Annotated in this window: 46 protein-coding genes and 3 pseudogenes (1 of these 49 cut by a window edge); 21 read left to right on the top strand and 28 right to left on the bottom strand. The window is 71.5% G+C overall.

Translation table 11 applies throughout. The features are described 5' to 3' along the window. The 6 genes and pseudogenes from KUM39_RS19305 to KUM39_RS19280 all read right to left on the bottom strand — a co-directional run. Window positions 1-128 (bottom strand): annotated as a pseudogene (locus tag KUM39_RS19305) (hypothetical protein); its annotated part reaches 142 nt to the left of the window's first position; the annotation flags it as partial. Window positions 129-254: 126 nt separating this feature from the next. After that, window positions 255-761, bottom strand: a complete 507-nt coding sequence (locus tag KUM39_RS19300; RefSeq protein WP_246620397.1) for a hypothetical protein — start codon at window positions 759-761, stop codon at window positions 255-257. A gap of 113 nt (window positions 762-874) precedes the next feature. After that, on the bottom strand, window positions 875-2,359 hold the full coding sequence (locus tag KUM39_RS19295) for a GntP family permease (RefSeq protein WP_217786958.1): 1,485 nt from the start codon (window positions 2,357-2,359) through the stop codon (window positions 875-877). 152 nt (window positions 2,360-2,511) lie between these two features. After that, entirely contained in the window at window positions 2,512-2,922 is a 411-nt protein-coding gene (locus KUM39_RS19290) for a RidA family protein (protein ID WP_217786957.1), read from the bottom strand. Then, window positions 2,919-3,680 (bottom strand): IclR family transcriptional regulator, encoded by a 762-nt coding sequence (locus KUM39_RS19285; RefSeq protein WP_217786956.1) that lies wholly within the window; start codon window positions 3,678-3,680, stop codon window positions 2,919-2,921. The genes KUM39_RS19290 and KUM39_RS19285 overlap by 4 nt, the downstream gene beginning before the upstream one ends. Then, on the bottom strand, window positions 3,677-4,777 hold the full coding sequence (locus KUM39_RS19280) for a sugar kinase (protein WP_217786973.1): 1,101 nt from the start codon (window positions 4,775-4,777) through the stop codon (window positions 3,677-3,679). The genes KUM39_RS19285 and KUM39_RS19280 overlap by 4 nt, the downstream gene beginning before the upstream one ends. 211 nt (window positions 4,778-4,988) lie before the next feature. On the opposite strand from KUM39_RS19280, the gene KUM39_RS19275 reads away from it, so the two are divergent. Continuing rightward, window positions 4,989-6,278, top strand: a complete 1,290-nt coding sequence (locus tag KUM39_RS19275) for an amino acid deaminase (protein ID WP_217786955.1) — start codon at window positions 4,989-4,991, stop codon at window positions 6,276-6,278. Window positions 6,279-6,307: 29 nt separating this feature from the next. Further along, window positions 6,308-7,921, top strand: coding sequence for an N-acyl-D-amino-acid deacylase family protein (locus KUM39_RS19270; protein WP_217786954.1), 1,614 nt, complete (start codon window positions 6,308-6,310; stop codon window positions 7,919-7,921). 78 nt (window positions 7,922-7,999) lie between these two features. Here the strand turns inward: KUM39_RS19270 and KUM39_RS19265 are convergent, their stop codons facing one another. Next, on the bottom strand, window positions 8,000-8,881 hold the full coding sequence (locus KUM39_RS19265) for a trypsin-like serine peptidase (protein ID WP_217786953.1): 882 nt from the start codon (window positions 8,879-8,881) through the stop codon (window positions 8,000-8,002). Window positions 8,882-9,132: 251 nt separating this feature from the next. Between KUM39_RS19265 and KUM39_RS19260 the strand changes: the two genes are divergently transcribed. Both KUM39_RS19260 and KUM39_RS19255 read left to right on the top strand, forming a co-directional pair. Further along, complete coding sequence (locus KUM39_RS19260; RefSeq protein ID WP_217786952.1) at window positions 9,133-10,344, top strand: pyridoxal phosphate-dependent aminotransferase; 1,212 nt, start codon at window positions 9,133-9,135, stop codon at window positions 10,342-10,344. 62 nt (window positions 10,345-10,406) lie between these two features. Beyond that, window positions 10,407-10,823, top strand: a complete 417-nt coding sequence (locus KUM39_RS19255; protein WP_217786951.1) for an SCO4983 family protein — start codon at window positions 10,407-10,409, stop codon at window positions 10,821-10,823. Window positions 10,824-11,032: 209 nt separating this feature from the next. On the opposite strand, the gene KUM39_RS19250 is transcribed toward KUM39_RS19255, so the two are convergent. Next, window positions 11,033-12,865, bottom strand: a complete 1,833-nt coding sequence (locus KUM39_RS19250) for a phosphoenolpyruvate carboxykinase (GTP) (protein WP_217786950.1) — start codon at window positions 12,863-12,865, stop codon at window positions 11,033-11,035. A 325-nt stretch (window positions 12,866-13,190) separates the two neighbouring features. Between KUM39_RS19250 and trhA the strand changes: the two genes are divergently transcribed. Both trhA and KUM39_RS19240 read left to right on the top strand, forming a co-directional pair. Beyond that, a complete protein-coding gene (trhA, locus tag KUM39_RS19245) occupies window positions 13,191-13,904 on the top strand; it encodes a PAQR family membrane homeostasis protein TrhA (RefSeq protein ID WP_217786949.1) in 714 nt (237 codons plus the stop codon). Window positions 13,905-13,935: 31 nt separating this feature from the next. Beyond that, window positions 13,936-14,565, top strand: a complete 630-nt coding sequence (locus KUM39_RS19240; protein WP_217786948.1) for a TetR/AcrR family transcriptional regulator — start codon at window positions 13,936-13,938, stop codon at window positions 14,563-14,565. 61 nt (window positions 14,566-14,626) lie between these two features. Here KUM39_RS19240 and KUM39_RS19235 read toward each other — a convergent pair whose 3' ends face one another. The 6 genes from KUM39_RS19235 to cas3 form a co-directional block, all read right to left on the bottom strand. After that, a complete protein-coding gene (locus KUM39_RS19235) occupies window positions 14,627-17,029 on the bottom strand; it encodes a galactose oxidase family protein (protein WP_217786947.1) in 2,403 nt (800 codons plus the stop codon). After that, complete coding sequence (locus KUM39_RS19230; protein ID WP_217786946.1) at window positions 17,026-18,207, bottom strand: glycosyltransferase; 1,182 nt, start codon at window positions 18,205-18,207, stop codon at window positions 17,026-17,028. The genes KUM39_RS19235 and KUM39_RS19230 overlap by 4 nt, the downstream gene beginning before the upstream one ends. Continuing rightward, a complete protein-coding gene (locus KUM39_RS19225; RefSeq protein WP_217786945.1) occupies window positions 18,204-19,892 on the bottom strand; it encodes an ArnT family glycosyltransferase in 1,689 nt (562 codons plus the stop codon). Before KUM39_RS19225 ends, KUM39_RS19230 begins: the two co-directional genes overlap by 4 nt. Beyond that, window positions 19,889-21,151, bottom strand: coding sequence for a glycosyltransferase (locus KUM39_RS19220; RefSeq protein WP_217786944.1), 1,263 nt, complete (start codon window positions 21,149-21,151; stop codon window positions 19,889-19,891). The genes KUM39_RS19225 and KUM39_RS19220 overlap by 4 nt, the downstream gene beginning before the upstream one ends. Window positions 21,152-21,363: 212 nt before the next feature. Further along, window positions 21,364-23,409: a thioredoxin domain-containing protein gene (locus tag KUM39_RS19215; RefSeq protein ID WP_217786943.1), complete on the bottom strand. Its 2,046-nt coding sequence runs from the start codon at window positions 23,407-23,409 to the stop codon at window positions 21,364-21,366. Window positions 23,410-23,869: 460 nt separating this feature from the next. Further along, window positions 23,870-26,890, bottom strand: coding sequence for a CRISPR-associated helicase Cas3' (cas3, locus tag KUM39_RS19210; protein ID WP_217786942.1), 3,021 nt, complete (start codon window positions 26,888-26,890; stop codon window positions 23,870-23,872). 56 nt (window positions 26,891-26,946) lie between these two features. On the opposite strand from cas3, the gene KUM39_RS19205 reads away from it, so the two are divergent. The 6 genes and pseudogenes from KUM39_RS19205 to KUM39_RS28815 all read left to right on the top strand — a co-directional run. Further along, a complete protein-coding gene (locus KUM39_RS19205; RefSeq protein WP_308288177.1) occupies window positions 26,947-28,575 on the top strand; it encodes a type I-E CRISPR-associated protein Cse1/CasA in 1,629 nt (542 codons plus the stop codon). Further along, entirely contained in the window at window positions 28,520-29,119 is a 600-nt protein-coding gene (gene casB, locus KUM39_RS19200) for a type I-E CRISPR-associated protein Cse2/CasB (protein WP_217786939.1), read from the top strand. The genes KUM39_RS19205 and casB overlap by 56 nt, the downstream gene beginning before the upstream one ends. Before the next feature lie 4 nt (window positions 29,120-29,123). Continuing rightward, entirely contained in the window at window positions 29,124-30,479 is a 1,356-nt protein-coding gene (locus KUM39_RS19195) for a type I-E CRISPR-associated protein Cas7/Cse4/CasC (RefSeq protein ID WP_217786938.1), read from the top strand. Continuing rightward, complete coding sequence (gene cas5e / locus KUM39_RS19190; RefSeq protein ID WP_217786937.1) at window positions 30,476-31,318, top strand: type I-E CRISPR-associated protein Cas5/CasD; 843 nt, start codon at window positions 30,476-30,478, stop codon at window positions 31,316-31,318. Before KUM39_RS19195 ends, cas5e begins: the two co-directional genes overlap by 4 nt. Continuing rightward, complete coding sequence (cas6e, locus tag KUM39_RS19185) at window positions 31,315-32,046, top strand: type I-E CRISPR-associated protein Cas6/Cse3/CasE (RefSeq protein ID WP_217786935.1); 732 nt, start codon at window positions 31,315-31,317, stop codon at window positions 32,044-32,046. Before cas5e ends, cas6e begins: the two co-directional genes overlap by 4 nt. A 98-nt stretch (window positions 32,047-32,144) precedes the next feature. Next, window positions 32,145-32,275, top strand: a pseudogene (locus KUM39_RS28815) (DNA-binding protein); the annotation flags it as partial. Between the two features lie 33 nt (window positions 32,276-32,308). Here KUM39_RS28815 and KUM39_RS19180 read toward each other — a convergent pair. The 3 genes and pseudogenes from KUM39_RS19180 to KUM39_RS19170 form a co-directional block, all read right to left on the bottom strand. Further along, window positions 32,309-32,464 (bottom strand): annotated as a pseudogene (locus KUM39_RS19180) (DUF255 domain-containing protein); the annotation flags it as partial. A 237-nt stretch (window positions 32,465-32,701) separates the two neighbouring features. Continuing rightward, complete coding sequence (locus tag KUM39_RS19175) at window positions 32,702-33,019, bottom strand: helix-turn-helix domain-containing protein (RefSeq protein ID WP_217786934.1); 318 nt, start codon at window positions 33,017-33,019, stop codon at window positions 32,702-32,704. Beyond that, on the bottom strand, window positions 33,016-33,378 hold the full coding sequence (locus tag KUM39_RS19170; RefSeq protein ID WP_217786933.1) for a type II toxin-antitoxin system RelE/ParE family toxin: 363 nt from the start codon (window positions 33,376-33,378) through the stop codon (window positions 33,016-33,018). Before KUM39_RS19170 ends, KUM39_RS19175 begins: the two co-directional genes overlap by 4 nt. A gap of 774 nt (window positions 33,379-34,152) precedes the next feature. Between KUM39_RS19170 and KUM39_RS19165 the strand changes: the two genes are divergently transcribed. Then, window positions 34,153-37,359: a tetratricopeptide repeat protein gene (locus KUM39_RS19165; protein WP_217786932.1), complete on the top strand. Its 3,207-nt coding sequence runs from the start codon at window positions 34,153-34,155 to the stop codon at window positions 37,357-37,359. Window positions 37,360-37,447: 88 nt separating this feature from the next. Here the strand turns inward: KUM39_RS19165 and KUM39_RS19160 are convergent, their stop codons facing one another. Then, the gene (locus KUM39_RS19160) at window positions 37,448-37,681 is read right to left on the bottom strand and encodes a hypothetical protein (RefSeq protein WP_217786931.1); all 234 of its coding nucleotides are present in this window, start codon (window positions 37,679-37,681) and stop codon (window positions 37,448-37,450) included. A gap of 1 nt (window position 37,682) precedes the next feature. Further along, window positions 37,683-38,564, bottom strand: a complete 882-nt coding sequence (gene mca / locus KUM39_RS19155; protein WP_217786930.1) for a mycothiol conjugate amidase Mca — start codon at window positions 38,562-38,564, stop codon at window positions 37,683-37,685. A 157-nt stretch (window positions 38,565-38,721) separates the two neighbouring features. Here mca and KUM39_RS19150 point away from each other — a divergent pair, with 157 nt between their 5' ends. Continuing rightward, window positions 38,722-39,120, top strand: a complete 399-nt coding sequence (locus KUM39_RS19150; RefSeq protein ID WP_217786929.1) for a DUF4307 domain-containing protein — start codon at window positions 38,722-38,724, stop codon at window positions 39,118-39,120. Window positions 39,121-39,312: 192 nt separating this feature from the next. Then, complete coding sequence (gene greA, locus KUM39_RS19145) at window positions 39,313-39,813, top strand: transcription elongation factor GreA (RefSeq protein ID WP_217786928.1); 501 nt, start codon at window positions 39,313-39,315, stop codon at window positions 39,811-39,813. 120 nt (window positions 39,814-39,933) lie between these two features. On the opposite strand, the gene KUM39_RS19140 is transcribed toward greA, so the two are convergent. The 3 genes from KUM39_RS19140 to ilvA all read right to left on the bottom strand — a co-directional run bounded on the left by KUM39_RS19140 (window position 39,934) and on the right by ilvA (window position 43,402). After that, window positions 39,934-40,788, bottom strand: a complete 855-nt coding sequence (locus tag KUM39_RS19140) for an ABC transporter permease (RefSeq protein WP_217786927.1) — start codon at window positions 40,786-40,788, stop codon at window positions 39,934-39,936. Next, window positions 40,785-41,783 carry an ATP-binding cassette domain-containing protein gene (locus tag KUM39_RS19135; protein WP_217786926.1) on the bottom strand — a complete coding sequence of 333 codons (999 nt, stop codon included), beginning with the start codon at window positions 41,781-41,783 and terminating at the stop codon, window positions 40,785-40,787. Before KUM39_RS19135 ends, KUM39_RS19140 begins: the two co-directional genes overlap by 4 nt. Before the next feature lie 389 nt (window positions 41,784-42,172). Further along, window positions 42,173-43,402 carry a threonine ammonia-lyase gene (ilvA, locus tag KUM39_RS19130; protein ID WP_217786925.1) on the bottom strand — a complete coding sequence of 410 codons (1,230 nt, stop codon included), beginning with the start codon at window positions 43,400-43,402 and terminating at the stop codon, window positions 42,173-42,175. A gap of 160 nt (window positions 43,403-43,562) precedes the next feature. Between ilvA and KUM39_RS19125 the strand changes: the two genes are divergently transcribed. The 3 genes from KUM39_RS19125 to KUM39_RS19115 all read left to right on the top strand — a co-directional run bounded on the left by KUM39_RS19125 (window position 43,563) and on the right by KUM39_RS19115 (window position 44,914). Continuing rightward, a complete protein-coding gene (locus KUM39_RS19125) occupies window positions 43,563-44,069 on the top strand; it encodes a MarR family winged helix-turn-helix transcriptional regulator (RefSeq protein WP_217786972.1) in 507 nt (168 codons plus the stop codon). 105 nt (window positions 44,070-44,174) lie between these two features. Beyond that, window positions 44,175-44,678 (top strand): sigma factor-like helix-turn-helix DNA-binding protein, encoded by a 504-nt coding sequence (locus KUM39_RS19120; RefSeq protein WP_217786924.1) that lies wholly within the window; start codon window positions 44,175-44,177, stop codon window positions 44,676-44,678. Further along, window positions 44,675-44,914, top strand: a complete 240-nt coding sequence (locus KUM39_RS19115; protein WP_217786923.1) for a hypothetical protein — start codon at window positions 44,675-44,677, stop codon at window positions 44,912-44,914. The genes KUM39_RS19120 and KUM39_RS19115 overlap by 4 nt, the downstream gene beginning before the upstream one ends. Window positions 44,915-44,933: 19 nt before the next feature. Here KUM39_RS19115 and KUM39_RS19110 read toward each other — a convergent pair whose 3' ends face one another. Continuing rightward, window positions 44,934-46,088, bottom strand: coding sequence for a cystathionine gamma-synthase (locus tag KUM39_RS19110; protein ID WP_217786922.1), 1,155 nt, complete (start codon window positions 46,086-46,088; stop codon window positions 44,934-44,936). 122 nt (window positions 46,089-46,210) lie between these two features. On the opposite strand from KUM39_RS19110, the gene KUM39_RS19105 reads away from it, so the two are divergent. After that, window positions 46,211-47,329 (top strand): hypothetical protein, encoded by a 1,119-nt coding sequence (locus KUM39_RS19105; protein WP_217786921.1) that lies wholly within the window; start codon window positions 46,211-46,213, stop codon window positions 47,327-47,329. Window positions 47,330-47,524: 195 nt separating this feature from the next. Here the strand turns inward: KUM39_RS19105 and KUM39_RS19100 are convergent, their stop codons facing one another. Continuing rightward, a complete protein-coding gene (locus KUM39_RS19100; protein ID WP_217786920.1) occupies window positions 47,525-48,568 on the bottom strand; it encodes an NAD(P)-dependent alcohol dehydrogenase in 1,044 nt (347 codons plus the stop codon). A 184-nt stretch (window positions 48,569-48,752) separates the two neighbouring features. Here KUM39_RS19100 and KUM39_RS19095 point away from each other — a divergent pair, with 184 nt between their 5' ends. Further along, window positions 48,753-49,700, top strand: a complete 948-nt coding sequence (locus KUM39_RS19095; RefSeq protein ID WP_217786919.1) for a helix-turn-helix domain-containing protein — start codon at window positions 48,753-48,755, stop codon at window positions 49,698-49,700. A gap of 135 nt (window positions 49,701-49,835) precedes the next feature. On the opposite strand, the gene KUM39_RS19090 is transcribed toward KUM39_RS19095, so the two are convergent. Then, window positions 49,836-51,086, bottom strand: a complete 1,251-nt coding sequence (locus tag KUM39_RS19090) for a L,D-transpeptidase (protein WP_246620395.1) — start codon at window positions 51,084-51,086, stop codon at window positions 49,836-49,838. A 546-nt stretch (window positions 51,087-51,632) separates the two neighbouring features. Here KUM39_RS19090 and KUM39_RS19085 point away from each other — a divergent pair. Further along, complete coding sequence (locus tag KUM39_RS19085; RefSeq protein WP_217786916.1) at window positions 51,633-51,965, top strand: hypothetical protein; 333 nt, start codon at window positions 51,633-51,635, stop codon at window positions 51,963-51,965. Window positions 51,966-52,050: 85 nt separating this feature from the next. On the opposite strand, the gene hutH is transcribed toward KUM39_RS19085, so the two are convergent. The 3 genes from hutH to KUM39_RS19070 all read right to left on the bottom strand — a co-directional run bounded on the left by hutH (window position 52,051) and on the right by KUM39_RS19070 (window position 56,146). Next, window positions 52,051-53,589 carry a histidine ammonia-lyase gene (hutH, locus tag KUM39_RS19080; RefSeq protein ID WP_217786971.1) on the bottom strand — a complete coding sequence of 513 codons (1,539 nt, stop codon included), beginning with the start codon at window positions 53,587-53,589 and terminating at the stop codon, window positions 52,051-52,053. A gap of 126 nt (window positions 53,590-53,715) precedes the next feature. After that, the gene (locus tag KUM39_RS19075) at window positions 53,716-54,867 is read right to left on the bottom strand and encodes a GGDEF domain-containing protein (RefSeq protein ID WP_217786915.1); all 1,152 of its coding nucleotides are present in this window, start codon (window positions 54,865-54,867) and stop codon (window positions 53,716-53,718) included. 484 nt (window positions 54,868-55,351) lie between these two features. Then, window positions 55,352-56,146: an enoyl-CoA hydratase/isomerase family protein gene (locus tag KUM39_RS19070; protein WP_217786914.1), complete on the bottom strand. Its 795-nt coding sequence runs from the start codon at window positions 56,144-56,146 to the stop codon at window positions 55,352-55,354. Window positions 56,147-57,013 lie beyond the last annotated feature (867 nt).

Below are 57,013 nucleotides of genomic sequence, written 5' to 3'. Positions count from 1 at the left end.
CGGAGGGTCATCTCCCGCCGATCCCCGATACGCCCCAGCTCCACACCCTGTTCCCGCCCCTCCGCGCGCACCTGTTCGGCGAGGGGGTGCCGCCAGAAGTACTGGATCGCCGTCATGAGGTCCCTCCACGTCCGTACGACCGCGTACGGAGTGATCAACGAGCCGGGAGCCGGAAAGTCGTGCGACGGACGAACGAGCTGCCGGGTCCGGGTGGGCGGACGCGGCAGCTCGCGGGGAGGGGGGATCCGCTGGGGCTAGGCCTCTTCGAAGTACGCGTCCAGGACCGCGTCCAGCTCGGATTCCCAGGTGGCGAAGTCCGAGCGGGACTTCGCCTCGATCTCGATGGGGTACCAGCGGCTGTCCGGGGTGTGGACGGTGATGGTGAAGCGTTTGCCGAAGCGGGCGGTCTCGGTCTCGACGGCGGCGATCTCGTGCCAGCGGAACTCGCAGTCCTCCTCGTCGAGGCGGAGACGGACGCCGCGGTGGTCGGCGGCGAAGCGGGCGCGGCGGTCGGACGCCTCGAAGGCCGGGCCGTCGGCGGGGCCGTCGGGGACGGTCTCCTCCGGGGCCTCGGCGGGCGCCGGTTCCGGGGCCGCGTCCGCGGGCTCCTCCTCGGCGGCCGGGGCGGCGGGCGCGGGCGCCTTGGCCGGGGCCGTGAGGCCGGGAATGAAGGCCGGGTCGAAGCCGGCGCCCGTCACGGGCTCGGCCTTCGACGCGTCGGTCTCCGACGGCTTGCTGCTCGATCCTATGCGCTGGTCCACGGCCGCAGTATGGACGACTTTCCTGTGCCGGAACCAGTCAGCCCGCCGAAGATTCGCCACCGTCCGCAGGCCAACGCGCTGACCTGCGACGACGATTCACCCTCACGCACGCCTTACACGAACACGCTCACGACCCCCGCCACCACGAACCCCGCCACCGACAGCACCGACTCCAGCACCGTCCACGTCTTCAGGGTGTCCCGCTCCGTGATGCCGAAGTACTTGGCGACCATCCAGAACCCCCCGTCGTTGACGTGCGAGGCGAAGATGGAACCGGCGGAGATCGCCATGATGACGAGCGCGGTGAACGCCTGCGAGGAGTGGTCGGCGGCGAGCAGTGGCGCGACGATGCCCGCCGTCGTCACGATGGCGACCGTGGCCGAGCCCTGGGCGACCCGCAGGACGAGGGAGATCAGGTACGAGAGGACGATCACCGGCAGGCCCACGCCGTGGAAGGTGTCGGAGAGGGCCTGCGCCACCCCGCTGGCCTTGAGGACGGCACCGAAGACGCCGCCCGCGCCGACGACCAGCAGGATGTTGCCGACCGGCTTCAGCGACGAAGTGGACACCGTCTCCAGGGACTTGCGGGACCAGCCGCGCCGGATGCCGAGCAGCCAGTAGGCGAGCACCAGGGCGAGGGTGAGGGCGACGAACGGGTTGCCGAGGAACTCCAGGACCGAGCGGGCCGGGGAGGGGTCCAGGGCGATGGAGGAGAAGGTCGCCGCGAGGATGAGGACCAGCGGGGTGCCGATGATGGTCAGCACGGTGGCGAGCGGTACGGGCGTCTCGCGCGGCTCGACCCCGGCCCGCCGCTGCTCCGCCACGACCGCCTGCCGCGCCTCGTCGGCCGCCTCCACCATGTCCTGCGGTACGGCGACGAAGATCCGGCGGCCGATCCAGGCGGCGTAGGCCCACGCGGCGAGCACGGCGGGGATGCCGCAGACCACGCCCATGAGGATGATCCAGCCGAGCTGCACGTGCAGCAGTCCGGCGGCGGCCACCGGGCCGGGGTGCGGGGGCAGGAACGCGTGGGTCATGGAGAGACCGGCGAGCAGCGGCAGGCAGTACAGCAGGATCGACTTGCCGGAGCGCTTGGCGGCGGCGTAGACGAGCGGCGCGAGGACGAAGATGCCGACGTCGAAGAAGACCGGGATGCCGAAGATCAGACCGGTCAGGCCCATCGCCAGCGGAGCGCGCCGCTCACCGAAGAGGTTCAGCAGCCGGGACGCCAACACCTCGGCTCCGCCGCTGACTTCGAGGATCGCGCCGAGCATCGTACCGAGGCCGATGATGATCGCCACGTGCCCGAGGATGCCGCCCATCCCGGACTCGATGGTGGAGACGGCGTCGGAACGCTGGACGGTGCCGAAGAGTTCGGTCACGGAGAGACCGGCGAGCAGGCCGACGGCTATGGACACGGCGAGCAGCGCCACGAACGGCTGGAGCCGCACCTTGATGATCAGGAAGAGCAGCAGCACGATGCCGAGCGCGGCGACCGTGAGCAGTCCGGGTGTGCCGCCGAGCAGCAGGAGCAGGCCGCCGGTGTGGGGCGGGGCGGCCGGTGCGGGGGCGGCGAACGCGGTGAGCGGGAGGGACATGGGGGGTCCTCTGCGTCGGTACGTCGGGAGGTGAGAACGGCGGTACGGCGTGCGTCCGGCCGTCGCGGGCGGCGCGGGGCAGCGCGGAGCGCGGCAGGGCACCCCGGGTGGGGGGGCGCCGCGCCGTGCGGTCGTACGGGGAAGGGGGCCGCTCAGCCGAGGACGGCGAGCGCGTCGATCTCGATGAGCAGGCCGGGCGGCAGACCGACGTAGACGGTGGTGCGGGCGGCCGGGGGCTGGGAGAGGCCCTGCTCCTCGAAGTAGGTGTTGTAGAGGGCGTTCATCTCCGCGAAGTGGTCCGTGTCGGTGAGGTAGACGCGGATCATCATCACGTCGTCCCAGGTCGCGCCGCCCTCTTCGAGGATCGACTTGACGTTGGCGAACGTCTGGAGGGTCTGCTCGCGCAGGGAGGGCCCGGCCGGGGTGGGGGCCCTGCCCTCCTCGGCGGGCAGGAAGCCGACCTGACCGGCGACCTGGAGGATGTTGCCCTTGCGCACCCCGTGGGAGAACTTCGCGGGCGGCACGGTGTGGGTCGTGGGGGTGAGCGCGGTCTTCTCGGTCATGCGGGGTCCCTTACTGGCGTTCTTCCGGAGTACTCGCCGCTGATGGCGTCCGCCGTGCGGCGCACCCGCGGGAGCAGCGTGAGGAGTTCCTCGGCGGTGACGACGACGTTCGGCGCGGACACCGACATCGCGGCGACCACCCGGCCGTCGGCGCCGCGGACGGGCGCCGCGACGCAGTTGATGGACTCCTCGTGGCCACCGAGGTCGGTGGCCCAGCCCTGTTCCCGCACCTGCTCCAACTCCCTTAGGAAAGCGGGGGCGTTGGGGGTGGAACGGGCCGTGTAGAGGGGGTATTCGAGCTTCTCCGCGAGGGCGCGGCGGGTGGGCTCGGGCAGGTCGGCGAGGAGGAGTTTGGCGACGGCGGCGACGGTGATGGCGACGGGTTTGCCGATCCGGGAGTACATGCGGACCGGGTAGCGGCTCTCGACCTTGTCGATGTACAGCACCTCGCCCTCCTCGTACACCGCGAGGTGCACGGTGTGGCCGCAGCTCTCGTTGAGGCGGGCCAGGTGGGGGTGGGCGATCTCGCGGATGTCGAGGTTCTCCATCGCCTCCTGGGCGAGGGCGAAGAGGCGGGCGCCGAGGCGGTAGCGCTGGTCGGACTGGCGGTAGACCAGGCCGTGTTCGTGCAGGGTGCGCAGCAGGCGCAGCGCGGTGGACTTGTGCACGCCGAGCCGGTCCGCGACCTGGCCGAGGTCGGCGGGGCCCTCCGCGAGCAGCGGCAGGATGCTCAGGGCGCGGTCTACGGTCTGGCTCATGGGGCGTTCGTCTCCTTCGCGGCGGCCTGTCCGGCTTGCGTCCAGCCGGGGCCGAGACGAAGTTTCTCCCATTCCGCGTCGTCCAGTGCGGCCAGCCGGTCGGCGTGGTCACGGGCGGGCGGTGCGGCGAGGTCGCCGGGGACGGTGAGCGCGGCGGCGGCGAAGAGGTGTCCGTGCCGGAGGCGGTCCCGCAGGGGGAGGCCGCGCAGGGTGGCGGCGAGGAACCCGGCGGCGAACGCGTCGCCCGCACCGGTGGCGGCCACGACGTCCACGCGCAGCGCCCGCGCCTCGGCGGCCGGAGCGAGGCGTACGGCGTGCGGTGCCAGGCGTACGGCGTCCGATGCGAGGCGTACGGCGGCCGGGTGCGGCGGTGCCGTCCCGGCGCCCGGGGTGGGGGCGGGGGCGGGCTCCGCCGTCGGGGCCGACGTGAACGCCACCGCGCCCGCCGCGCCCCGCTTGACCACCAGCACCCCCGGCTCGGGCAGCACCTCCCGGACCGCCGCCGCACCGCCCCGTACTCCCCAGGCCGCCTCCGCCTCGTCCTCCCCCACGAACACCACGTCCGCCCGGCGTGCCAGTTCCAGCAGGACCGCGCTCCCCCGGTCGTCCCACAGCGAGGGGCGGTGGTTGACGTCGAAGGAGATCAACGGGCGGCCGGGGTACGGGGACATGAGGTCGTACAGGAGGTCGCGGCACCCTGCCGAGAGTGCCGCCGTGATCCCGGAGAGGTGCAGTACCCGCGCCGACCGCAGCGCGGCCGGGTCCACGTCGGCCGGGCTCATCGCGGAGGCCGCCGACCCCGCCCGGTAGTAGGCGACCTCGTGGTCGCCGGTGCCCCGGTCCCCGGCGGTGCGGAAGTAGACGCCGGTGGGGCGGGCGGGGTCGCGGTGGACGGCGGAGACATCGACGCCGTGGGAGGCGATGTGTTCCAGGAGGTGGTCGCCGAAGCCGTCCGTGCCGACGCGGCTGACCCAGCGGGCGGTGTGTCCGGCGGCGGCGAGCATGCAGGCGACGTTGGACTCGGCGCCGCCGACGGTGCGCGCGAACGAGGGGACGTCGGCGAGGCGGCCGGGCCGGGTGGGCAGGAACGTGATCATGGACTCGCCGAGGGTGGCCACGTCGGCCGTCGCCGGGTTCTCCGGCGCGGAGCTGAGCTGTCCGTCGGCGGTCACGATGGCGGCGGTCCCTCCCTCGGCTGCCGGGTCGGCGGCTCCGTTGACCCGGTGCTGGCCGAGATGTTAGACAGCGGTACGCGACATACGCAATGGTCGTTGCAGAAATCGCAACGCACCTGATCAGGAGGTCGGAATGGGCCACGGCAACGGCACAAGCACCGCCCTGGACGCGCTCACGCACCTCGCCGGGGAACGCATCGACCACCGTTTCAAGGGCCTGCCGCCGGACGCGCTGGGCCTGACCGTGGCCGAGCTGGCCGGGCAGCGCCGCAACCTCTTCGACGGTGGTTTCACCACCCCCGTGCTCACGCTGTCCGCCGAGCGCCTGGCGCACAACCTCGCGCTGATGAAGACGTACACCGAACGGCACGGCCTGGCGTTCGCCCCGCACGGGAAGACCTCGATGGCCCCGCAGCTGTTCCGGCGGCAGATCGAGCACGGCGCCTGGGGCATCACGCTCGCGGTGCCCCATCAGGTGTGGGTGGCGCGGGCGTTCGGGATCGAGCGGATCTTCCTGGCCAACGAACTCGTGGACGCGCCCGCCCTGCGCCGGATCGCCGCCGACCTCGCGGCCGATCCGGACTTCCGTTTCCTCTGCTACGTCGATTCGGTGCGCGGGGTGGAGCTGATGGACGCGGCACTGCGCGGTTCCGCCCGCCCGGTGGACGTGGTCGTCGAACTGGCGGCGGGCGAGGGCGCCCGGACCGGGGTGCGCGGCGAGGCGGAGTGCCTGGCGGTCGCGGACGCGGTGGCCGCCGCACCGACCCTGCGCCTGGCCGGGGTCGCGGGCTACGAGGGCGAGGTGCCCGGCGCCGACCCGGCGCGCGTGGCCGCCTATCTGCGTCAACTCCTGGCGCTGGCGGTGAGGTTCGACGCCGAGGGCCGGTTCGCGGACGTGGACGGGATCGTGGTGAGCGCGGGCGGCAGCGCCTGGTTCGACACGGTGGCCGAGGTGTTCGCGGAGGTACCCGAACTGTCGCGCCCGGCATTGAAGTTGCTCCGCTCGGGGGCGTACGTCTCGCACGACGACGGCCACTACCGGAGGATCAGCCCCTTCACCCGCGTCCCCGAGGAGGGCGCGCTCCAAGCCGCGTTCCGGCTGTGGGCGCAGGTCGTCTCGCGCCCCTCGCCGGAGCAGGCGTTCGTCAACGCGGGCAAGCGGGACGCGGCCCACGACCTCGACCTCCCCGACGCCCAGGTGGTCCGCCGGGACGGCACCGAGCGCCCGGCGGACGGCGTGTCCGTCGCCAAGCTCTCCGACCAGCACGCCTGGCTCACCACCACCCCGGAGGCGGACCTGGAGGTGGGCGACTGGGTCGGCTTCGGCCTGTCCCACCCGTGCACGTCGTTCGACAAGTGGCAGCTCGTCCCGGTGACCGAGGCGGACGGCACGGTCGTGGATTACGTCCGCACGTTCTTCTAGACGCTCAGGGCGACGAACAGGAGCCTCCTATGGCGGAGTTGGTGGTCCGGGACGCGGAAGTGGCCGACGGCACCGGGCAGCCGTCGTACCGCGCGGACGTGGTGCTCGACGGCGGGCGGATCGTGGAGATCGTGCGGGAGGCGGCGGCAGCGGGCTGTCAACGGCCGACCGCGACACGCGAGTTGGACGCGGACGGGCTGGTCCTGGCCCCCGGCTTCATCGACATGCACGCCCACTCCGACCTCGCCCTGCTGCGCGATCCGGACCACGCCGCGAAGGCCGCGCAGGGCGTCACCCTCGAAGTCGTCGGCCAGGACGGGCTGTCGTACGCCCCGGTGGACGACCGGACTCTGGAGGAGGTGCGGCGGGCGATCACCGGGTGGAACGGGTACGGCGACGACCTGGACCTGGACTGGCGGACGGTCGGTGAGTACCTGGACCGGCTGGACCGGGGCGTCGCCGTCAACGCGGCCTATCTGATCCCGCAGGGCACGGTCCGCGCCCTCGCCGTCGGCTGGGACGACCGGCCCGCCACCCCAGCTGAGCTGGACCGGATGCGCGCCCTGGTCGCGGAGGGCATGGAACAGGGCGCCGTCGGCCTCTCCTCGGGTCTCACCTACACCCCCGGCATGTACGCCCCGGACACCGAGCTGACCGAACTGTGCCGCGTGGTCGCGGAGTTCGGCGGCTACTACTGCCCGCACCACCGCTCCTACGGCGCGGGCGCGCTGGAGGCGTACGCCGAGATGGTCGCGCTGACCCGGGAGGCGGGCTGCCCGCTGCACCTGGCGCACGCGACGATGAACTTCGGCGTGAACGAGGGCCGGGCCCCGGAACTGCTGGCCCTGCTGGACGCGGCGCTGGACGCGGGCGCCGACATCACCCTGGACACCTATCCCTACACCCCCGGCTGCACCACGCTGGCCGCGCTGCTGCCCAGCTGGGCGAGCGAGGGCGGCCCGGAGCGGATCATGGCCCGGCTCACCGACCCGGCGACGGCCGCGCGCATCCGGCACGACCTGGAGGTCACCGGCTCGGACGGCTGCCACGGGGTGCCGGTGGAGTGGGAGACCGTCGAGATCTCCGGCACCGCGGACCCGGCCCTCGCGGACCAGGTGGGCTTCACGGTGCGGGAGTTGGCGCGGGCGCGCGGCGAGAGCCCGTGGGAGACGGCGCACCGGCTGCTGGTCGGGGACCGGTTGGGCACCACGATCCTCCAGCACGTCGGGCACGAGGAGAACGTCCGCGCGATCATGCGGCACCGGGCGCACACCGGCGGTTCGGACGGCATCCTCACGGGCGCCAAACCGCACCCGCGCGCGTACGGCACGTTCCCGCGCTATCTCGGGCACTACGTACGGGAGTTGGGGGTGCTGTCGCTGGAGGAGTGCGTGGCGCACCTCACCGGGCGCCCGGCGGCCCGGCTGCGGCTGCCGGACCGGGGGCTGGTCCGTGAGGGGTACCGCGCCGACCTGGTCCTGTTCGACCCCGCGACGGTCGCGCCCGGCGCCACCTTCGCCGCGCCGCGCACCCTGCCGACGGGCATCCCGCACGTGCTGATCGACGGGCGGTTCGTCATCGAGGACGGGTGGCGCACGGACGCACTGGCGGGCCGCTCGGTCCGGCGGACGCCGGTGGGCTGAGCGCGCACCGCCGCACAGCCGGGCGGGCCGCGTCGGCAGTGCGCGGCCCGCCCGGCTGTCACCCCTCGGCGCCGGGCGTCACGGCTTGGGCAGGGTGCAGCCCGAGGCGGCGAGGTTCAGCTTGTTGCCGGTCGTGAAGCAGGCCGGTATCTGGTAGGTCTCCTCGGCGTAGTTGATGCCCTGGCGGACGGTGACGTTGCCGTTCTGGTCCACCTCGCAGGGGTTGTTGACGGTGCAGCGCTGCCCGTCCTCGTTGCCGGTGTTGTTGACGGCGACGACCTTCCCGGTGGCGGTGTCGATGACCGGGGAGCCGGAGGTGCCGCCGATGGTGTCGCAGGCGGCGGTGTAGCGCAGCGAGTCCTTCCAGGTCCAGTCGCCCTCCTTGAGGCGGTAGACGAACCCGTCCACGGCGCAGGAGTAGATCCGCTTCCAGTAGCCGGAGACGACCTTGATGGCGGTCCCGGCGGTGGGGTGGGTGTTCTGCACGGTGAGCGCGCTGATGCCGTACGTGCTCCTGATCGCGGAGTACGTGGTGTTGAGGCGGTAGATCGTGACGTCCGTGTCGGTCATCGTGGAGTAGACGACCTGGTTGGCGCGGAGCGTGCCGATCTGGGTGCCCGAGGAGTTCAGCAGGCCGAAGGTGCGGCTGGAGGACTGGCCGGTGATGACCTGGCCGGGCGACGGGAAGCCGCTCTCCAGGCAGTGGCCGTTGGTCAGCACCAGCGCCGGGTCGCTGTCCGCGGAGCCCGGGAAGCGGACGACCGAGCCGGAGCAGTTGCTGAGCGAGACCGTCCCGGCGAAGTTCACGGTCACCGCCTTGGCGGCCTCGGCGGGTGCCGCGCCGCGGGCCTCGGCGGCCTTGGCGGACGCGGGGTGGGCCTGGGGTGCGGCGAGCGCGGGGGTCGCGCCGAGCCCGGCGAGCGCCAGCGCGGAGAGCGCGGCCAGGAGAGGCTTGTTCATGTGGGGTCCCCTCTGCGGACGGGGACGGCCGCCCGCATTGTCATGAGCATTCTCACGACAGGGGCTGAGGGGGACAAGGAGGCGTAACAGGACACTCCTTCCCCATGCGCCGTCGGCTCACGCCGTGGGCACCGGCCGTGACCGCGCTGCGGCCACGCGGGCGCGGGAGGGGCGATACCGGGGCGAACCGGTATGTCTCACGTGCTGGAAAACACCACGCGCGAGCCGTTACCGACCCGTAAGCTCACGTCATGCAGGTGATCCAGTCAACCAAGCTCGCCAACGTCTGTTACGAGATCCGCGGTCCGGTGCTGGAGGAGGCGATGCGGCTGGAGGCGGCCGGTCACCGCATCCTGAAGCTCAACACCGGCAACCCCGCGGCCTTCGGCTTCGAGTGCCCGCCGGAGATCCTGGAGGACGTGCTGCGCAACGTCTCCACGGCCCACGGGTACGGCGACGCGAAGGGACTGCTCGCGGCGCGCCGCGCGGTGGTCATGCACAACCAGACCCTGGGCATCGAGACCGACGTCGAGCACGTCTTCATCGGCAACGGCGTCTCCGAGCTGATCGTCATGGCGATGCAGGGCCTGCTGGACGACGGCGACGAGGTGCTGGTCCCGGCCCCGGACTACCCGCTGTGGACGGCGGCCGTCTCACTGTCCGGCGGCACCGCCGTGCACTACCGGTGCGACGAACAGTCCGACTGGATGCCGGACCTGGCCGACGTGGAGCGCAAGGTCACCGACCGCACCAAGGCGATCGTGATCATCAACCCGAACAACCCCACCGGCGCGGTCTACGACGACGCCGTGCTCAAGGGCCTCACGGACATCGCCCGCCGCCACAACCTGCTGGTCTGCTCCGACGAGATCTACGACAAGATCCTCTACGACGGCGCCACCCACACCCCGACCGCGAAGATCGCCCCCGACCTGCTGACCCTCACCTTCAACGGCATGTCGAAGGCGTACCGGGTGGCCGGGTACCGGGTCGGCTGGATGGCGATCTCCGGCCCCCGCGCGCACGCCGACTCCTACATCGAGGGCCTGACGATCCTGGCCAACATGCGGCTGTGCGCCAACATGCCGGGCCAGCACGGGGTGGTCGCCGCCCTCTCCGGACGGCAGACGATCAACGATCTGGTACTGCCGGGCGGGCGGCTCAAGGAGCAGATGGACACCGCGTACGACCTGCTCACCCGGATCCCCGGCGTGAGCTGCGTCCGCCCGCGCGGCGCGCTGTATCTGTTCCCGCGCCTGGACCCGCAGGTGTTCAAGGTGAAGGACGACCGGCGGATGGTCCTGGACCTGCTCCGCCAGGAGAAGATCATGGTCGTCCACGGCACCGGCTTCAACTGGCCGGAACCCGATCACTTCCGGGTGGTGACCCTGCCCTCGGTCACCGATCTGCGGGACGCGGTGACCCGGATCGGCACCTTCCTGGACGGCTACGTACAGACCTGAGTCAACTTTAGACGAAATCCAAGGTAGGATGGCTTCCTGTTGAGCACAGGAGGCCATCCCCCATGTACGAGCCGATCCGCTCCAAGTCGGTCCACTCGATGGCCGACTCCCCCTCGGACCTTCCGCACCGTTCCCGCGAGGAGGAGCTGGACATCCAGCTCGCCGGACACCTCGCCGCGCTGCTCGCCGTCACCGACGAACTGCGCGCCCTCACCCCGTCCGCCGACCTCGACACCGCCGCCGACCGGCTCGCCGCCCAGGTGACCCGGCTGCGCGGCGGCGGCACGGCCCTGCGGGCGACGCCGTCCGCGACCGGCCGTCCCGAGCCGCTGCACCGCCGGGCGCACACCCTCGCGGGCCGCGCGCTGGTGGTGGCCGCGTCGAAGGCGGACACCGGGGCGGCCATCCTCGCCGCCGAGCGGATGGACGCGCACACCGCCGCCCTGGCGGGTCCGAAGGAGCTGAGCCCGGCCCGCTGACCCGTCCCACGGGTCCCCCGTACGGCCCCGGTCCGTGTGCACCTGCAGCGACACCCGGACCGGGTGCCCACCACCGCGCACCCCGGCGCACGCGCGAGGCCCCTCACCCCGGGAACACCGGGTGAGGGGCCTCGCGCCGTCGCACCGCGGCCGGTCGTGCGAGGGGTACTGGTCAGGGCATCCCGGACCGGCCGCGGAGTCGGGTGGGGTCAGCCCAGGCGGCGGACCAGTTCGCGGTACTGCTCCCACAGCTCCGGCGGGGTGTGGTCGCCGAAGGTGTTGAGGTGCTCGGGGACGAGGGCGGCCTCCTCGCGCCACACGTCCTTGTCCACGGTGAGCAGGAAGTCCAGGTCGGCGTCCGGGAGTTCGAGCCCGTCGGTGTCCAGCGCGGCGCGGGTCGGGAGCACGCCGATCGGGGTCTCCACACCCTCGGCGGTGCCGTCCAGGCGCTCCACGATCCACTTCAGGACGCGGCTGTTCTCACCGAAGCCGGGCCACACGAACTGGCCGTCCTCGTTCTTGCGGAACCAGTTGACGTAGTAGATCCGGGGCAGCTTCGCCGGGTCCTTGTCCTTGGCCACGTCGATCCAGTGGGCCATGTAGTCGCCCATGTTGTAGCCGCAGAACGGCAGCATGGCGAACGGGTCGCGGCGCAGCTCACCGACCCTGCCCTCGGCGGCGGCGGTCTTCTCGCTGGCCACGTTGGCGCCGAGGAAGACGCCGTGGTTCCAGTCGAAGGACTCCGTGACCAGCGGCACCGCGCTGGCCCGGCGGCCGCCGAAGAGGATCGCGGAGATCGGCACGCCCCGGGGGTCCTCCCACTCGGGCGCGACGATCGGGCACTGCGCGGCGGGCACGGTGAAGCGGGCGTTGGGGTGCGCGGCCGGGGTGGGGGACGCGGGCGTCCAGTCCTGGCCCTTCCAGTCGGTGAGGTGCGCGGGCGGCTCCTCGGTCATGCCCTCCCACCACACGTCGCCGTCGTCGGTGAGCGCCACGTTGGTGAAGACCGCGTTGCCCCACAGCGTCTTCATCGCGTTGGCGTTGGTGTGCTCGCCGGTGCCGGGGGCGACGCCGAAGAACCCGGCCTCGGGGTTGATGGCGTACAGGCGGCCGTCCTCGCCGAAGCGCATCCAGGCGATGTCGTCACCGACCGTCTCCACGCTCCAGCCGGAGACGGTCGGCTCCAGCATGGCCAGGTTGGTCTTGCCGCAGGCGCTCGGGAAGGCGGCGGCGACGTACTTCGGCTCGCCGTGCGGCGGGGTCAGCTTGAGGATCAGCATGTGCTCGGCCAGCCAGCCCTCGTCCCGCGCCATCACCGAGGCGATGCGCAGCGCGTAGCACTTCTTGCCGAGCAGCGCGTTGCCGCCGTAGCCGGAGCCGTACGACCAGATCTCGCGGGACTCCGGGAAGTGCGAGATGTACTTCACGGAGTTGCACGGCCACGGCACGTCCGCCTGGCCGGGCTCCAGCGGGGCGCCGAGGGTGTGCACGGCCTTCACGAAGAAGCCGTCCTCGCCCAGCTCGTCCAGGACGGCCTGGCCCATGCGGGTCATCGTGCGCATGGAGACCGCGACATAGGCGGAGTCGGTGAGCTCGACGCCGGGCGCGGAGAGCGGGGAGCCGAGCGGGCCCATGCAGAACGGGACGACGTACAGGGTCCGGCCGCGCATCGAGCCCCGGAACAGGCCGCCCTCGCCGCCGGTGCCCTCGAAGGTCTCCCGCATCTCGGCGGGCGCCTTCCAGTGGTTGGTGGGTCCGGCGTCCGCCTCGCGCTCGGAGCAGATGAACGTACGGTCCTCGACGCGCGCCACGTCCGTGGGGTCGGAGGCGGCGTAGTAGGAGTGCGGGCGCTTCACCGGGTCCAGCTTCGTGAAGGTGCCCTTCGTGACGAGCTCCCCGCACAGGCGCTCGTACTCGGCCTCGGAGCCGTCGCACCAGACCACGCTGTCCGGCTGGGTCAGTTCGGCGATCTCGTTGACCCACGAGATCAGTTCCTGGTGCTTGGTGGGGAGGACGGTGGGAGCCGCGAAGTCGCGCGCCACGATTGCTCCTAATGCAGAGAGTCTTCGAGGGTTTTCTTCTCTTGTCGCCCCGTGGGGGCCGCGGCCCGGACGCTTCGTAGCCGCTCATCCGGTGCCGACCGCACTCATTTGATCGTCCAAGCTCCGCGCCCATCTGTCCAGGGGGCCTCACAAGTGAGCGAAGTGAGCTATCCCACGATCTACGGGGTTCTTTGCGTCCGCATGGGCTCCGACAGGAGGATTCTTTGCCTCCGTGGTGCGTATGGGGCACATGTGCCACCGGTACGGAGCGCGCCTGAGCGTGCGCTCACATCTGACTTACGGAGGCGTAGGTACGATGCCGGGCATGACTGTGCCCGTCCCCGACGCGCCCTTGGACACGCCGGCCACCGGCCGCGGTCCACGCGCGCTCTCGCTGCCGCACCCCGTCAAGCCCCGGCTGCGCGGCTGGCTGCACCTCGGCATGTTCCCCGCCGTACTGATCTCCGGCCTCGTCCTCACCGCGCTCGCCGACTCCACCCGCGGCCGGGTCGCGTGCGGCATCTACGTCCTCACCGCGTGCCTGCTGTTCGGGGTGAGCGCGCTGTACCACCGGGGCGACTGGGGCCCCCGGATGGGCGGCCTGCTGCGCCGCCTCGACCACGCCAACATCTTCCTGATCATCGCGGGCACCTACACCCCGCTCACCCTGCTGCTCCTGCCCGACAGCACCGGCCGCTGGCTGCTGTGGAGCGTCTGGGCGGCAGCGGCGGCGGGCATCGTCTTCCGGGTGTTCTGGGTCGGCGCCCCGCGCTGGCTGTACACCCCCTGCTACATCGCGATGGGCTGGGCGGCCGTCTTCTTCCTGCCCGACTTCCTGCGCACCGGCGGCATCGCCGTCCTGGTCCTGGTCGTCGTCGGCGGCCTGCTCTACAGCGCCGGGGGCGTGGTCTACGGCATCAAGCGGCCCAACCCCTCACCGCGCTGGTTCGGCTTCCACGAGGTCTTCCACTCCTTCACGCTGGCCGCGTTCGTCGTGCACTACGTGGGCATCTCGCTGGTGGCCTACCAGCACGGGTGAGCGGCGTGCGGCCGTGCCCGACAATGAGCGCATGACGGCCGCACCCACCCCTCCCCCCACCGAACCGTCCCCGCCCGGCCTGCGCGAACGCAAGAAGCTCCGGACCCGTGCCTCGATCCGCGCCGCCACCCGCGCGCTGATCGAGGAGGACGGCTGGGACGCGGCCACCGTCGAGCGGATCGCCGGGCGCGCCGAGGTGTCCCCCTCCACCGTGCTGCGCTACTTCCCGGCCAGGGAGGACATCGTCCTGCCCGAGGAGGACGGCACCCTCGTCCTGGACGCGCTGCGCACCCGGCCCGCCGCCGAACCCTGGCCGCTGGCCCTGCGGCACGCCCTGCGCCAGGCCGTCGCCCGCTCCGAGGAGTGCGACCCCGAGGCGGTACGGCTGCGGGCCAGGCTCGCCGCCGAGGTCCCGGTGGTACGCGACCGTCTCACCCGGAGCGCCGCCGACACCGCACGGCCGCTGCGCACCGCCCTCGCCGAACGCACCGGCCTGGACCCCGGCTCCCTGGAGGCGCGGATACGCTCCACCGCCCTGGTCGGCGCCCTCCTTGAGGCGTCCCTGTACTGGGCGGACCACGGCTGCCGGGGCGAACTGCGCGATCTGCTGGACCGCGCGCTGGACGTGGTCGAACCGCTCGGGGCCGACGGGACCCCCTGAGCCGGGGCCCGTCCGCCGGACCGCGACGGCGTACCGTCCGCGGCCCGGCGCACGCCAGTGGCTAACGGCGCCTCACGTCCTCCTTGTCGCAGGCCACCCCGTTCCTGTTCGCGTCCAGGCCCAGCGGGTCGTCGGACCCGTTGAGCCGCAGGGGGCCGTAGTGGTTCTTCGCCAGCCAGGCGCAGCGGGCCGCCGGTGTCCGCCCGACCCGGGGCGGGAACACCGTGGGGACGCAGACGTTGGCGGAGCCGTAGTGGCGGTCGCAGCCGGAGAGGACCTGGCCGACGGGCTGGGAGGCGCGCCGCTTTCCGGGCCCGGTGACCTTGCCCCGGGGCTCGTCCGCGAAGGCGTGGACGTGGGCCGAGGGGGCACTCCCGGCGAGGGCGGCCGGGCCGGTCAGGTGGACCCACGTGGCCACCGAGGGAACCCCGTTGGCATCGACCGCGAACAGCATGTACCAGCCGGGCGGGGCCAGGTCGGGGTTGCTGGTGACGTTGAGATCGACGTTGTTTCCGCTGACGGAGAGCGGGAGGTCCACGAACCGCTGGTTGGGGTCGGAGGAGTGGGTGACGGCGGCCGGGCGGATCAGCTCGGCCTTGGCGATGGGCCGGTCCACGGTGATGCGCTGGGTGTCGCCGTACTTCCACTCCTGGTTGATCACCGAGGTGATGGCGGGCCGGGTGCCCTTGTAGAGGTAGGGCGGGGTGTAGACGGAGACGTTGTGGTTCCAGGTGCCGTTGCCCGGATTGTCACCGGTGGCCATGACGCGGCCGTCGGGCAGCAGGAACGCGGAGGAGTGGTAGCCCCGTGACTGCGGGTCGGCGGCGACGGGGTCGAAGGTGTTCCCGGCGGGGTCGTAGAGCGACGACTCGTACACCGGGTCGGCCCGGTTGTGCAGGGCGCCGCCGGTCTCCAGGACCTTGCCGTCGGGCAGCAGCACGGCGGAGACGTACATCTTGCCCTGGTCGCCGGTCTGGGCGGTCTTCCCGTTGGCGAGGTCCACGGTGCCCTGCGGGAGCGGCGGTCCGGCGACGTAGGACGGGTTGGCCTGCTTCAGGTCGATGACGTCGGTGAGCCGGTTGGCGTCCGGGTTGGAGTCGATGTTGCCGCCGCCGAGGGTGAGGACGCGCTGGTCCTGCGCCGGGGGCAGCAGCACGCTGGCCGACTGGTCGCGCTCGTCCTTCCTCTGGAGTCCCGGGACCTGGGTGATGGTGTTGGCGCCGTAGTCGTAGATCGCGGCGCCGGAGCCGGGGATGTTGTTGCCGAAGACATGGCTGCCCGTGTAGAAGAGGCGGCCGTCCTGCATCAGCACCATCGACGGGTACAGCCCCCAGTACGACCACGTCTGGTTGACCTGGCCGAGCCCGAGCCACTTCTTCTGCGCGTCCGACCAGTACTCGGTGGTCACCGAGCCGGTGGAGTCCTCGCGGAGCCCGCCGAAGGAGATGACGTCACCGTTGCCGAGTTCGGTCGCGGACGGGTACCAGTGCCCGTCGTTGAGGTCGTTGGTCCTGGCATAGGTCTCGGTCCTCGGGTCGAAGACGTACGAGTCCCTGAACCCCTCGTAGCCGTGCCCGCCCGCGACCGGGTACGCCTTGTTGCCGCTGATCACCAGCACGCGGCCGTCCTGGAGCTGGACGTGCCCGGCGCAGAACATGTCCTTCGGTGTGGGGACCACCTTGTAGGTGCCCCTGGCCGGGTCGTAGACGGCGCTGGTGAAGCTGCCCGCCGCGAAGTTCTCCTCGCTGTTGCCGGAGCCCGCGATGAGCAGCACCTTGCCGTTGTTCAGCACGACCGAGTGCATGGAGCGCACCGGGTTCCGCGTGGGCAGCACCGCCCAACTGCCGTCCGCGCATTGGGTGGTGGTGCCGGTGCACGGGGCGGGCGGGGTGACGGCGGGGACCTGGTCCATCGTGTAGTCGTCGGTGGTCGCGGACCCGGTGCCGTACACCGAGACACCCCAGGTGATCAGGTCGGTCCCGGCCGGGACCTCGGGGGTGCGGACGGTGGCCCTGGTCCACGCGGAGGCCATGTCGAGGGTCTTGAGGTCGGTCCAGTACTGCCAGCCGGCGGTCGTGTCGTGCCGGAACAGCGTGACACTGGTGTCCGGGGTGGTGCTCTTGTACCAGAGCGACAGGTCGTACTGCCGGCCCGCGCTCACCGGCGGCGCGCAGGCGGCGGACTCGGTGATCAGGGCCTTGCGGTCGCCGTCCACCCGGCGGGTGAGCGTGACCTTCATGGCCTTGCCGCCGCTGTGCGCGTCGGCGACGGTCTGGAACGTGAAGTCGTTGTCCCCCCAGCCGGACTTCTCCCAGCAGGACGGCATCCCGTCCGTCCCCGCCGTCTCGAAGCCCGGATTCTTGATCAGGTTGGCGGCCTCGGCCGCCGGTGGCGCGGTCAGGAGCAGACCGGCGGTCAGGGCCCCCACCCCGACCAGCGCGGTCCGTCTGCGGCGGATGTTCACACGGCTCTCCTCGCGGTCGTACGGTTCCCGCCCCGTCGCGGGAGATAGACCAGCGCTTCGGTCCCGACGAAGCGCAGGACGAACGTCACCACCAGCGCGAGCGCGGTGGCGGTGACGGCACTCATCCCGAACCGGCCGACGAGCAGCGCGATCAGCGGGATGCGCAGGACCAGATCGGCGTTGGCGAGCAGCGCGAACCGGCCGAGCCGGTCCCACCAGCGGCGGTGCGCGCGCCGGTCGCGGAACAGCAGATGCTCGATGAGCAGGAAGTTCCAGGCGACCCCGAACTGGTTGGCGATGATCTCGGCGGGCACATAGTGCGTCCCGAGCGCGGTGAGCGCCCAGAGCGCGCCGAGGTTGGGCACGAAGCCGCTCGCGCCGATCAGCCCGAACCCGATCACGCGGGCGGCCGGTGAGGCGGCGCGCAGCCCGGCCAGGTGGCGCAGGAAGCGCAGGCCCTCGGCGGCCGTGGACTTGGACTCCCCGGCGAACCGGTCCTGGAAGACGAACGGCACCTCGGCGACCTGCCGGGGCCGGGAGCGCACGGCGAGTTCCAGCAGGATCTTGTAGCCGAGGGGCTGGAGCACCTCGGCGGTGATCGCGCCGCGCCGGACGGCGAAGAAGCCGCTCATCGGGTCGCTGATGCCGCGCAACCGGCGCGGGAAGAGGGACTTGGTGAGCCAGGTCGCCGCCCGCGAGACGGCGACCCGGTAGTTCCCGGCGAGCCCGGCGCGGCTGCCGCCCTTGAGGTAGCGGGAGGCGACGACCAGCGCGGCGCCGGACCGCTCGCCGGTGGCGACGAGTTCGGGCACCAGCGAGGGCGGGTGCTGGCAGTCGCCGTCCATGACGACGACCCATTCCGAGGTGGCGGCCTTCAGCCCCTCGACGACCGCGCCGCCGAGCCCGCCGACCGGTTCCGCGCGGTGCAGCACGGTCACCGGGAACGGGCAGTCCCGCGCGGCCCGTCGGATCACCTCGGGGGTGTCGTCGGTGGAGTCGTCCACGAAGACGACCTCCAACGGCAGCCGGGACGGCACCGATTCGGTGATCCGGTGCAGCAACTGCCCCACGTTCGCTGACTCGTTGAAGGTGGGGACGACGATGGTGACGGCGCCCGGCTCGGGAACCTCGGCGGCCTCGACGCCGGGGACCGGGACGGTGTACTCGTGGCTGCTCATCGGGTCCCTCCCACAGGGGCCTGCCGGTCGGTGGCCGGTCGGACCCGGCGGATCTCCACGCGGTCCTCGCCGGTGCCGAACACGGCGACGGGCCGGGAGTGCCGGATGGCCGCGCGGACGTTCGGCAGGTCGCGGGCGTCACGCCGTACGGTGGGCGAGGCGACGACGTAGTCCACGTCCCGCCAGCCGCGCGGCATGGTCTTCGTGACGGCCGGGTCCAGGTCGGCCTTGTAGAACCAGATCGCGCCGAGCCCCGGCCGGTATCCGGCGTGCACGAGGTCGAGCCACAGCGCGTCGTCCACCAGCACCCGCTTCCTCTCCGGGTGTTCGACCTCGGTGCCGAGCCAGGCGGCGGCCTGCCGGTACGGCTTGTTGGCGTCCGTGGTGAGCGCGGTGCGGTCGCCGTCGTACCAGCGGGGTACGACGTACGCCCCGGCGGCGAGCGCGAGGACGGCGGCGAGGGCGAACCGGCCGCCGGTGAGCAGGCGTCGCTCCCCCGGCCGCCGTCCGCGCCGGAGCACGGCGTGGGTGACGGAGGCGGCGCCCCCGGCCAGCACCAGGGCGAGGAAGGGCAGCGCGCCGATGACGTACATGGCGGGCAGATAGCCGCCCGGGCGCAGCGCGACGGCGGTGAGGACGGCGACGACCAGGGCGGGACCGGTGAGCGCGCGGGCGGTGACCGACCGGCGCCGGGTGACCAGGAGCAGCAGCGCCCCGGCGAGCCCGCCGAGCGGGAGCACCCGGTCGTAGTAGAGCCAGGAGTGCAGGACGCCGTAGGAGCCGGAGGAGGGGGCCAGCAGGAACCCGGAGCCGGGGCGGGACATCTGGTAGGTGATGCCGTCCCACAGCGAGACATGGCCGCTGCCGGGCAGCAACTCGCCCTTGAGCAGGGCGAACAGCGGGTAGGAGAAGCCGATCAGCGCGCAGGCGGTGACGGCTCCGGTGAGGGCGAACTTGCGGGTGTCGTGGTGGCTGTGCCGCCACATGGTGACGAACAGGGCGGGCAGGACGACGAGCATCGTCTCCTTGGTGAGGACGCCCGCGGCGGCGGCGAGTCCGGCGCCGAAGTGGTGCCACAGGTGACGGCTGGGCGAGGCGGCGAGACAGAACGCCAGCAGCAGCCACATCACCGCGATGTTGTCGAGGAAGATCTCCCGCTGGAGCACCACGGCCAGCGGCGACAGCCCGAACAGGGCCATGCCCAGCCCGGCCGCCCAGCGGGGCAGCGACAGACGGCGCCCGAGGACGTACACGAGGACCGCGCCGGCCCCGCTGACCACGAGCATCGCGGAGCGCATGGCGCCGACGGTCATGGCGCCGGGGCTCAGCCAGGACGGCACCCGGGTGAGCAGCGCGATCTGAATCCAGCCGAGCGGCGGGTGGTCGTACCAGTACGTGTAGTGGGCCAGGCCCCGGCCCTCCTGGACGGCCCAGGCCTGGGCGAGGTAGGTGCCCTCGTCGTCGCTGAGGGCCGGGTAGGCGGCGATGTTCCAGCCCTGGACGACGAGGACCGCCAGCAGCAGCGCCCCGCAGAGCAGCAGGTCGGGGCGGGAGGAGCGGAGCCGGAGCCGGAGCCGGAGCGGTGGGACGGTACGGCGCGGGGCGGGCGGTGCGGGCGGTTCGGGCACAGCCCTGCCCGGCGCGACGACCTCGGTGGCGGTCGCCGCGGGAAGCGTGGAGGTCACGCGGGAAGGTCCTCTCGGATCGGCTCGGCGAGGTGCGCGCCGACGTGACGGGTCAGTTCCCAGTCGTTGCGGCCCCGCTGCTCGCGCCAGACGGCGCGGATCGCCGCGCCCGCGAGGAGGACCTGGTACAAGGGGCCGCCCACGATGAGCTTCGCGTAGTGCGCGAAGCTCACCCGCAGGCCGTACTGGCGGCCGAAGTCGTGCAGGCCGACCACCTCGAAGACGAAGGTGACGGCGGCGGTGACCAGCGGCAGGAAGGTCAGGAAGGCGACGCCGACGGGCACGTCGAGGAAGAGCGCGACGGCCGCGTTCAGCGGGATGACCACTCCGGAGAACGCCTGGAGGAACGGGGTCATCAGGGTGTAGCGGGCCAGCAACCGCTGCCGCAGGGACGGCAGTTGCTTCCAGTCCTTCTTCCGGTACACCTGGAGGAAGCCCTGGTTCCAGCGGGTGCGCTGCTTGAGCAGCGACATCAGCGTGCCGGGGGTCTCCTCGCGGGTGACCATGTCGGAGTCGTAGGCGACGACGACCTTCCTGCCCACGCTGGAGAGGCGGACGCCGAGGTCGCAGTCCTCGGCGAGGCAGTCCGGGTCCCAGCCACCGGCGTCCCGCAGCACGGCGGTCCGTACGAACACGGTGTTGCCGCCGAGCGGGATGAACCCCTTCTGCGCGTGCAGGTGCAGCCGGGAGCGGAACCAGAAGAAGTACTCCAGGCAGTTGCGCAGGCTGTACCAGCTGGAGTGGAAGTTGATGAGCTGCACACCGCCCTGCACCACGTCGGCGTCGGTGGTGCGGAACGCGTGGTCCACGTGGGCGAGCAGTTCGGGATGCACCTGGTCCTCGGCGTCGAAGACCCCGACGACGTCGCCCCGGCAGTGCGGCAGCGCCGTGTTCATGGCCTTCGGCTTGTTCTTCTTCTCGTGGGTGTCCACGACCACCCGCACCCGCGGGTCGCGGGCGGCGGCTCGCTCGGCCACGACCGTGGTGTCCGGGTCGTCGTGCCCGACGATGACGACGATCTCGAAGTCGGTGTGCGTGGACTCCAGCAGCCGCCGGACGGTGTGGTCGAGCACGGCCTGCTCGTGCCGCGCGGGCAGCAGCAGCGAGAACGACAGGTGCTCGCCCCCGTCGGGTCTGCCGAACCGGGTGGACGCGAGCACCTCCGGCGTGCGCCAGGCGTGCATCTGCCACCACAGGGTGAAAGCCGCCATCCAGAACAGGGCCAGCGAGACGGCGGCGATGAAGACGGACGTCAGCAAGAAGATCCCCCCAGATCCCATTACCCCCAGTGCACGCGACGGTGAGTCACCGGCGCGTGACGCTGTGCAGAGACTAGGAGGGAACTGTGAAGGGAGGGAGATGTTCCGATAAAAACCATGTTTCAGAACGACGTGCGGGTAGCGGGATCTAACCGAACACCTTCCCCTATCCGGACAGTTCGGTTGTCCCGCTCACCGCACGTCGGCGCCGGTCAGTGGTCGTTCAGGGCCGCCGCGAGCCGTTCCGTTTCCGTGGTGGGCGCCTCACAGACGAAATCACGGCAGACGTACGCGGCCGGGGCGCCGTCCACCAGCGGGCGGTGCGCGAGCAGCGGGAACTCGTCACCGTCCGCGACCCCGGCCGCCACGACCGCGCCGGGCGCGGTGCCCAGCAGCGCGGTCCGGTGCAGCGCGGCGGTCCGCTCCTCGGTCAGCGACGGCCCTACGACGGCCACCTCACGGGGTCCGTCGAGCAGCGCCTCGGCCGCCGCGAGGCCCCAGCCGGTGAACCTCGGCACGCGCGGCCCGAGCGCCTTGACCACGCCCAACGCCCGCTCGGCGGCGGTGCGGTGGGGTGCGGAGCCGGTGTGCGCCGCGTACCCGAGCAGGGCCGCCGCCGCCGCGCTCCAGCCGGACGGGGTGGCGTTGTCGGTGGGGTCCTGCGGGCGGCGGATGAGCTGTTCGGCGTCGGAGGCGGTGTCGTAGAGCGCGCCGGTCTCCGGGTCGGTGAAGCGGGCCAGGACATGGTCGAGGAGGAGTCCGGCGAACTCCAGCCAGACGCCCTCGCCGGTGACGGAGGCGAGCGCGAGGAAGCCCTCGGCCACGTCCGCGTAGTCCTCCAGCACACCGGAGTTGGCGCCCCGGCGGCCGTCCCGGCTGGTGCGGGCGAGGCGGGCGTGTTCGTCCAGGTGGACCCGGACCAGCAGGTCGGCGGCGGCGGTCGCGGCCTCGATCAGGTCGGGGCGACCGAAGTAGGCGCCGGTCTCCGCGAGCGCGGCGACGGCCAGGCCGTTCCAGGCGGCCACCACCTTGTCGTCCCGGCCGGGCGCGGGCCGCTCGGCGCGGGCGGCGAACATCCGCTCCTTCACGGAGGCGATCCGCTCCGCGTCGAACACACCCTCCTCCTGCGGGAGTTGGAGGACGGACTGGCCCTCCTCGAAGGTGCCCTCCTCGGTGACGCCGAAGAAGCGGGCGGCGAGATCGCCGTCCTCCTCACCGAGAAGCTCGTGGAGCTGGGCGGGCGTCCAGACGTAGTAGGCGCCTTCGACGTGCGGCGCGTCGTCCGGCGCGTCGTGGGGCCTGCTGTCGGCGTCGAGGGCGGACGCGAACCCGCCCTCGGCGGTGCGGAGTTCACGGACCAGGAAGTCGGCGGTCTCCAGGGCGACCCGGCGGGCGAGGCCGGAGCCGGTGGCCCGCCACAGGTGCGCGTACACCCGGCAGAGCAGGGCGTTGTCATACAGCATCTTCTCGAAGTGCGGGACGATCCAGTCGCGGTCCACGGAGTACCGGGCGAAGCCGCCGCCGAGCTGGTCGTAAATACCGCCGCGGGCCATCCGCTCACAGGTGTCCACGGCCATCTGCAACGCGCCCTCGGCGCCGGTGCGGGCGTGGTGGCGCAGCAGGAACTCCAGCACCATCGAGGGCGGGAACTTCGGCGCCCCGCCGAATCCGCCGCGCTGCGCGTCGTACTCCCGCGTCAGCCCGAGCAGCGCCTGCGCCAGCTCCGGCTCCCCCGGCAGCCCGTCCGCCCGCTGCTGGATCTCCCGCTGCGCGAGATCCCGCACGATCTTCCCGGCCACCTCCGCGACCTCGTCCCGCCGCTCCTCCCACGCGTGCCGCACCCCGCCCAGCACCTGCCGGAACGACGGCATCCCGTGCCGGGGCGCGGGTGGGAAGTACGTCCCGAAGTAGAACGGCTCGGCATCCGGCGTGAGGAACACGGTCATCGGCCACCCGCCCTGCCCGGTCGCCGCCTGCACCGCCTCCATGTACACCGCGTCCACATCCGGCCGCTCCTCCCGGTCCACCTTCACCGCGACGAAGTGGGCGTTGAGGTACTCGGCGGTATCGGGGTCCTCAAAGGATTCGTGCGCCATGACGTGGCACCAGTGGCAGGCGGAGTAGCCGACGGAGAGAAAGACGGGGACGTCCCGCCGCCGCGCCTCCTCGAACGCCTCCGGTGTCCAGGGCCACCAGTCGACCGGATTGTCGGCGTGCTGAAGCAGATACGGCGAGGTCACACCAGCCAACCGGTTCATGAAAGTCAGCCTCTCACACCACTGGCTCCCAGTCGGGAAGCCCTCACCTGCTCCCCTGCGCCGTCAGCGCACTCTCCGCTACCCAGGGAGAGCTGGGGCAGCCCACTGGCACGTCGCAGATCAGCCAGACGCCAACCGGTCAGCTCTACGAGGAGTTCCTCCTCGCCTTTCCGTACGGCCTCCTCGCGCCCTGTACCACTTGTTCCAACGGCCCCGCTTGTCTCCCTCGACCAGCCTGACCGCTATCGAAGCAGCGAGGAGGAGGAGCGATATGGCGCGCTCTCGGGGATAAAGCCTGGACGGGTCCGCGGAGCCACTGAGGCGTGGGGGGCGACCCGCACGGCCGCCGCTCAGTCGGCTCCGATCCGAAAGCCCCGCTGGCGCGGGGAAAAGAGCCGGGAATCTCGGTATGTCCGGCACATCCCTGCGGTTGAGTGGAACAGGGACGGGCAGCGTATCGCTAGCGCCGCACTAGGTGCAGGCCCCGTGTGGGGGTGTAGGCGATAGGCCCTCCCGGCCCGCTAAGACATCGACCTCGGGGATCGAGAACGATCACAGCCCTGTTCCGTAGAGGCGGCCTGTCGGAGAAGGGCGGCCACTCGGAGACCGGCGAGAGGTACGCGATCCAACTGATCGGAATTTCAATGGTGTTGAGAAGCAACTCGCGCTGCTGAGCCCGGTGAGCGTCAAGGGCCTCCTGGTCGTGCTGAGCACTGTGGTCGCCGAGATCGGCGGCCAGTTCACCAGCCGGGTCATAGCTGTAGAACGGTTCCCTGCCACCGGGGTTCTGGCGGAAAAGGACAACCACCGCCGTGCCGGGTTCCCTCATACGCGACCGTGCGGATAGTGAGCCGGTGCTGCGGTCGCCCTTGCCATGCGCCTCGCCGCTCTTCAGGGCTTCGACTCCCGTCGGCTCTCCGTCGAGGCCGTAGGGGTACAGGGCGCGGGCGTGGGCGGTGTTGTCATGGTCGCTGAGATCATCGAGCCACTGTTCCCAGGTTGCTCTGAGCAAGGATCCGATAGGCGTCCGAGGGAAGGGCGCCGGGCTGTAGGCCCTCTCGATCAGAGAGGCGCCGTCCCGCGTGGCGTCGAAGCAGGCGGCCCCCTGCTGTAGTTCCGGATTCCGCTCACCGGCACAGGACACGCAGGTGGACGGGGCGGTGACGAGGTCGTTGAGGAGGTACCAGGACATCGTCAGCGCATAGGGGGCGTACACGTGCGCATCCAAGTTGCCCGGGCTGTACTCGGTGGGAGGGCTTACAAGGGGAAGGCCATCCGGGGCGGGCAGGTGGAGGACGGTCATGCGCGCCTCGCGCAAGGGGGCCGGCCGACCAGCCTGGTTGGGAGCGTGGCGGTGCAGACGCCCCCGGCGTTGGATGAGCAGGTCGACGGGGGCCAGGTCGGTGTAAAGGCGGTCGAAGTCCAGGTCCAGGGACTGTTCCAATACCTGTGTGGCGATGACGAGGATGCGCTGCGGCCGGGCGGGGTTGCGCTGGGTACGGTCTTCCCCTGGCCCCAGGACCTCCCGCAGCCGCGTCTCCAGGGAGAGACGGTCGCGTGGCAGCAACTTCCCGTGCAAGAGGACCACTTCTTCGGGCCGCCAACCGCGTTTCCTGGCCTGCTCGTATACCTCGGAGTAGAGATCGTGGGCAGAGTCGACCCGATTGCGGATTACTGCGGTGCACCCTCCGTCGGCGGCCTCGCGGAGGATGAGGTCGGCCAGCGCTGCCGTGCCGGGGTCACAGACGAGGTCCAGGCGGGTGTGCTGCGGAGCGGGTGCCTCGTCCGGTCGTACGCCAGTGACCCGGCCCCCTCGGTCGATCAGGGTGACGGGACCCTCGGCCCGGAGTGGACGCGGCTGGATACGATGGCCGCGGCACCAGGCGTCTGCGACAGCCTGCCGGGTGTCGCTCGGAAGGGTGGCCGAGAGCACAACCACCGAGGCTCCGGCATCCGCGAGCCAGCTGACAACGGCTTCCAGCAGCCGTTCCTGGAACAGCTCGTATGCATGGGCCTCGTCGATGATCACCGTTTTGTTGGCGAGGCCGAAGAGCCGGAGGAACCAGTGTTGTGACGCCTGGGCTGCCAAGATGACCTGATCTGCGGTGCCGATGCCGAACGTGGAGATCACGCCAAGACACCTACGGAGGTACCACGGGTCGAGGACGGGCCGACCGGGCAGCTCCGGATCGCCTGCGGAGGCCAGGGTGTCCTCAATGAACGGCAGGCTATCGGCCGCACATTCATGGCCAGACCTCCGCTTCCCAGCATCGAGCAGCCGGTGGACGGCCGGGGAGGCTTCTGCCGTGCTGTGGACGATCGCCAAGTTGGCGTCCGTAGGGGTGCCGAAGGCTCGGGTGAGGAAGGAGATGTACTCGGCGGCGGCCTGGTCGGTCCCTGCTCGGGTGGGCATCGCCGCGTACAGCCCGTGGTAGCCGTTGACGCGAGCGAGATGGTGGGCGTACCAGAGGGCGAGGCTTGTCTTCCCCGCTCCGGTGGTGCCTTCGACGATGACCAGCGCGGGGCCGTCGATGGGCGCGGCCCTCATGGCAGCGGCCTGGAACGGGCGGGGGCGGGGTGCCTCAGGGAAGAGTTCTGCCCACTCCGAGGGCCCGGGCACCCAGGAATGCAGGCGCAGCTTGCGAAGAGCGGCTTCCGCCTGCCGTTGCGAAGCGTTCCACCACTGCTCGACGGTCTCGGCGGGAGGCCGGTAGTGGAAAATGGTCTCGTCGGAGGCGATCCAGTCGGCCATCACGACCAGCCCCGCGAACAGCGGGAGCGTCACAGGGCGTTCGAGGGTGGTGCGTTCGGGCAGGCGTTCCATTTCGACCCCGAACAGGTGGGCGAGGGTCTCGATCATGTGCCGGTAGTACGGGTCCCAGTCGTCCGGCCGGGCCGCACGGGCTGCCCGGTGAACGGTTTCGAGGTGGGGAATGTGGCCGTGGTGGCCACCCAATAGCAGCGCCATGCGGTGGAGACCGCGGCCGCGGCGCGCCTCACCCTTGCCTCCGCAGTGTCGGCAGGTACAGCCGAGCAGGCGCGGCAGGTGATGGGCTGTGACGTGCTCGTGCCTGGCCCAGGGAGCGAATCCCGATTCCTCCGGCAGAGGCAACCCTGCCGAACGCGCCTGTGCGCGCCACGTCCTTCCAGCCTGTCGCATCTGTGAGCGGACCCAGCGCCCTTTGCCGAACTGGTGAAGGAAGCCGCCGGACGCCTTGCCCAGGTCGTGCAAGGCGGCGTAGAACATGGCGTTCCTCCGCGCCACCACCTCATCTCCGGCGCCAAGAGCCTCGACGAGACGTTCCCGTACCGGCTGGGCAAGGTAGTTGTCCCACAACTCACCTGTGACAGCTCCCACATCGAGCATGTGGGCGAGCAGTGGACTCCAACTCCCCTCACCACGGCGGCCACTGACCCCGCGCTGGTCCGTCTTGCCCCAGATGAGTAAACACCCAAGACCGATTTTCCGGGAATAGCTCATCCGATCACCCCGCCACTGCTAGCGTTCAGCACATGCGAACCAGTCGACCTACAACGATATACCGAGTTTTAGGCAACGCCTCGAATCCGGCATGGCGGTGGGACCCACGCACGCAAGCGTGCCAGCCGGCACTGACAGTGGACGAAGTCTCCGGCAGGGCCGTCGTCCGACTGATGAGCCTGGTGGATCTCCTGCGCAACGCAGACCAGGTCCTCGCGCTCTCGGGCTCGACCGCGGGGGAAGATGTCGCCGTATTCGAGTACCTGATGGCGATCCTCTACTCGTCGGATCACGTCCCCACCTCGCACGAGGAGTGGCGCCGCTGGGTCGAGGGCCAGGAGTCGCTGAGCCCGGCAGCCGACTGGCTGGCTGGTGAGCCGGACGACCGATGGGACCTCTTCCACCCGGAGCAGCCGCTGGGACAGAACGCGGAGCTCGCACCCTTCCTCGACGGGCACGGGGTGGGGCATGCACAGGTCGTCATCGAACGCGCAGGCGACTACCACCAGTTCTTCGACAAGTCCCATCTGCACGACCCCGAACCGATGCGACCGGACGTCGCGCTCAGGGCGATGCTCGCCCAGCATGCCTACGGTCTCGGCGGCAGGGCGATGGCCAAAGCTGACTGGCTGGGGCCGCAGTTGACCTATCAGGCCGTCGGGCGGCTGGGGTCTCGTATTCGGGTGATCGCGATGGGGCCGACGCTCGGCGACACACTGCGGCTGAATCTCGTCCCCGGTAGGGACCGGCAGCCGACCTTCAACTACTCCTGGACGGACGGGCGGCGCCGTCGGCGCACCTTCCGTTCCGGGAAGGAGCCGCGCCTCCCCGACGGCCGGGCGGACTTGCACTCCTTCCTCGGACGGTCGATCCTGTTGCGCCCTGTACTCGTCGACGGACGGTTGATGGTCGACCGGGTACTGATGGCCGCCGGCGAGTTGCTCGCCCCGTTGCCCCCTGCATACCTGCAGGACGCCGTGCTGACGCGGTCCGGGAACTACGAAGGGCCGCTCCGCCCGAGTGCCGACCGGGCCGTCTGGCAAGAGGCTCACGCGCTGTACGCAGCGGCCGCGGACCGGTTCAAGGGCGCGGACCTGTACGACCGCCTCGCCGACCTGCCCGACAGGACGGTGAACCTGTGGGCAGTGGGACTCGTCGCCCGCAAGTCAGCTGCCGTCACGTGGGTGTCTGACTCATTCCCGTACACGTCGGGTTTGCAGGTCGACCTGAAGTGGGCGGCCGACGAAGGATCGGCGATGTGCGAGTACGCGGCGAAGGCACTGTGGTCGGCGGCGGCGACTGCCCGTGAGGCGGCGTACCCGAATGCCAAATCGGCGGACCGAAAGCCGCAGACTGCCCGGTTCAACGGATCGCGGGAGATGTGGGCCGGGGCCGCCGCCCCCTTCCACGCGCTGCTCGACTCGGTGAACGCGAACCAACGACCCGACGCCGGACCGTTGGAAGCGTTCGGACGGGAGATCCGGACGACCACGCGGAACGCCCTACGGTCCCGCCTGGCCTCGCTGCCGCCCGGCGAGCGCGGGCTGAGGGCCCGGTTCCAGGCCGAGACGCGGCTCAAACAGATGCTGAACGCCGAGAAGTGCCCCGCCTACCTCAAGGGGAGCCCCGATGACTGCTCCACAGCTGCCACCGGAACTGCAGGCCCTCATCGCGGAGGTTGGTGACGATCTGGCTATGGCGGCCAAAGACACGGCCACTCATGAGCGCCCCCGGTCCGAGCTGCTCAGCCGCTACCTGTGCCGCCTGGTGTGGACGCACAACACCGGTGCACTCGCCGACTTGAGGCGACCCGAAGCCCTTACCGAGCCGAGGCTGGTCGCCGCGAACTTCTCTCCGGAGGAGGAACACCGACTCGCCTACGAAAAGGTGGCGTTTCTCTTCGCTCGCTTCCACGCCGGCCGGAGCAGAGCGCTTCCCGGCTCAGGGTCGATGGGCCGTGCGCTCCGCCGTATCGGCGGTCCGGGCGGACGGGGCCCCAAGGACCCCGGGGCCGTCCGGCTCCTCGACCGGTTGGTGGCTTCGCACGAGCTCCCCCTACGGCACCTGCAGCACGCGATCGAGCGCGCACGCGCCTGCGACGTGACACCCCCGTCCTGGGCGCGGCTGGCAGACGACCTCACAAAGTGGCGGTCGCCCGGCGAATCGGTCGCCTACGACTGGGCCCGCGACTTCTACACCCCCGTTTTCCCTTCGAAGAGGAACGACTGACGCCATGACGATCATCCGCAGCAACTCCGTGTACGAACAGCTCGGTTGCCACCAGTTCCTCTCCCTCCACGCGCTCGAAAGCCTGGTGGCAGTGCTGCCGGTTCGCGACGAAAACGGAATGGCGAAGATCATCCCGTTCGGTGGCGAGACACGGAACCTGATCACGTCGCAGGCGCGACGACGAGCGGAACGGACGCTCGGCCGTGACCGTGCGAACGCGGGCGAGGGGGCGCTGGCCGGCTACACGATGGGGATGCGTACCCGCGAGTGGGCGCTTCTCGCCACCGACGCACTCTGCGCCCTGGGCTGGGAGCGGGCCGAGGCCCTCTCGACCGCCAAAGCCGTTCTGGAAGGCGTGGGGCTCAAATTCGGGGACAAGGAACGCACCCGCGACCTGACCAAGGTGCTGGTCTTCGCTCCCGAGGACGCCGGTGAGAGGCTGGCCGCTTCCATCGACGCCAAGCGCGATGTCGTGGCCGGGTGGATCAAGGAATTCGAAGCGGCACGTGCGGCGGCGAAGAGCAGCTCCCGGGGCAGCAAGCGGGCGGCTGCGGAACCCGAGGCGGCGGCCGATGGCGAGGGGGGCGCGACCGAGTCGCGCATCCCTCCCCTGCCGAGGGAGGTACGTGCCGGGGTACTCACGGCGCTCGCCCCCAGGGACGCCATCGACATCGCGTTGTACGGGCGCTTCCTCGCCGAGATCGCGGACTCACCCAATGTGGACGGCGCTGTGATGACCGGCCCCGCTTTCACCGTGCACAGGGCCAACCAGATCGACGACTTTTACAGCGCCGCAGACGATGCCAAGATCCGGCGCAAGGCGAACGCCCTGGACTTCCTGGACGCGGCGGACGACGCAGGCTCAGGGATGACCGGTTACCAGTCCCTGATCTCCGGGACGTTCTACCGACACGCGGCGCTGGACCGCGTGCAGCTGCGGAACAACCTGGTAGCCGGTGGAATGCCGCCCGAGGAAGTGGACAAGGCCGCCCGTGCGGCGGAGCGCCAGTTCGTCGAGGCATTTGTTGACGCCATGCCCCACGCAAAGAAGAACACCACCGCTTCCACGGGCTCCTTGCCCAAGCTGGTCCTGGCCTTCGAGGGGGCGCGTCCGTTCAACTACTCCGCAGCCTTCGAATCGCCGATCGACGAGCGGGTGGGGGGCGGAGTCGCTCTTGCGGCCGCCCGCAGGCTCCTCGCGCAGCATCGTCTGGTGACCTGTAAGCGCTCCGACATCGGCGGGGGACGCGTTCTCACTTACGACCTGGGCATCCAAGAGTTGCTGACCGAGCTTGCGGGCCAGGAAGGGGCGCTCGTCGCCACCGAGGCGGGTTCCGTCGAGGAAATGACCGCCCCGTGAGCCCGTACGTACTCCTGGCCCGATTGGCCGGCCCTCTCCAGTCCTGGGGGCTGAACTCGCGGTTCGACCAGCGGGACACACACCTCAGGCCCACCAAGTCAGGCTTCATCGGGCTGCTCGCCGCCGCCGCGGGGCTCAGCCGGGAGGAGCCGATCACGCCGCTCGACGAACTCCGGTTCGCAGTGCGTGCCGACCGGCCTGGTACCCCGGTGGAGGACTACCACACCGTCGGCGGTGGACGGTATCCCCTTCGCCCTCGTGACCTGATCACCGACCACCGGCTGAACCGGACGACGGCTCTCCTCTTCGACGACAACGTGCCCGGCCGGGCGTTCGGCGTCATGCCCAGCCCCTCCGTCGGCGGCTGGTACGGGGCACCCAAGGGCATCGCCCCCGATCCGAACAGTGGCCATCTCATCGCCCGGACGGGGCACCGCAACCCGATCATCACCAACCGCTCCTACCTCGCGGATGCCCAGTTCGTCGCGGCGGTCGAGCATGAGGACAAGCAGATGCTGGACGAGTTGGCCGTGGCTCTGGAACAGCCTCGGCGCTTCCTGTGGCTCGGACGGAAATCCTGCCCGCCTGCAGGAGAGATCTCCGGTGGGGTACACCCCGGATGCATCGAGGAGGTCCTCGCTGCCGCCCGTCTGCTCCCGCAGGCCACCTCCGAACAGCCGTGGACCTGGGTCGAGGTGGCGCCCGGTACCACTGGCGCCTCGAGGATCAACGACCAGCCGGTCAGTTTCCACCCCACCCACCGCAGTTACGCGCCCCGTTGGGAACGACGCATGTACATCGAACCGGGCCAGTCCATCGGATGGGAGCACCTGCTATGACCACGGCCTCCACTGCCATCGCACGCTTTGTGACCTGTCACAGCGTCCTCCATCTCGACGCCCGCCATGTTCTGGCGCAGAAGGCCGTTCTCGACCCGCACATCATGCATCGCCTGGTGATGTCGGGATTCAACGGGTGGATCACGCCGAATGAGCCGGACCCGCGGGCCCAGATGGGCATCCTGCACGTCTGGACACTGGACCTGAAAAACAACAGGCTGGTCCTGATCGTGCAGTCCCGCGTCCAGCCGGACTGGTCGTTCGTCCCCCGAGCGGCTCTGACCGACGGCATCACCACCCTGCCGGTCGACATGACCGTCCGCACCGGAGAGGCCTACGCCTTCCGGGTCGTGGTGAACCCCACGCGCCAGCGTGGCACGCGCGAGCACGACCGCGCACCCCGTAAACGGCTGTCCGATACGACCCCCGGTCATGTCCGGCAGTGGTTTGCCGATCGCCTCCAGGCCGAGGGCGAGGAACGTGTGGGTCCCCTCGGTGTTCGTCGCATCGGGGCGCACGGGGTGACAGAGTCCATGGCCGTGCGCATGCTGCCCAAGCTGAGCCTGACAGCCAAGCACCAGGGTGCCAGGATCGGCCGCGCGGAGCTGAAGGGGGAGCTGACCGTGACCGACCCCGAGGCATTCGTCGACGCACTTGCCAACGGCGTCGGCCGGGCCCGCTCCTACGGTGCGGGACTCCTTCTGGTTGCTTCCCCGGACAGTGTCTGATCGAGCAGGATCCGCCGGATCACCCGGGCCGCGACGCCCGGAACGGGGTTTCCGGGACCGACCATCGGGGCTTGTCTTGCTGTCTCACCTTGGCGGTCGGGCACCAGCTCGCCCTGGACGGGGTTGCCGCCTCGCGCTCCGCGTCGCGGCCCCGGTGGTCGTCCCGGAACCGGCACGCAACGACTGGTCGAAGCTCTGCGGGAACCGCGTGATCATCAGAGGGGCGTGAGCGCCGCCGGCTACTGGGTTGACGAGTTCACTGGCACCAGTGGCAGGCGGAGTACCCGAGAGAGAGAAGGACGGGGACGTTCCGCCGCCTGGCCTCTTGCATCGCCTCTTCTCCCCACGGCCACCAGTCAACGGGGTTGTCGGCGTGCTGGAGGAGGTAGGGCGACTGGGCATTGGCCAGGCGATTCATGCTCTCACTGTCCCACACGGTGCCGTCCGAGTCAGTGCGGCCCGCTGCCGCGTTCCCGGTGACGCCCGCCGGCACACGGGGCACGCGGCTCCTCCACACGACTCTCCGCCAGCACCCTCGAAAGGCGGCCGATCAGGCCTTCCACAGGGACACCGAAGCAGCGATGCAGCGATGCAGCGCGAGTCTGTCGCGCCCGCCACAAGGGGGTTCAGGATTCACCACGCGCCCGTTTCGGCTTCAGGCGATGGACGCGATGTCTCCGTCGTCGAAGTAGATGGCCTGATGCAGGCGCCCTCCCAGTGCGACCGCGAAGCGGGCGAGTACGTCCTGACCGGAGATGTGGCCCCGCTCGATCTGCGACACGCGCCCCTTGCTGACGCCCATGCGGTCAGCCACCTGCTGCTGTGTCAGACCTCGGGACTTTCGCAGGTCCGCCAGTCGGCGTCCAACGACTTCCGCGAGCAATTCCTCCTTGCCCTCCCGCACCGCTTCTTCACCGCCCGCACGGGCAACGTGCTCAGCGCGGATGTCCTGCCACCGCGTGTAGCCGCTCACGGTCGTCCTCCTTCTGCCTGAGCTCGTTGCTTCACGTACAGCTCGTAGCGTTGCTCGGCCAGCGGAATCGCCTCTCGGTACCACTCGTTCCACTGCCCCGATTTGTCTCCCGCCACCAGCAGGATGCTGGAGCGCCACGGATCGAAGGCGAACAGGATCCGCACCGTTCCGGGGCGTAACTCCTTCAGGTTCGCCATCGACGAGCCGTGAATAGTGTCCACCAGCGGACGCCCCAGCCCAGGGCCTCCCTCGGCCAGCGCGTCCAGCGCCTGTACGACCCGGACGTGCGCCTGGTCGTCGAGGCCGCCGATCCAGTCGCGCACCTCATCGACAAGGAAGATTTCCCACTCACCGCTCACACCAGAAGTATAGCGATAGCTATACCTGAGTCGAGGCGAACCGCGCGGCCCTGGACCGGCGGAGGGCTCCCGGCACTCGCGCCCGCGTGGGCGCACCAGGGGCGTGGCGCGAGTGCCAGGAGGCGGCGGAGTCAGGCCGTGGGGAGTTCGGGGGGAGCGGTGTTCGACGGGGCCGCGGTGGGCGCAGAGGTGCCGGAATGCCTCTGCGAGCGGGCCGAGGTCGATGACCGGGAAGCCGTTGCCAATGAGTGTTCGAGTTCTTCGGCGGGGATGGCGGGGTGCTGCTCGCTGCCGTCGGTCATGCCCATGAGTACGACGCTGCCCACGGCGAAGCCCGCCGGGCTGTCCCGGAGGTAGTGGGCGCCGAGGCGAACCGCAAGACGACGACGGCCAGGGCGGCGTGAATACCGGGGAACGAGCCCGGCCTGGCCTTCCGCGTCTTCTCCGACGCCCCGCGCATCGAGTACGCCTTCGTCTGGCGCACCGGCCACGAGACCGCCCGGCTGCGGGCCTTCGCCGATCTGACGCTCCGACATGTGGACGCGGCGGCCGGGCCGGTGTTCCGCCGTTCCAGGTCTCCTGATGGGCCGCCGGGACACCGGGACACCGGGACACCGGGACACCGGGAGCAGCCTGTCGGGGTTCGGATCTCCCTGCCTCAAACCGGCCTGAAAGCACGGGTGTTGTCCATGCTTTCCTGATCGCCCCCTCGCCATCGCGCGCTCCCCGAAGGACACTTCTGGGCAACGGTGCGACAGCGGAGGGGGCTTGGGAATGCGCGACGGCCATCGGGCGGAGGCCGAACGGCTGCTGGGGCGGGCCGTGGAGGAGGAGGTACGGCGCTCCGGCGGGCGGGCCGACAGGCAGGTGCTGCTCACGCGGGCGCGGGGCGCGCTGGACTCGATGGCGCTGACGGCGGCCGAGGAGTACACGGCGTACACCCGCGCGCTGGACGAGTCCGAGGCGGACCACCTCACCTTCGGGCAGCGCTACGCCCGTGAAGGCGCCGGAACTCCCCTGCTGGTGGCGGCCGTTGCCGGGGTCGCGGCGGTGGTCGCCGACCTGTCGCTGGGCACCGGGGGTGCCGCCGCCGTCGGCGCGGGCGTGACCGTGGGGGTGGTGGGCGCGGCGGCGACCGTGGTGAAGGTCGCCGGGTCGCATCTGCCCGCCGCCCACCACCGCAAGGGCGCGGCCGGACAGCCGGGCGGGCCGGAGCAGTTGCGGTTGCAGTGGCTGACGGCGCTGGAGGTACGCGGCATCCGGCCCTACCTCGACCAACAGCGGGTGCTCGGCGCCGCCACGGGGCCGAGGAAGACCGCGGGTCCGGTGGTGCTGCGCGGCGCGGACAAGAGCGCGGCGGCCCGGCGCCGTACCGTGCTGGAGCAGTCGTTCGGTCAACTCCCTGAGCCGGAAGGCCCGTTCGCCGGTCGGCGGGCGGAGCTGGCGCGGATCAGGCAGTGGGCGCAGTCGGCGCGCGCGGCGACGGAGACCCGGCCGACGGTGGTGGTGCTGCACGGCGAGCCCGGTGCCGGCCGGACGGCGCTCGCAGTGCGGGCGGCGCACGAGCTGCGGGACCACTTCCGGGGCGCGGTGGTGGTGGACCTGCGCGGCGGCAGCCGGGACGAGCCGCCGCTGCCGGTGCGGGACGCGCTGCTGCATCTGCTGAACCGGCTGGGCGCGCCCCGCGAGCAGTTGCTGTTCCGGGAGCGGTCCTCGCCCGATCAGCAGGTGAAGCGGCTGGGCGAGCTGTACCACCGGCATTTGACCGGGCTGCCGGTGACGATCGTGCTGGACGACGCCTCGGACGCCGGGCAGGTACGGGCGCTGGTGCCGGAGCACTCCGACAGTCTGGTGCTGGTGACGGCGCGGGAGCCGCTGGAGCTGCCGGAGGACCTGTCGGCGTGGGTGCACCAGCTGCCGGTGCGGGCGCTGGAAGCGGCGGACGCCGAGGAGTTGCTGGGCTCGGCGGCCGAGGACGCGTCGGCGCCGTACGACGGGGAGTCGGCCGAGGCGATCCTGCGGCTGTGCGGCGGGCTGCCGCTGGCGCTGCGGGTCGCGGGGTCGGCGCTGGGGCCGCGTTCGCCCCGGCAGCTCGCCGGGGATCTGGAGGCGTACGGCCCGGTGGAGCCGGTGGAGCGAGCGCTGTGGCTGCGCTACACCGACCAGCCGGAGGCGGCCCGGCGGCTGCTGCGGCGCCTGGCGCTGGCCGGGCGGGCGTCGCTGGGCGCGGCTGCCGCCGCCGCGCTGCTGGCGACGGACGAGCCGGAGGCGGCCCGGCATCTGCGGGCGCTGGCGGGTGCGGGGCTGATCGACCATGTGCGGGGCAGCCGCTACCGGCTGCACGATCTGGTCCGGGCCTTCGCGCAGGCCCGGCTGCTGGACGAGGAGGACCCGGCGGAGCGCACGGCCGCGCAGGAGCGGCTGATCGTGAACTACGCGGAGCTGGCGGACTCGGTGCTGCGGCTGGTGGACGGCAACATGTCCACCCGGTCGGACCGGTTCGGGCCGCACGGCTTCACCTCGCTGGACGAGGCGCTGCGCTGGCTGGACGACGAGTCGAGCTTCATCACGGCGGCGCTGCGGCACGCGGAGGGCGTGGATCAGGCGGCGGTGCTGAATCTGCTGGGCGCGCTGTGCGACTACTGCCTGCTGCGCGGCGATCTGTACCGGCTCGGTGAGATCAGCGAGCTGACGCAGGCGGTGGACGGGGGGCTGCTGGTGCGGTCGGTGCAGTGGCGCACCGGTATCGCGGCCCGGCAGCTCGGCGAGCTGGACAAGGCGCGCACGACGCTGGCCTCGGTGGTGGATCTGTACCGGGAGGCGCAGCACGACGCGGGGGTGGCCCGCGCGCTGTGTTCGCTCGGCATCACCCTGCACCACCAGGGCAATCTGACCGAGGCGGCGGCCCGGCTCCAGGAGGCGCTGGACCTTCAGGCGGCGCCGGAGCTGGCGACGGACCGGGCGTGGACGATGCACGCGCTGGCGGCGGTGCAGCGGGACCGGGCGCGGCTCGCGGAGTCCCTGGACCTGCTGACCCGCTCGCTCGTGCTGCACCGGGCGGGCGGTTCGGTGCACGGCGAGGCGTGGGCGCACTACCAGCTCGGGCAGCTCGCCCTGCGGATGGGCGATGTCCCGCGCGCGGAGCGGGAGTTGCGGTCGGCGCTGGAGCGGTACGGGCGGACGCACGACGCGCGCGGCGAGGCGTGGGCGCTGACCCAGCTGGCGCGGGCGCGGCTGGTGGACCAGGACCCGGGTCCGGCGGTGGAGGAGCTGCGCCGGGCGGCGGCCAGGCACCGGGAGAACGAGGACGTGCGCGGCGAGGCCTGGACGCTGTACTACCTGGGTCAGGCGCTGGAGGAGACCGGCGAGCTGGACCGCGCGGTGCGGGAGCTGGAGCGGTCGCGGCAGATGTTCTCGCGGATGCGGGACGTGTACGGGCTGGCGTGCGCCCGGCACCACTCGGCGCGGGCCACCCGTGACCAGCGGGCGGCGCAGACGGGTTCGCTGCGCAACTCCGGGTTCGCGCGGCAGTTGCTGGTGGACGCCCGTGCCGATTTCAAGCGGATCGGGGTGACGCACGGCGAGGCGTGGTCGTGTCTGGAGCTGGCGGTGGTGGACGCGGGCAACGCGCGGGTCCCGCAGGCGCTGGCACTGTGCGACGAGGCGCTGACGCTGTTCACGTCCTACGGCGACCGGCGCGGTGAGGACTGGGCGCGGTTCCTGCGCTGCACGCTGCTGCCGTACGGCGCGCCGGGCGGGGTGGAGGTGGGTACGGCGGTGGCGCAGGAGGAGCTGGCGCAGCTCGGCCGGGCCGCGCATCCGCTGCGGGACGACAAGCTCGCGGAGTGGGTTCCGGCGTACGCGCTGCTGCTGGAGCGCGGGGTGAGTCTGGAGGCGGGCTGGCAGGCGTGGCGGCTGCGCATGACGCCGGACCGCCACGCCCGTGAGGTGATGGGGGTGGCGGTTCCGGCGGAACGCTGACGCCCGTGTCCGGATCCGGCTCCGTCGCGCGCAGGCGCGCGGGGCGCGGTGGCCGGGTCGGCCCTGTCGCTGCCGCGCGGTGGCCGGGTCAGCCCTGTCGCTGCCGCGCGGTGGTGTCGGCGCGGTCCTCGGGGGCCGCTTCGGGGTCCGGGGCTTCCTTGAAATCGACCTTCTGCATGTGCTTGCTCATCGACTTCATCAGGCCCCACACGGCCACGGCCATCACCGCGAACACGATGAATCCGAGGACGCCGGGGGTGACCTTGTTCTCGTCCACTTCGGCGAGAGGGACGAGGTGCGTCAGTGCCAGGCTTGCGCTCATGTCATGCATTGTCGCGGATGCCCGCGAAGAGGTCGTCCTCGGGGAGGGAGGTGTCCACGAGGGACTTCGCCAGTTCGTACTCCTCGGTCGGCCAGACCTCCTTCTGGAGCTGCATCGGGACCTTGAACCAGCCGCCGTCCGGGTCGATCTGGGTGGCGTGCGCGATCAGCGCCTTGTCCCGGATCTCGTAGAAGTCCGCGCAGGGGACGTGCGTGGTCAGGGTGCGCTCGACGCGCTCGAACTCGCTCCAGCGCTTGAGCCAGTCCCCGTACGGCGACTCCAGGCCCCGGTCCAGCATGGCGTGGTGCAGCGCCTCGGTGCGGGGGCGGTTGAAGCCCTGGTTGTAGTACAGCTTCCGCGGCTGGAACGCGGGGCCGTACTCGGCCTCGGGGTACTTCTCGGTGTCGGCCGCGCCCTCGAAGGCCACCATCGAGATCTTGTGGGTCATGATGTGGTCGGGGTGCGGGTAGCCGCCGTTCTCGTCGTAGGTGGTGATCACCTGCGGGCGGAACGCGCGGATCTTGCGGACCAGTTCACCGGCCGCCTTGTCCACGTCCTCCAGGGCGAAGCAGCCCTCGGGCAGCGGAGGCAGCGGGTCGCCCTCGGGCAGTCCGGAGTCCACGAAGCCGAGCCACTCCTGCTCGACGCCGAGGATCTCGCGGGCCTCGTCCATCTCCTTCTTGCGCACCTCGTGGATGTGCTCCTCGATGTACGCGTCGCCCTGGAGCTTGGGGTTGAGGATGGAGCCGCGCTCGCCGCCGGTGCAGGTCACCACCAGCACGTCCACCCCCTCGGACACGTACTTCGCCATCGTCGCCGCGCCCTTGCTCGACTCGTCGTCGGGGTGCGCGTGCACAGCCATCAGTCGCAGCTGGTCAGTCAAGACTCAATCCTCGGTGTGTCGGCGCCCCTCGTCACGGGGTGCGTTTCGATCGGGGGCGTCCCTCGCGGACGCCTTTGCGGGGTGCCGGCCGGACGGCGGGCGGAGGCTTCTATAGTGACCGAATCGGGGGGCGAATAATTCCGCGGAAGGGACGATCATGAGCACGGCGAGCACGCGGCTGCCCGAGGGCCGCTACGGCCGTTCCTCGGACGAGCGTTCCGACCGTCGGCTCCGGTCCGCCGCCTGGGTCCTCGGCGCGCTGCTGTTCGCGCTGGTCGGCTACTTCGCCTACCACTACGTCGCCGAGAACCGGATCAGCGCCCAGGTGATCACCTTCGCGGCCTCGGGCGACGCCGTCAAGGTGCATCTGGAGGTGCACAAGGACGCCGGGACCGACGGCTACTGCACCCTGCGCTCGCAGTCCGCCGACGGTGCCGAGGTGGGCCGCGCGGACTTCCGTTTCGACGGCTCGACCACCCGCATCGACCAGGTCGTCACCCTGCGTACGACGGCGAAGGGGACGACGGCCGAGCTGCTCGGCTGCCACGCGAGCTGAGAACGGGTGCCGGGCGGGGTCCGGCACCGGCGGATGTGCGGCGCTGAGCTGCGCCGACGGGATTCTGACGGCTTATGTCCTCCCCCTGACGCCGTTGAATTGTTAGGCTCGTGGTTTCGCCCTTCCAGGAACAGAGCACTCTTCCTCGGCGGGCGATGCTTTGTATCCCCCAGTACCGACGAGGAGCACCCTGTGACCCAGACCAGCGAGAACGTCACCTGGCTGACCCAGGAGGCGTACAACAAGCTCCGCGAAGAGCTTGCGCACCTTACTGGTCCTGCGCGCACGGAGATCGCCGCCAAGATCGCCGCCGCGCGTGAGGAGGGCGACCTGCGCGAGAACGGCGGGTACCACGCGGCGAAGGAGGAGCAGGGCAAGCAGGAACTGCGTGTGCGCCAGCTCACCCAGCTCCTGGAGAACGCCCAGGTGGGCGAGGCCCCTGCTTCCGCCGACGGTGCCGTCGCGCCGGGCATGGTCGTCACGATCGCCTTCGACGGCGACGAGGACGACACCACGACCTTCCTGCTCGCTTCGCGCGAGTACGCCAGTTCCGAGATCGAGACGTACTCGCCGCAGTCCCCGCTCGGGGCCGGTGTCATCGGCCACAAGGTGGGCGAGGACGCGGAGTACGAACTCCCGAACGGCAAGAGGGCGTCCGTCAAGATCCTGAAGGCGGAGCCGTACTCGGCCTGACCTTCCGGTCCCCTTTCTCCGAGCACGCCCCCGGCGCCTGTACGGCACCGGGGGCGTCGCCCGTTCCGGGGGGCGTCGCCCGTTCCGGGGGGCGTCGCCCGTTGACGCGGAGGGCTCGGGTCAGCCCGCTGCCCTGCGGTACTTGCGGACCGCCAGGGTGCGGAAGAGCAGGACGATGACGACCGACCAGAGCAGCGATGCCAGCACCGGGTGCTGCATGGGCCAGGCGGACGGGGTCGGGTAACCGGCCGGGAGATTGCCGAAGAGTTCGCGGCATGCCTGGACGGTGGCGCTGAAGGGGTTCCACTCGGCGATGACCCGCAGGAACGTGGGCATGTTGTCCGAGGGGACGAACGCGTTGGAGATGAAGGTCAGCGGGAAGAGCCAGATGAGCCCGCCCGAGGTCGCCGCCTCCGGGGTGCGGACCGACAGGCCGATCAGCGCGCCGATCCAGGAGAACGCGTAGCCCAGCAGCAGGAGCAGACCGAAGCCGGCCAGCACCTTGCCGAGGTTCTCGTGCGTGCGCCAGCCGACGATCACGGCGACGACGGCCAGGACCACCAGCGTCAAGGCCGTCTGCACCAGGTCGGCGAGGGTGCGCCCGGTGAGGACCGCGCCGCGCGACATCGGCAGCGAACGGAACCGGTCCACCAGCCCCTTGTGCATGTCATCGGCGATACCGGCGCCCGCTCCTGCGGTGGCGAAGGTGACCGTCTGCGCGAAGATGCCCGCCATCAGGAACTCGCGGTACCCGGACGGGCTGAGGCCCGCGCCCGGGACGTTGATCGAGCCGCCGAACACATAGCTGAACAGCACCACGAACATGATCGGCTGGATCAGCCCGAAGATCAGCACCTCGGGGATGCGGGCCATCCGCACCACGTTCCGCCGGGCGATGACCAGGGAGTCGCGGACGGACCGCACCAGGGCGCCGCCGGGCGCGGCACCGGGTGGGGACTGGACTACGGCGCTCATGTGACGGGCTCCTCGGTCTTGTCGGTACCGGTACCGGCGCCCGCTTCGGCCCCGGTCTCGGCGATGTGTCCGGTCAGGGACAGGAAGACGTCGTCCAGCGTCGGGCGGCGCAGGCCCACGTCGTCCATCTCGATGCCCCGCGTGTCGAGTTCGCGGATGATCTCCGCCAGCAGCTTGGCGCCGCCGGTGACCGGGACGGTGAGCTTGCGGGTGTGCTCCTCCACGGTCGTCTCGCCCTTGCCGAAGGCGGTCAGCACCTCGGCGGCGGTGGGCAGATGCTCCCGGTCGCGCACCACCACCTCGACACGCTCTCCGCCGGTACGGGCCTTGAGCTGGTCGGAGGTGCCCTTGGCGATCACCCGGCCGTGATCGACCACCGCGATCTCGTGCGCCAGGTGGTCGGCCTCCTCCAGATACTGCGTGGTGAGCAGCAGGGTCGTACCCCCGGAGACGAGTTCCTTGATCACGCCCCACAACTGCTGGCGGTTGCGCGGGTCGAGGCCGGTCGTCGGCTCGTCCATGAACATCACGGGCGGGTGGACGACGAGCGCGGCGGCCAGGTCGAGCCGACGGCGCATTCCGCCGGAGTACGTCTTGGCGGGGCGGTCGGCGGCGTCGGACAGATGGAACTGCTCCAGGAGTTCGGCCGCCCGCCGCTTCGCCTCCCTGGACCGCATCTGGTAGAGCTGGCCGACCATACGGAGGTTCTCCCGGCCGGTCAGATACTCGTCCACCGCCGCGAACTGGCCGGACAGCCCGATGGAACGGCGCACCGCGTCGGGTTCCTTGAGCACATCGAGGCCGGCGACCACGGCCCGGCCGCTGTCGGGGCGGAGCAGGGTGGTCAGACAGCGGACCGTCGTCGTCTTGCCGGCGCCGTTGGGGCCGAGCAGACCGAGGACGGTGCCCTCGGGGACATCGAGGTCCACGCCGTCCAGTGCCCTGACATCGCCGAAGGTCTTCACCAGACCTTCGGCGTAGATGGCGCCTGGCATGTCAGTCTCCACGTCGTCGGGGATTCGTCGGGAACACGGAACTGGGTCCGGAGTTACGGAACAGAATGGAACCGCGCGCCCGAATCCGCATGCCGTTTCCCCGAGTGGGCCCGGTCATGCACCCCCTCGCCGCCGCGGACCGCCGAACGGCCACACACAGACCGTAACGCGATGTATCGCGTCTCACAACGGGTTTCCACGAAAGAGTGAACGTGTGTTCGAGGGAAGGGCGAGTGGGCCCGCTCCCCGGAACCACCCCCTCGCCGGACCCCGGCCGGCCCCGGCCCGACCAGCCCCGGCCCGACCCGGCCGGGCAGCCCCGGCGCACCCTACCCGCGGCCCACGCCCCCGGCCCGCTCGCCCCGGCGCACCCCGCGCCCTCGGCTCGCTCACTCGACGATCGCGTACCCCGCCGCCGTCAGCGCCCGCGCCACCTCCGCGCAGTGCTCCGGCCCCATCGTCTCCAGCTGGAGTTCCACCTCCGCCTCGGACAGCCCGAGCCGCGGATCGGTGCGGATGTGGCTGACGTCGAGGACGTTGGCGTCCACCGCCGAGGTCACGCCGAGCAGCCGGGCGAGGTTGCCGGGCCGGTCGGTGACCCGGAGCCGGACCGCGAGGTAGCGCCCCTGCGCGGCCATGCCGTGCCGCAGCAGGCGCTGCATCAGGACCGGGTCCACATTGCCGCCGGACAGGACCGCGACCACCGGGCCCTCGAAGCCGCCGGGCTCGGCCAGCAGCGCGGCCACCGGGCTCGCCCCGGCCGGTTCCACGACCAGCTTGGCCCGCTCAAGGCAGAGCAGCAGCGCCGCCGACAGATGGTCCTCGCCGACCGTGCGGACCTCGTCCACCAGATCCTGGACGATCCCGAACGGCACCGGCCCCGGCCTCCCCACCTTGATGCCGTCGGCCATCGTCGCCGGGTTCGGGACCGTGACCGGCCGTCCGGCGGCCAGCGAGGGCGGATAGCAGGCCGCGCCCGCCGCCTGCACCCCGATGATCCGGACGTCCGGCCGCACCGTCTTCACGGCCACCGCGACCCCGGCCGCAAGCCCGCCGCCGCCCATCCCGAGCACGATCGTGCGGACCTCGGGGCACTGCTCCAGGATCTCCAGGCCGATCGTGCCCTGGCCAGCGATCACATCGGGGTGGTCGAAGGGATGGATGAACACCGCGCCGGTCTCGGCCGCGTACTCCTCGGCGGCGGCCAGCGTCTCGTCCACCACCTGGCCGTACAGCCGCACCTCCGCGCCGTACTCACGGGTCGCGCTGATCTTCGGCAGCGGGGCGCCCTTCGGCATGAACACGGTGGCGTGCACGCCGAGCAGCGCGGAGGCGAGCGCGACGCCCTGCGCGTGGTTGCCCGCGCTCGCGGCGACCACCCCGGCCGCGCGCTCCTCGGGAAGCAGCCCGGCGATGCGGATGTAGGCGCCGCGCAGCTTGAACGATCCGGTGCGCTGGAGGTTCTCGCACTTGAGGTGCACCGGGGTGCCGACCACGCGGGACAGGTGGCGGCTGCTCTCCATCGCGGTCGTACGGGCCACTCCGGAGAGCATCTTCTGGGCGCCGCGCACGTCGTCCAGAGTGACGGAACGCGGGATGCCGGCCATGCCGTAGCTCATGGGTCGAGTCTCGCAGTTCGCGGTCGCACACGAGGGGTGTGACCAAGCTCCGAGACCGGTTCCGCCCGCACGGGTACGCCTCGCGCCGGGGCCGCGTACCCTGTCCCCCAACCAGCAGCCCTCATGAAGTGAGCCTCCGGCCATGCCCACTACACCTGAAATGTCGATGGACATGACGAACGTCGGGGACCCCGGTCTTCTCGACGCCCTCCAGCACGAGGTGGCGGTGTTCGCCCGGCGTGCCGAACAGACGCGGCTCGGTGGGGTCGGGCAGGTGCGGAACACGATGGACCGCGCGGCGTACCTGCTGCTCAACCGGCTCGACAAAGAGGGCCCGATGGGCGTCAAGGCGCTCGCGGCGAGCATGGGCATCGACTCGTCCACGGTGACCCGGCAGGTGGCCCCGCTGGTGGACTCCGGGCTGGTGAAGCGGACCTCACACCCGGAGGACGGCCGGGCCGTGGTGCTCCAGCTGTCGCCGCGCGGCACCGCACGCCTGGAGGAAGTCCGTTCCTCGCGGCGGCAGTTGATGGCCGAGCTGACCCACGACTGGGAGCCCGCGGACCGCGAGCGGTTCTGCGCGCTGCTGACCCGCTTCAACACCGCGCTGTCCGCGCGCACCGCCGTGCAGCCGGTGACGCCCCCGGAGCAGCCCCCGGCCTCCTGACCCTCCGGGCCCGCGAACCCCCCGGCGGCCGGTGCGTGCCGGGGGGTTGACCCCGACACGCGGCCGTCCTCATATGGGACGACCACCGTCCGCAGGGGAGGCGCCGTGCCTGGTCCCGAGCCGTCGCGCGAGGCCCGGCGCAGCGCCGGGTTCGCCGCGTTCACCGTGGGCGCGGCCGGGCGGCTGCTGCACACCGCCACCCTGCTCACCGCCGAACCCCCGGACGCCAACCCCGCCGCCCGGCGGCTGTTGCGGCTGGCGCTCGCGCGCACCTACGCCGACTGGCACCGGCTGCGCGACGACGACCCCTACGACCACGCCCGCCGCTGTCTGGCCGACCGGTTCGCCACCGGCCTGTGGCTGCGCCACGGCGTCCCGCTCCGCGCCCGGCCGCCCGCGCACGGCCCGCTGGCCGCGCTGCCGCCCCGGCAGCGGCTGATCCTGGTGCTGCGGCTGTACGAGGGCGTGCCCGCCGACCAGACGGCGGCGCTGCTCGGGCTGCCGCTGGACCGGGTGCACACCCTGTGCGAGCGGGCGGTGACGGCCGTACTGCACCCGGAGCCCGCGCCGGTGCCGCGCGGGGCCCGCCCGAGGGCGGCGACGCCGTGAACCGCGCCGACCGGGAGGCGGCCGTACGGCGGCTGCTGGAGCGGGACGGCCCGGCCGCCGTGCCCCCGGACACGCATCCGGTGGCGGTACGCGCCGGGGAACGGCTGCTGCGGCGCCGCCGGTGCGCCCGCCGCCTGCTGTGGCTGCTGCTGTGCGCCGCCGCCGTGGCGTTCACGGTGTGGGCGGCCTGGGTCCACCCGTGGACGGCGCCGCCGCCTCCGGCCACCGACTGGTGACCGGCGCGGCGGACAGGATCTAACCGAGGGCCTGCTGGAGGTCTTCGAGCAGGTCGTCCACGTTCTCGATGCCGACGGAGAGGCGGACGAGGTCGGCGGGGACCTCCAGGGCGGAACCGGCCGCCGAGGCGTGGGTCATCCGGCCGGGGTGCTCGATGAGCGACTCCACGCCGCCCAGGGACTCGCCCAGGGTGAACACCCGGGCGCGGTTGCAGACCTCGACCGCGGCCTCCTCGCCGCCCGCGACGCGGAAGGAGATCATGCCGCCGAACGCCTTCATCTGCTTGGCGGCGGTCTCGTGGCCGGGGTGCTCGGGCAGGCCGGGGTAGAGCACGCCGGTGACCTTCTTGTGCCGGGACAGCATGTCCGCGACGCGGGTGGCGTTCTCGCTGTGCCGGTCCATGCGGACGGCGAGCGTCTTGGTGCCGCGCAGCACCAGCCAGGAGTCGAACGGGCCGGACACCGCGCCCATCGCGTTCTGGTGGTAGGCCAGCTCCTCGCCGAGCGTCTGGTCGGCGGTGATCAGGGCGCCGCCGACCACGTCCGAGTGTCCGCCCATGTACTTGGTCAGCGAGTGCACGACGACGTCGGCGCCGAGGGCCAGCGGCTGCTGGAGGTACGGCGTGGCGAACGTGTTGTCCACGACCAGCTTCGCGCCCGCGTCGTGCGCGATCTGGGCGACGGCGGCGATGTCGGTGATGCCGAGCAGCGGGTTGGAGGGGGTCTCCACCCACACGGCCTTGGTGCGCGGGGTGAGCGCGGCGCGGACGGCGGCCGGGTCGCTGGTGTCGGCGACGGACCACTCCACGCCCCACCGGGTGGCGACCTTGGCGAACAGCCGGAACGTGCCGCCATAGGCGTCGTTGGGGATGACCACGTGGTCGCCGGGGGTCAGCAGCGTACGCAGCAGGGTGTCCTCGGCCGCCAGGCCGGACGCGAACGCGAGACCGCGCCGCCCGCCCTCCAGCGCGGCGAGGTTCTCCTCCAGGGCCGTCCTGGTGGGGTTGGCGCTGCGGCTGTACTCGTAGCCGCCGCGCAGCCCGCCGACGCCGTCCTGCTTGTAGGTCGAGACCTGGTAGATCGGCGGGACGACCGCGCCGGTGAGGGGATCGGCGGTGTTGCCCGCGTGGATCGCAAGGGTCTCGAAATGCTGACTGATGTGCCTGTCGCTCATGTGCACCGAGGGTAGTGCGCCCGGCCGGATGCCGTCGGACCTGTGGATGACCACTCCGGAGTTTTCCACAGGTCCGAGGTGGGGGTTGGCCAAGTGTCGGCCGGGTCTGGTTCGCTTGACGCATGGCGATTCTCTGGCTGGTCCTGGCCCTCCTCATGCTGAGCTTCGTGCTGCTCCCGGTGCTGCGGCGCCGTCGCGGCATGATCGAGCAGGTCGCGCCCGGACACCCGGACGCCGCCGACCCGGCGAACTACGGGTTCGTGCGCCAGGAGGAGCTGGACATCCGGATGCCCGGCCCCGACCAGGACCTGGAGGACGTGCTGGAACTGGTCCAGCGCACCGGCGACCACCGCGCCGCCGCCCAGTCGCTGGCCGGTACGGAGAAGGAGGGCGAGGTGCGCTGGCAGCGCGTGCAGGCGTTCGCCGGGGCCGCCTCGCTGGAGCTGCTGGCCAGGCCGGGCGGGGTCCACGAGACGCCCGGCGGGCAGTGGCTGCGGGTCTGGCGGGCCGAGCAGCCCAAGGACCCGGGCGGCGCCGCCGTACACGCCGAGTTCCTGGTCCAGCAGGCGTGGCGGACCTCGACGCCGGGCACGGACGACTTCCGGATCATCATGGAGGAGGCCCGCGACGCCTGCGGCCAGGCCGCCCTGCTCGCACCGGGCGACCCGGTGCCGTACATCACGGAGCTGTCCATCGCGCGCGGGCTTGGCTACACGCGGGCGGAGTTCGACAAGCTGTGGCTGAACATCCTGGACCGGGCGCCGCACCACATGGGGGCGCATCTGGCCGCGCTGCACCACCACTGCGAGAAGTGGCACGGCTCGCGCGAGGAGGCGTACGCCTTCGCGGAGGCCGCCGCCGCCCGCGCGCCGCGCGGTTCGATGCTGGCCGCGCTGCCGCTGTTCGCGGTCTTCGAGCATCTGCCGGAGGTGAACCTGGTCGCCGGGTTCTACCGCAGCGAGGTGGTCACCAAGGCGATGCACGGCGCGCTGCACGCCGTGCACGGGGCCCGCGCCGACGATCCGACGGCCGCCCACGTACGGCATCTGCTGCTGTTCTTCCTGGTGCGCGCCGAGCGCTGGGCGGAGGCGATGGACCAGCTCACGCACGTGGACGGCCATGTGGGCGCGCTGCCGTGGACGCTGTCCGGCGACCCTGCCGCCGAGTTCGCCCTCTACCGCGCGCTCGCGGTCGCGGGCTACGAGGCGAACGGAGGCAACCCGGCGACCCTGCCGGGGTGAACACCCCAGGGCCCCGTCCCGAGCCATACCCCGGCCTCCACCCCGGCCCCAAAACCGGCACGGGAAACGGCACAGGAGACGGCACCGGCCCTGCCCGGCCCCCGAAGGGACCGGGCAGGGCCGCGGACCGAAGCCGTACGCCTCGGCGCGTCACGCGCCTTGCGGGCGTCACGCGCCTCGCGGGCGTCGCACGCCTCAGATCGTCGCCGTGTCGATGACGAACCGGTAGCGGACGTCGCTGGCCTGCACCCGCTCGTACGCCTCGTTGATCTTGTCGGCGCTGATCAGCTCGATCTCGGAGCCCAGCCCGTGCTCGGCGCAGAAGTCCAGCATCTCCTGGGTCTCCGGGATGCCGCCGATGCCGGAGCTGCTCATGCTGCGGCGGTGGCCGAACAGCGACTGGAGCGAGATCTGCACGGGCTCCTCCGGCACACCCACGTTCACCATCGTGCCGTTGGTGCGCAGCAGGGACACGTACTGGCTGAAGTCCAGCGGCGCGGAGACGGTGTTGAGGATGATGTCGAAGGTACCGGCCAGCTCCTCGAAGGTCTCCGGGTCGCTGGTGGCGTAGTAGTGGTCGGCGCCCAGGCGCAGCCCGTCGTCCTTCTTGCGCAGCGACTGGGACAGGACGGTCACCTCGGCGCCGAGGGCGTGGGCGATCTTGACGCCCATGTGGCCGAGACCGCCGAGGCCGACGACGGCGACCTTCTTGCCGGGACCGGCACCCCAGTGCTTGAGCGGGGAGTAGGTGGTGATGCCCGCGCACAGCAGCGGGGCCGCCACGTCCAGGCCGAGGCCCTCGGGGATGCGGACGACGTAGTTCTCGTCCACGACGACGCTCTCGGAGTAGCCGCCGTAGGTGGGCTCGCCGTCCTTGCCGATGCCGTTGTAGGTCGGCACCATGCCGCCGCCGGTGCAGTACTGCTGCAGACCGGCCTTGCAGTTGTCGCATTCGCGGCAGGAATCGACCAGGCAGCCGACGCCGACGCGGTCGCCCTCGGCGAACCGGGTCACGCCGGAGCCGACCTCGGTGACGACACCGGCGATCTCGTGGCCGGGGACCATCGGGAAGATGCCGGGGGCCCAGCCGTCCTGGGCCTGGTGGATGTCGGAGTGGCAGATACCGGCGAACTTGATGTCGATCAGGACGTCGAATTCACCGACCGCGCGCCGCTCGATGGTGGTCCGCTCCAGCGGGGCCTTGGGTGCGGGCGCGGCGTAAGCAGCAACAGTGGTCATGCCGGGGGTCTCCTAGCGGGGGTGTCGTGCCCGGCTGGCTGTCTTCGTCCGGGCACATGCTCCAGCCTGCACCACTTCCCCCACCGGCACCCAGTGCACACGTTTGCGTACGTCCGCTGTGCCTACCACTGGCGGTGTCAGGTTCCCGTGCGTAGGACCGGGGGCCGGGGCGGATACTGGCCTCATGGACGGACAGCAGGAGACGGCCGCGGGGGTACGGCCGCCGGAGGCCCCGGCGGCCGGACCGCCGGAGGGCGTCGCGGGCCGCCCGCTGGACCGGCGGGCCGAGCTGAGCGAGTTCCTGCGCAGCCGCCGGGCGCGGCTGAAGCCGGACGACGTGGGCCTGCCGGACTTCGGACGGCACCGGCGGGTGCCGGGGCTGCGCCGCGAGGAACTGGCCCAGCTCGCCGGGGTGTCGGTGGCGTACTACACCCGCCTGGAACAGGGCAACGGGCGCAATGTGTCGGCGGAGGTGCTGGACTCCATCGCCCGCGCGCTGCGGCTCAACGACGCCGAGCACGCGCACCTCACCCACCTGGCGAAGCCGAAGGCGCACAAGAAGAAGCCCGCCGCCCGGCAGCAGCAGGTACGGCCGACGCTGTGCCACCTCCTGGACTCCCTGGAGGGCATCCCCGCGTACGTCGTCGGGCGCCGCTCGGAGCTGCTGGCCTGGAACTCGATGGCGGCGGCCCTGTTCGGCGACTGGGAGGAGCTCCCCGCCGCCGAGCGGAACTGGGCCCGGATGGTGTTCCTGCGGCCCGCGTACCGGGAGCTGTTCGTGGACTGGGAGCAGAAGGCGATCGACGTGGTGTGCGCGCTGCGGATGGACGCGGGGTGCTGGCCGGACGATCCCCGGCTGTCGGCGCTGGTCGGTGAACTCTCCGTCAAGAGCGAGGAGTTCCGGCGGCTGTGGGCCACGCACGACGTCAAGGAGAAGAGCCACGGCGTGAAGCGGCTGTACCACCCGCTGGTCGGTGAGCTCTCCCTGCACTTCGAGAGCTTCCGGCTCACCGACGACGCGGACCAGTCCCTGGTCACCTATCACGCCGAGCCCGGCTCACCGTCCGCCGAGTCGCTCCGCCTGCTGGCGAGCTGGGGCCGCGACGCGGCCCGGGCGGGCACCCCGGCCTGACCGCCGCACGAGGCGGCCCGCGCCGGTGCCGCGTCGAGTGGCCGCCGCCCCTTCCGCCCTCCCCTGTGGGGATACGACCGGTACCGCCCTCGGATCGAGGACGGCACCGGTCGTAGTTACGGAGGCGGGGCGGGATCAGACGGCCGAACCGGCCTTCCACTGCGCCCAGTCCAGGTTCCAGCCGTTGAGGCCGTTGTCCGGGGCGACGGTCTTGTCACCGGTGTGCTGGATGACCACGACGTCACCGATCAGCGAGTGGTCGTACATCCACGCGGCCGGGGTGCCGGGGTCGTCCGCGCCCTTGGCGTCGGGCATGCCCACGCAGCCGTGGCTGGTGTTGACGTTGCCGAAGATGGACTTCGCGCCCCAGTAGTTGCCGTGCAGGAAGGTGCCGGAGTTGGTGAGGCGGATGGCGTGCGGCACGTCCTTGATGTCGTACTCGCCCTTGCCGTCGTCGTCGGTGAAGCCGACGGTCGCGCCGTTCATGCGGGTCTGCTTGAACTTCTCGGACATCACCATGACGCCCTGGTAGGTCTTGTTCTCCGGGGAACCGGCGGAGATCGGGATGGTCTTGACGACCTTGCCGTCCTGGGTGACCTTCATCTGCTTGGTCTGCGCGTCCACGTAGGAGACCTGGTTGCGGCCGATGTGGAAGGTGACCGTCTTCTGCTGCACGCCGTAGACACCGCTCGCGCCCTCGACACCGTCGAGCGCCAGCTTCAGCGTGATGGTGGAGTTGGCCTTCCAGTACGTCTCGGGGCGGAAGTCGATGCGGTTGGCGTTGAACCAGTGGCCGACGACCTCCTGACCGCTGCTGGAGGAGACCGTGATGCCCTTCTGGACGGCGGCCTTGTCGGTGATCGCCTTGTCGAAGTTGATCGACACCGGCATGCCCACGCCCACGGTCGCCCCGTTGTCCGGCGTGAAGTTGCCTATGAAGCTGTTGGCGGGCGAGACGGTGGTGAAGGACGCGTTCTCGTGGGCCACGCGGCCGTCGGAGTCCTTCGCCTCGGCGGCGACCCGGTAGGTGGTGGAGCGGTCGAGCTGGGCGGCCGGCTTCCAGCTCAGCTTGTCGGCCGACAGCGCGCCGGGGACCGCCTTGCCGTCCGTCGTGGTCATCGACACGTCGGTCAGGGTGCCCTTGGCGACCCGGACGGCCGCCGAGTTGTTGATGGAGGCGTTGTTGGAGCCGTCCTTGGGCGTGATCGTGATCTGGGCCTCGGAGGACTTCTTGGCAGCGGCCTCGTCGGTCTTGGCCTGCGAGGAGGAGTCACCGCCTCCGTCCGCCTTGGCGGCGCCGCCGCCGGAACAGCCGGTGAGTGCCAGTACACCGCCGAGCAGTACGGACGCGACCGTCAGGCCCTTGCGCCGCTTACTGTCCGTCATCACACGTTTCTCCATCGTTGCCGTGACCGGAAAACCCCGAGCCCCCGCGGGGAATCTTCAACGCTACGGGCGATATCTCCCGTTCCACGTGGTCCGCGGGTGTGGATCGTGCCACTCCCGCGAGCGGTGGTGCGGAACCGTCCGTGCGCCCCCTTAAGACGCCGTGACCCCGGGCGGCGGTTGCCGTCCGGGGTCGTCTTCCCCATGACGTCCAGCCGATACGCCGTCCGCGTCGTCGTCGGCCCCATCATCCTCGTCCGGGCCGCGCTCCGGCGCACCAGGGTCGTACCGGAGGGGACCGGCGCGGGAACCGCGCCCACCGCACCCCGCCCCGCCGCACCGGTGACCAGGGGGAACGGACGGGCCGCCGGGGTGGTCCGCGTGCCGGTGTCTTACGTCACAGCGCGCGCAGAAAACGGGACGTCCGGCGCACCTGTGCCCGGATCGCCGGATCGAAACCTCCCGTGACTTTCCTGTGACCCGTGACGTTCACTACCATCGCCCCACACGGCCAATTCGCCAGCGTCACAAGGGGATCGATATTCCGTGTCATCCGCTCGCCGCCCGCTGCTGACCGCCACCGCCGCAGGGACCCTGCTGTGCGCCCTGTGGTTCGTCCCGTCCGCGCACGCCTCGCAGCACGGCACGGCCAGAACCGAGGGCCACACCTCCGGCGCGACCCATGTCACCCAGGCGAAGCCACTGGACGCGGCCGACACCCTGAACGGCACGACCGAGGTCTACGGCGCCGACGACACCCGCCTCGCGGACACCGGCAGCTTCGACACCACCCCGTACGTCCTCGGCGGCAGCCTGTTCCTGACGCTGGGCGCGGGGTTCGTGACGTACTCGGTACGGCGCGAACGGCTCGGTTTCTGACCGGGCGTCGGCGCCCGGGACACGACGAGAGGGGCGGCCCCCGCTTTCCGGCGGGGGCCGCCCCTCTCGTCGTACGTGCGTGGGGTCAGCGGAGCGGACCGGTGACCGTCTCGGCCGCCGCGACGAGGTGACCGTCCCGGACGAAGACCTCGGCGGCGGCGAGGTCCGGCGCGAGGAAGCGGTCCGGGCCGGGCCCGGCGACACCCGCCGCGCGGGCCGCGTCGATGACGGCACGGGAGGCGGGGGCGGGCTCCAGGCCCTCACGCAGCTCGACGCCGCGCGTCGCCGCGTACATCTCGACGGCGATGATCCGGGCCAGGTTGCCGACGGCGGTACGCAGCTTGCGGGCGGCCGACCAGCCCATCGAGACGTGGTCCTCCTGCATCGCGGAGGACGGGATCGAGTCGGCGGAGGCGGGTACGGCGAGCCGCTTCAGCTCGCTGACCAGCGCGGCCTGCGTGTACTGGGCGATCATCAGACCGGAGTCCACACCGGCGTCGTCCGCGAGGAACGGCGGCAGGCCGTGGCTGCGGTTCTTGTCGAGCAGCCGGTCGGTGCGGCGCTCGGCGATGGAGCCGAGGTCGGCGACGGCGATGGCGAGGAAGTCCAGCACATAGGCGACGGGCGCGCCGTGGAAGTTGCCGTTGGACTCCACCCTTCCGTCGGGCAGCACCACGGGGTTGTCCACGGCGGCGGCGAGTTCGCGCTCCGCGACCAGGCGGGCGTGCGCGAGGGTGTCCCGCCCGGCGCCCGCGACCTGCGGGGCGCACCGCACGGAGTACGCGTCCTGCACGCGGGGCGCGTCGTCCTGGTGGTGCCCGGTGAGCTGGGAGCCCTTCAGCACGGCGAGCATGTTGGCGGCCGAGTCGCCCTGGCCCGGGTGCGGGCGGATGGCGTGCAGCTCGGGCGCGAGGACCTTGTCGGTGCCGAGCAGCGCCTCCATGCTGAGGGCGGCGGTGATGTCGGCGGACGTGTAGAGGGTGTCGAGGTCCGCGAGCGCCATGACCAGCATGCCGAGCATGCCGTCGGTGCCGTTGAGGAGCGCCAGCCCCTCCTTCTCACGCAGTTCGACGGGGTCGATGCCGTGTTCCGCGAGGAGTTCACCGGCGGGCCTGACGGTCCCGTCGGGACCTTCCGCGTCCCCCTCGCCCATGAGGGTGAGCGCACAGTGCGACAGCGGGGCCAGGTCGCCGGAGCAGCCGAGGGAGCCGTACTCGTGCACGACCGGGGTGATGCCCGCGTTCAGCACGTCGGCCATCGTCCGCGCCACCTCGGGGCGTACGCCGGTGTGCCCGGAGCAGACGGTCTTGAGCCGCAGGAACATCAGCGCCCGTACGACCTCCCGCTCCACGCGCGGGCCCATACCGGCGGCGTGCGAGCGGACGATGTTGCGCTGTAGCTGGGCGCGGAGTTCGGGACTGATGTGCCGGGTCGCCAGGGCACCGAAGCCGGTGGAGACGCCGTAGACCGGCTCGGGCTTGGCCGCGAGCGCGTCCACGATCTCGCGGGCCGCCGCGAGGGCCGCCAGCGCTTCCTCCGACAGCTCGACACGGGCTCCGCCGCGCGCCACGGCGAGGACGTCGGACGCGGTGACGCCGGAAGTCCCCACCACCACAGTGTGCATATCCATATTCAGGAGCGTACGCATTGAATTCCGGGAAGTCACTAGTGCGGACCGGGAGCGCCCCTTACCGGAGGGTGTGGTTCGGCTCACGTGGTCTCGGGGTTTTCCGGGGGGGCCGGAGGGGTTTCAGTGACGACGCCCTCTGAAGCGGCGGCGTTCGCCCCGGAGGGCCCGGTCGGCCGGGGCCTCGTCGGCGAGGCGTACGACGGCGTCCTCGGGCCCCTCACGACCGGCGACCACCGGGCGCCCGGCACGTTCGGCCTTGGCGCGGTATTGGGCGGCGTCCGCGAGCCGGAACAGGCGGCGGGCGGAGCGGACCGGCCCGATCGGGTCCCCGGTGGAGGCGACCCCGCAGGCCACCCCCTCCCCCAGCTCCAGTTCCTGCGCCCGGCGGCACAGTTCGTCGGCGGCCTTCACCACCTCGTCGGCCGGGGGCCCGACCGCCAGCAGGCAGAACTCGTCCCCGCCGAGCCGCGCGGCCAGCGCACCCGGCACCATCGCGCCGCAGAGGGACAGCACACCGCCGAACCGTTCCAGCAGGCGGTCTCCGACGGCGTGGCCGAGGGTGTCGTTGACCCGCTTCAGCCCGTTCAGATCACACATGACGAGGCTGACGACGACGCCGTCCGTACGGTGCCGTTCGACGGCCTCCTCCAGCTTCACGTCCACGGCACGGCGGTTGGCGAGGCCGGTGAGGGCGTCGGTGAAGGCGAGCCTGCGGGCCTCCTCCAACCGCTCGGTCTGCGCCAGCCCGGCGGCGATCACGGCGGCCAGTACGGTGGCGAAGTCGGCGTCGTCGTGGCCGAAGACGGGGGCGCCCGCGGGGCGGGCGACGTACAGCTCGCCCCATGCCCTGCCGTGCAGGACGACGGGCGCGACGACGCAGCAGCCCCGGCCCCTGCGGCGCAGGGCGGCGACCCGCTGATGGAAGTAACCCGGCGTCCCGGCGGCCGTGCCCTCCGCCGTCTCCACCCAGGCGTTCGCCCCCTGCCCCCCGGCCCAGCGCTCGTGCAGGAACTCCGTGATCTCCGGGAACTGGTGGACCGGGTACGCCTCCGCCTCCGGGAACTCCTCCTCGTCCGCCCTCCGCTCCCCCACGTTCACCAGCACCCTCAGCCGCCCCAGCTCCCTCTCCCACACCGACAGCGCGGCGAAGCTCCCGTCCAGCGCCCCGCACGCGCCCTGGGCTGCCGCCCGCCACGACTCATGCGGGGTGTGCGCGGCGGCCATCCCCTGAGCCAACCCCACGACAGCACCCAGCCGCTTCTCCTCACCCATTCGTCCAGATTAGGTATATATACGTTCCGGTGAGAGCTTCTTTGAGGCGAACAGGTGGCCGTTACGGGGGCGCCTCCCCCAAAGCCCACGATGAAGCGCGGCCCCGCCGCAACCGGTCACGCAGTTCCCCGCGCCCCTTCGATGGCCGAGGTCAGCTGTTCGGCGCGGCTCCGTCGCGGTTGCTCGCGCAGTTCCCCGCGCCCCTGAGGGGGCTGGGGTTGGGGCGGACTCGACAGCCGTACGACGAAGGCCGGCCTCAAGCCCCCCCCAGGGGCGCGGGGAACTGCGCGACCAGCGACAGCGCACCCGCACCAAACAGCGAACCCGAGCGCACGAAAGGGGCGCGGGGAACTGCGCGAGAACCACGGCGGGCCCGCACCGAACAAGCCGACGCACACCACCCCAAGGGGCGCGGGGAACTGCGCGACCGGCCACAGCGCACCCGCACCCGGCAACGCGCCGCCAGCCAGGACAGCGCCCGGAGTCACTCCCCCGGCCACTCCGGCGAACGCTTCTCGTTGAAGGCGGCGACCCCCTCCGCCCGGTCCCCGGAGAACGCCACGGACCGCCAGGCAGCGTCCTCGACCTCAAGCCCCGCCCGGAGATCAAGCCCGTGCCCCAGCCGAAGCGCACGCTTGGCGGCACGAAGCCCGACAGGAGAGTTCGCGGAGATGCGCGCGGCCAGCGCGAGCGCCTCGTCCCGGTCCGCACCGTCCGGGACGAGCTGATCCACCAGCCCCAGCCCAACCGCCTCAGCGGCCTCCAACCGCCGCGCGGTGAAGATCAGTTCGGCGGCACGGGCGGCCCCCACCCGCCGGGGAAGCAGTTGCGTACCGCCACCCCCCGGAATGACACCCACGGACACCTCGGGCAGCCCCACCACGGCCGTACCGTCCGCCACGATGAGGTCGCAGGCGAGCGCCAGCTCGAACCCGCCCCCCAGCGCGAACCCGTGCACGGCGGCGATCGTCGGCATGGGCAGCTCCAGCACCCCGGTGTACGCCCCGCGCGCGACGGGCCGTTGCCGTACGAGATCCGCGTCGCTGAAGGAGTTCCGCTCCTTGAGGTCGGCGCCGACACAGAACGCCCGCTCGTGCGACGAGGTGAGGACGACGACGCGGGCGTCCCGGTCCGCACCGAGCGCCGTACACGCGGCGGCGAGCGAGCGGGCCATCTCGGTGGAGACGGCGTTCATCGCCTTCGGCCGGTCCAGCACCAGTTCCGCGACGTACCCGTGCCTGCGCACCAGCACGAACTCCCCGTACCGCTCCTCGCCCATGACGCCCTCCAGTTAACGCGGGTTAACCCAACTGTCGGCCCGATCATCGCAGCACGGCCCGCCGGGGGAAAGAGCCGCCCCGCCCGCCGCCGCAGAGGTGTGCACCGATGAACGCCGATGAGCGCCGATGACCACCGCCGACCATCGACGGCCACCGGCAACCACCGGTGAACACCACTCCGCGCCGGAGTACGCCCGTTCGGGTGACACCCCGCCCATCTCCGCACCCCTCGCCCCGGGCGCCGCATAACGTGCCCACGGCCACGGCGGACCCCTACGGGCGCGTGGCGGGGAGGGATTCTCATGACAACGACACGGGGACACAACAGCCCCCCGGCGAGCGGCGACGGCAGGGGTACGACACCCCCGTCCGGCCGGGACCAGCCGGGACGCCTGTACGCGGAGCAGTCGGCAAAGGCGTCCGCAGAAACGAACCGGCAGCAGCCGGGCCCCGCGAAGGCACCGCAGACGGCCACGCCGAAGCCCCGCGTGGTCAACCCGCTCCCCGCAGCGCATCCCGTCACCCCGGCCGCTCGGCCGCCGAAGACACCAACTCCCTTGCAGCGCAAAGTAGTCAACCTGCCCAAGCCCCCCACCGGGCACGCGCCGCCCGCACCCCACCCCGGCGGACCCGCCCAGGCGACCCCCGCGCGCCCGGCACCGGCCAAGCCGAAAAGCACCGCGCCCCAAGCCGCCGCGGCCCGGGCCGCCGTACCAAACACCCAGCACCCCAAGGCAACCCCGCCCACCCAACCGACCCAGACCACCCAGAGCCCCCTACCCTACCCCTCTCACCGCCCCACCTCGAACTCTCCCCCCCCCTACAACCCTCTCGCCGGACAGCTCTAACTGCAATTCCCCGGTTGA

The sequence above is a fragment of the Streptomyces corallincola genome, from assembly GCF_019104725.1.
Lineage (GTDB): Bacteria > Actinomycetota > Actinomycetes > Streptomycetales > Streptomycetaceae > Streptomyces > Streptomyces corallincola.
This window is presented reverse-complemented; position numbering and strand designations above follow the sequence as displayed.

What these genes read in the sequence shown, in the direction of transcription:
- KUM39_RS19295 (WP_217786958.1), bottom strand. Translation starts at nt 2,359, where the DNA reads ATGTCCCTCCCGCTCACCGCGTTCGCCGCCCCCGCACCGGCCGCCCCG.
- KUM39_RS19290 (WP_217786957.1), bottom strand. Translation starts at nt 2,922, where the DNA reads ATGACCGAGAAGACCGCGCTCACCCCCACGACCCACACCGTGCCGCCC.
- KUM39_RS19285 (WP_217786956.1), bottom strand. Translation starts at nt 3,680, where the DNA reads ATGAGCCAGACCGTAGACCGCGCCCTGAGCATCCTGCCGCTGCTCGCG.
- KUM39_RS19280 (WP_217786973.1), bottom strand. Translation starts at nt 4,777, where the DNA reads ATGATCACGTTCCTGCCCACCCGGCCCGGCCGCCTCGCCGACGTCCCC.
- KUM39_RS19275 (WP_217786955.1), top strand. Translation starts at nt 4,989, where the DNA reads ATGGGCCACGGCAACGGCACAAGCACCGCCCTGGACGCGCTCACGCAC.
- KUM39_RS19270 (WP_217786954.1), top strand. Translation starts at nt 6,308, where the DNA reads ATGGCGGAGTTGGTGGTCCGGGACGCGGAAGTGGCCGACGGCACCGGG.
- KUM39_RS19265 (WP_217786953.1), bottom strand. Translation starts at nt 8,881, where the DNA reads ATGAACAAGCCTCTCCTGGCCGCGCTCTCCGCGCTGGCGCTCGCCGGG.
- KUM39_RS19260 (WP_217786952.1), top strand. Translation starts at nt 9,133, where the DNA reads ATGCAGGTGATCCAGTCAACCAAGCTCGCCAACGTCTGTTACGAGATC.
- KUM39_RS19255 (WP_217786951.1), top strand. Translation starts at nt 10,407, where the DNA reads ATGTACGAGCCGATCCGCTCCAAGTCGGTCCACTCGATGGCCGACTCC.
- trhA (WP_217786949.1), top strand. Translation starts at nt 13,191, where the DNA reads ATGACTGTGCCCGTCCCCGACGCGCCCTTGGACACGCCGGCCACCGGC.
- KUM39_RS19240 (WP_217786948.1), top strand. Translation starts at nt 13,936, where the DNA reads ATGACGGCCGCACCCACCCCTCCCCCCACCGAACCGTCCCCGCCCGGC.
- KUM39_RS19230 (WP_217786946.1), bottom strand. Translation starts at nt 18,207, where the DNA reads ATGAGCAGCCACGAGTACACCGTCCCGGTCCCCGGCGTCGAGGCCGCC.
- KUM39_RS19215 (WP_217786943.1), bottom strand. Translation starts at nt 23,409, where the DNA reads ATGAACCGGTTGGCTGGTGTGACCTCGCCGTATCTGCTTCAGCACGCC.
- cas3 (WP_217786942.1), bottom strand. Translation starts at nt 26,890, where the DNA reads ATGAGCTATTCCCGGAAAATCGGTCTTGGGTGTTTACTCATCTGGGGC.
- casB (WP_217786939.1), top strand. Translation starts at nt 28,520, where the DNA reads ATGACTGCTCCACAGCTGCCACCGGAACTGCAGGCCCTCATCGCGGAG.
- KUM39_RS19195 (WP_217786938.1), top strand. Translation starts at nt 29,124, where the DNA reads ATGACGATCATCCGCAGCAACTCCGTGTACGAACAGCTCGGTTGCCAC.
- cas6e (WP_217786935.1), top strand. Translation starts at nt 31,315, where the DNA reads ATGACCACGGCCTCCACTGCCATCGCACGCTTTGTGACCTGTCACAGC.
- KUM39_RS19165 (WP_217786932.1), top strand. Translation starts at nt 34,153, where the DNA reads ATGCGCGACGGCCATCGGGCGGAGGCCGAACGGCTGCTGGGGCGGGCC.
- KUM39_RS19160 (WP_217786931.1), bottom strand. Translation starts at nt 37,681, where the DNA reads ATGAGCGCAAGCCTGGCACTGACGCACCTCGTCCCTCTCGCCGAAGTG.
- KUM39_RS19150 (WP_217786929.1), top strand. Translation starts at nt 38,722, where the DNA reads ATGAGCACGGCGAGCACGCGGCTGCCCGAGGGCCGCTACGGCCGTTCC.
- KUM39_RS19140 (WP_217786927.1), bottom strand. Translation starts at nt 40,788, where the DNA reads ATGAGCGCCGTAGTCCAGTCCCCACCCGGTGCCGCGCCCGGCGGCGCC.
- KUM39_RS19135 (WP_217786926.1), bottom strand. Translation starts at nt 41,783, where the DNA reads ATGCCAGGCGCCATCTACGCCGAAGGTCTGGTGAAGACCTTCGGCGAT.
- ilvA (WP_217786925.1), bottom strand. Translation starts at nt 43,402, where the DNA reads ATGAGCTACGGCATGGCCGGCATCCCGCGTTCCGTCACTCTGGACGAC.
- KUM39_RS19125 (WP_217786972.1), top strand. Translation starts at nt 43,563, where the DNA reads ATGTCGATGGACATGACGAACGTCGGGGACCCCGGTCTTCTCGACGCC.
- KUM39_RS19110 (WP_217786922.1), bottom strand. Translation starts at nt 46,088, where the DNA reads ATGAGCGACAGGCACATCAGTCAGCATTTCGAGACCCTTGCGATCCAC.
- KUM39_RS19105 (WP_217786921.1), top strand. Translation starts at nt 46,211, where the DNA reads ATGGCGATTCTCTGGCTGGTCCTGGCCCTCCTCATGCTGAGCTTCGTG.
- KUM39_RS19100 (WP_217786920.1), bottom strand. Translation starts at nt 48,568, where the DNA reads ATGACCACTGTTGCTGCTTACGCCGCGCCCGCACCCAAGGCCCCGCTG.
- KUM39_RS19095 (WP_217786919.1), top strand. Translation starts at nt 48,753, where the DNA reads ATGGACGGACAGCAGGAGACGGCCGCGGGGGTACGGCCGCCGGAGGCC.
- KUM39_RS19090 (WP_246620395.1), bottom strand. Translation starts at nt 51,086, where the DNA reads ATGACGGACAGTAAGCGGCGCAAGGGCCTGACGGTCGCGTCCGTACTG.
- hutH (WP_217786971.1), bottom strand. Translation starts at nt 53,589, where the DNA reads ATGCACACTGTGGTGGTGGGGACTTCCGGCGTCACCGCGTCCGACGTC.
- KUM39_RS19075 (WP_217786915.1), bottom strand. Translation starts at nt 54,867, where the DNA reads ATGGGTGAGGAGAAGCGGCTGGGTGCTGTCGTGGGGTTGGCTCAGGGG.
- KUM39_RS19070 (WP_217786914.1), bottom strand. Translation starts at nt 56,146, where the DNA reads ATGGGCGAGGAGCGGTACGGGGAGTTCGTGCTGGTGCGCAGGCACGGG.